The organism is Mycobacterium riyadhense, from assembly GCF_963853645.1.
Lineage (GTDB): Bacteria > Actinomycetota > Actinomycetes > Mycobacteriales > Mycobacteriaceae > Mycobacterium > Mycobacterium riyadhense.
The window spans coordinates 2,984,551-3,042,221 of sequence record NZ_OY970456.1; the positions used below are offsets into that span (position 1 = coordinate 2,984,551).

50 protein-coding genes and 3 riboswitches (2 of these 53 only partly in view) are annotated in these 57,671 nt (G+C 64.4%); of the genes, 43 read left to right on the forward strand and 7 right to left on the reverse strand.

Annotated features, from left to right (window positions below):
* Window positions 1–382, reverse strand: partial view of a DUF4407 domain-containing protein gene (locus AADZ78_RS13365; RefSeq protein ID WP_085249311.1) — the start only. The gene continues 1,478 nt to the left of window position 1, outside the view; only the first 382 of its 1,860 coding nucleotides appear in the window; it begins with the start codon at window positions 380–382; its stop codon lies beyond the left edge, outside the window.
* Window positions 383–606: 224 nt separating this feature from the next.
* Between AADZ78_RS13365 and AADZ78_RS13370 the strand changes: the two genes are divergently transcribed.
* Window positions 607–1,170, forward strand: coding sequence for a hypothetical protein (locus AADZ78_RS13370; RefSeq protein ID WP_085249312.1), 564 nt, complete (start codon window positions 607–609; stop codon window positions 1,168–1,170).
* A 71-nt stretch (window positions 1,171–1,241) separates the two neighbouring features.
* Window positions 1,242–1,670, forward strand: a complete 429-nt coding sequence (locus tag AADZ78_RS13375; RefSeq protein WP_085249313.1) for a type II toxin-antitoxin system Rv0910 family toxin — start codon at window positions 1,242–1,244, stop codon at window positions 1,668–1,670.
* A 20-nt stretch (window positions 1,671–1,690) separates the two neighbouring features.
* Here AADZ78_RS13375 and AADZ78_RS13380 read toward each other — a convergent pair whose 3' ends face one another.
* The 3 genes from AADZ78_RS13380 to malQ are packed head-to-tail and all read right to left on the reverse strand — an operon-like array spanning window position 1,691 to window position 5,227.
* Entirely contained in the window at window positions 1,691–2,167 is a 477-nt protein-coding gene (locus AADZ78_RS13380; RefSeq protein ID WP_085249314.1) for a nuclear transport factor 2 family protein, read from the reverse strand.
* Entirely contained in the window at window positions 2,164–3,048 is an 885-nt protein-coding gene (locus tag AADZ78_RS13385; protein WP_085249432.1) for an LLM class F420-dependent oxidoreductase, read from the reverse strand. Before AADZ78_RS13385 ends, AADZ78_RS13380 begins: the two co-directional genes overlap by 4 nt.
* A gap of 37 nt (window positions 3,049–3,085) precedes the next feature.
* Window positions 3,086–5,227, reverse strand: a complete 2,142-nt coding sequence (gene malQ, locus AADZ78_RS13390; protein ID WP_085249315.1) for a 4-alpha-glucanotransferase — start codon at window positions 5,225–5,227, stop codon at window positions 3,086–3,088.
* Between the two features lie 335 nt (window positions 5,228–5,562).
* On the opposite strand from malQ, the gene eccB reads away from it, so the two are divergent.
* Window positions 5,563–7,083: a type VII secretion protein EccB gene (gene eccB / locus AADZ78_RS13395; RefSeq protein ID WP_085249316.1), complete on the forward strand. Its 1,521-nt coding sequence runs from the start codon at window positions 5,563–5,565 to the stop codon at window positions 7,081–7,083.
* On the forward strand, window positions 7,080–11,246 hold the full coding sequence (gene eccCa, locus AADZ78_RS13400) for a type VII secretion protein EccCa (RefSeq protein WP_085249317.1): 4,167 nt from the start codon (window positions 7,080–7,082) through the stop codon (window positions 11,244–11,246). Before eccB ends, eccCa begins: the two co-directional genes overlap by 4 nt.
* A 30-nt stretch (window positions 11,247–11,276) precedes the next feature.
* On the opposite strand, the gene AADZ78_RS13405 is transcribed toward eccCa, so the two are convergent.
* A complete protein-coding gene (locus tag AADZ78_RS13405; RefSeq protein ID WP_085249318.1) occupies window positions 11,277–12,455 on the reverse strand; it encodes a cytochrome P450 in 1,179 nt (392 codons plus the stop codon).
* Between the two features lie 141 nt (window positions 12,456–12,596).
* Between AADZ78_RS13405 and AADZ78_RS13410 the strand changes: the two genes are divergently transcribed.
* The 22 genes from AADZ78_RS13410 (at window position 12,597) to AADZ78_RS13515 (ending at window position 38,334) form a co-directional block, all read left to right on the forward strand.
* Complete coding sequence (locus AADZ78_RS13410; protein WP_085249319.1) at window positions 12,597–12,791, forward strand: ferredoxin; 195 nt, start codon at window positions 12,597–12,599, stop codon at window positions 12,789–12,791.
* Window positions 12,792–13,347: 556 nt separating this feature from the next.
* Window positions 13,348–14,526, forward strand: coding sequence for a PPE family protein (locus AADZ78_RS13415; protein ID WP_139828544.1), 1,179 nt, complete (start codon window positions 13,348–13,350; stop codon window positions 14,524–14,526).
* Window positions 14,527–14,712: 186 nt separating this feature from the next.
* On the forward strand, window positions 14,713–15,012 hold the full coding sequence (locus tag AADZ78_RS13420) for a PE family protein (protein WP_085249321.1): 300 nt from the start codon (window positions 14,713–14,715) through the stop codon (window positions 15,010–15,012).
* 14 nt (window positions 15,013–15,026) lie between these two features.
* Window positions 15,027–16,238, forward strand: a complete 1,212-nt coding sequence (locus tag AADZ78_RS13425; protein ID WP_085249322.1) for a PPE family protein — start codon at window positions 15,027–15,029, stop codon at window positions 16,236–16,238.
* Window positions 16,239–16,788: 550 nt separating this feature from the next.
* Window positions 16,789–18,036 (forward strand): PPE family protein, encoded by a 1,248-nt coding sequence (locus AADZ78_RS13430; RefSeq protein ID WP_085249323.1) that lies wholly within the window; start codon window positions 16,789–16,791, stop codon window positions 18,034–18,036.
* 39 nt (window positions 18,037–18,075) lie between these two features.
* On the forward strand, window positions 18,076–19,296 hold the full coding sequence (locus tag AADZ78_RS13435; protein WP_085249324.1) for a PPE family protein: 1,221 nt from the start codon (window positions 18,076–18,078) through the stop codon (window positions 19,294–19,296).
* Between the two features lie 328 nt (window positions 19,297–19,624).
* Window positions 19,625–19,924, forward strand: a complete 300-nt coding sequence (locus tag AADZ78_RS13440; RefSeq protein ID WP_085249325.1) for a PE family protein — start codon at window positions 19,625–19,627, stop codon at window positions 19,922–19,924.
* 151 nt (window positions 19,925–20,075) lie between these two features.
* Window positions 20,076–20,372 carry a WXG100 family type VII secretion target gene (locus tag AADZ78_RS13445; RefSeq protein WP_085249326.1) on the forward strand — a complete coding sequence of 99 codons (297 nt, stop codon included), beginning with the start codon at window positions 20,076–20,078 and terminating at the stop codon, window positions 20,370–20,372.
* A gap of 50 nt (window positions 20,373–20,422) precedes the next feature.
* Window positions 20,423–20,707, forward strand: coding sequence for a WXG100 family type VII secretion target (locus tag AADZ78_RS13450; protein ID WP_085249327.1), 285 nt, complete (start codon window positions 20,423–20,425; stop codon window positions 20,705–20,707).
* Between the two features lie 98 nt (window positions 20,708–20,805).
* Window positions 20,806–21,708 (forward strand): ESX secretion-associated protein EspG, encoded by a 903-nt coding sequence (locus AADZ78_RS13455; RefSeq protein WP_085249328.1) that lies wholly within the window; start codon window positions 20,806–20,808, stop codon window positions 21,706–21,708.
* Between the two features lie 282 nt (window positions 21,709–21,990).
* A complete protein-coding gene (gene eccD / locus AADZ78_RS13460) occupies window positions 21,991–23,502 on the forward strand; it encodes a type VII secretion integral membrane protein EccD (RefSeq protein WP_085249329.1) in 1,512 nt (503 codons plus the stop codon).
* Window positions 23,480–25,267 (forward strand): type VII secretion-associated serine protease mycosin, encoded by a 1,788-nt coding sequence (locus AADZ78_RS13465; RefSeq protein WP_085249330.1) that lies wholly within the window; start codon window positions 23,480–23,482, stop codon window positions 25,265–25,267. The genes eccD and AADZ78_RS13465 overlap by 23 nt, the downstream gene beginning before the upstream one ends.
* Window positions 25,264–26,487 (forward strand): type VII secretion protein EccE, encoded by a 1,224-nt coding sequence (eccE, locus tag AADZ78_RS13470; protein ID WP_085249331.1) that lies wholly within the window; start codon window positions 25,264–25,266, stop codon window positions 26,485–26,487. Before AADZ78_RS13465 ends, eccE begins: the two co-directional genes overlap by 4 nt.
* Window positions 26,484–28,316 carry a type VII secretion system ESX-5 AAA family ATPase EccA5 gene (gene eccA5, locus AADZ78_RS13475; RefSeq protein WP_085249332.1) on the forward strand — a complete coding sequence of 611 codons (1,833 nt, stop codon included), beginning with the start codon at window positions 26,484–26,486 and terminating at the stop codon, window positions 28,314–28,316. The genes eccE and eccA5 overlap by 4 nt, the downstream gene beginning before the upstream one ends.
* Window positions 28,317–28,964: 648 nt before the next feature.
* Window positions 28,965–29,093 (forward strand): hypothetical protein, encoded by a 129-nt coding sequence (locus AADZ78_RS13480; RefSeq protein WP_264033395.1) that lies wholly within the window; start codon window positions 28,965–28,967, stop codon window positions 29,091–29,093.
* Between the two features lie 13 nt (window positions 29,094–29,106).
* Complete coding sequence (locus tag AADZ78_RS13485) at window positions 29,107–30,375, forward strand: PPE family protein (protein WP_085249333.1); 1,269 nt, start codon at window positions 29,107–29,109, stop codon at window positions 30,373–30,375.
* Window positions 30,376–30,484: 109 nt separating this feature from the next.
* On the forward strand, window positions 30,485–31,702 hold the full coding sequence (locus AADZ78_RS13490) for a PPE family protein (RefSeq protein WP_085249334.1): 1,218 nt from the start codon (window positions 30,485–30,487) through the stop codon (window positions 31,700–31,702).
* Window positions 31,703–31,779: 77 nt separating this feature from the next.
* Window positions 31,780–31,956, forward strand: a riboswitch (M-box (ykoK) riboswitch).
* A gap of 366 nt (window positions 31,957–32,322) precedes the next feature.
* Window positions 32,323–33,522 (forward strand): PPE family protein, encoded by a 1,200-nt coding sequence (locus tag AADZ78_RS13495; RefSeq protein WP_085249335.1) that lies wholly within the window; start codon window positions 32,323–32,325, stop codon window positions 33,520–33,522.
* A gap of 876 nt (window positions 33,523–34,398) precedes the next feature.
* Entirely contained in the window at window positions 34,399–35,673 is a 1,275-nt protein-coding gene (locus AADZ78_RS13500) for a PPE family protein (protein WP_085249336.1), read from the forward strand.
* Window positions 35,674–35,707: 34 nt separating this feature from the next.
* Window positions 35,708–37,111 carry a PPE family protein gene (locus AADZ78_RS13505; protein WP_085249337.1) on the forward strand — a complete coding sequence of 468 codons (1,404 nt, stop codon included), beginning with the start codon at window positions 35,708–35,710 and terminating at the stop codon, window positions 37,109–37,111.
* Between the two features lie 90 nt (window positions 37,112–37,201).
* The gene (locus AADZ78_RS13510) at window positions 37,202–37,525 is read left to right on the forward strand and encodes a DUF732 domain-containing protein (protein ID WP_085249338.1); all 324 of its coding nucleotides are present in this window, start codon (window positions 37,202–37,204) and stop codon (window positions 37,523–37,525) included.
* A gap of 101 nt (window positions 37,526–37,626) precedes the next feature.
* A complete protein-coding gene (locus AADZ78_RS13515; RefSeq protein ID WP_085249339.1) occupies window positions 37,627–38,334 on the forward strand; it encodes an MgtC/SapB family protein in 708 nt (235 codons plus the stop codon).
* 12 nt (window positions 38,335–38,346) lie between these two features.
* Here AADZ78_RS13515 and AADZ78_RS13520 read toward each other — a convergent pair whose 3' ends face one another.
* Window positions 38,347–39,534, reverse strand: coding sequence for an NAD(P)/FAD-dependent oxidoreductase (locus AADZ78_RS13520; protein ID WP_085249340.1), 1,188 nt, complete (start codon window positions 39,532–39,534; stop codon window positions 38,347–38,349).
* A 108-nt stretch (window positions 39,535–39,642) separates the two neighbouring features.
* Here AADZ78_RS13520 and AADZ78_RS13525 point away from each other — a divergent pair, with 108 nt between their 5' ends.
* From AADZ78_RS13525 to AADZ78_RS13545, 5 genes are all read left to right on the forward strand, one after another.
* The gene (locus AADZ78_RS13525) at window positions 39,643–40,599 is read left to right on the forward strand and encodes a sterol desaturase family protein (RefSeq protein ID WP_204903403.1); all 957 of its coding nucleotides are present in this window, start codon (window positions 39,643–39,645) and stop codon (window positions 40,597–40,599) included.
* A gap of 102 nt (window positions 40,600–40,701) precedes the next feature.
* Window positions 40,702–41,382 (forward strand): hypothetical protein, encoded by a 681-nt coding sequence (locus AADZ78_RS13530; RefSeq protein ID WP_139828545.1) that lies wholly within the window; start codon window positions 40,702–40,704, stop codon window positions 41,380–41,382.
* A gap of 93 nt (window positions 41,383–41,475) precedes the next feature.
* Complete coding sequence (locus tag AADZ78_RS13535) at window positions 41,476–42,162, forward strand: TetR/AcrR family transcriptional regulator (RefSeq protein WP_085249342.1); 687 nt, start codon at window positions 41,476–41,478, stop codon at window positions 42,160–42,162.
* Between the two features lie 104 nt (window positions 42,163–42,266).
* Window positions 42,267–42,767: a VOC family protein gene (locus AADZ78_RS13540; RefSeq protein ID WP_085249343.1), complete on the forward strand. Its 501-nt coding sequence runs from the start codon at window positions 42,267–42,269 to the stop codon at window positions 42,765–42,767.
* Between the two features lie 82 nt (window positions 42,768–42,849).
* Window positions 42,850–44,322 (forward strand): FAD-binding protein, encoded by a 1,473-nt coding sequence (locus tag AADZ78_RS13545; RefSeq protein WP_085249344.1) that lies wholly within the window; start codon window positions 42,850–42,852, stop codon window positions 44,320–44,322.
* A gap of 19 nt (window positions 44,323–44,341) precedes the next feature.
* Here the strand turns inward: AADZ78_RS13545 and AADZ78_RS13550 are convergent, their stop codons facing one another.
* Window positions 44,342–46,261 (reverse strand): ABC transporter ATP-binding protein/permease, encoded by a 1,920-nt coding sequence (locus tag AADZ78_RS13550; protein ID WP_085249345.1) that lies wholly within the window; start codon window positions 46,259–46,261, stop codon window positions 44,342–44,344.
* Between the two features lie 101 nt (window positions 46,262–46,362).
* Between AADZ78_RS13550 and AADZ78_RS13555 the strand changes: the two genes are divergently transcribed.
* From AADZ78_RS13555 to gcvP, 12 genes are all read left to right on the forward strand, one after another.
* Window positions 46,363–48,006 carry an acetolactate synthase gene (locus tag AADZ78_RS13555; protein ID WP_139828555.1) on the forward strand — a complete coding sequence of 548 codons (1,644 nt, stop codon included), beginning with the start codon at window positions 46,363–46,365 and terminating at the stop codon, window positions 48,004–48,006.
* 99 nt (window positions 48,007–48,105) lie between these two features.
* Window positions 48,106–50,442 (forward strand): accessory Sec system translocase SecA2, encoded by a 2,337-nt coding sequence (secA2, locus tag AADZ78_RS13560; RefSeq protein WP_085249347.1) that lies wholly within the window; start codon window positions 48,106–48,108, stop codon window positions 50,440–50,442.
* A gap of 258 nt (window positions 50,443–50,700) precedes the next feature.
* Window positions 50,701–51,330, forward strand: coding sequence for a CDP-alcohol phosphatidyltransferase family protein (locus AADZ78_RS13565; protein WP_085249348.1), 630 nt, complete (start codon window positions 50,701–50,703; stop codon window positions 51,328–51,330).
* On the forward strand, window positions 51,323–52,246 hold the full coding sequence (locus tag AADZ78_RS13570; protein WP_085249434.1) for a DUF881 domain-containing protein: 924 nt from the start codon (window positions 51,323–51,325) through the stop codon (window positions 52,244–52,246). Before AADZ78_RS13565 ends, AADZ78_RS13570 begins: the two co-directional genes overlap by 8 nt.
* Window positions 52,247–52,277: 31 nt before the next feature.
* Window positions 52,278–52,610, forward strand: coding sequence for a small basic family protein (locus tag AADZ78_RS13575; RefSeq protein WP_085158732.1), 333 nt, complete (start codon window positions 52,278–52,280; stop codon window positions 52,608–52,610).
* A 97-nt stretch (window positions 52,611–52,707) separates the two neighbouring features.
* A complete protein-coding gene (locus AADZ78_RS13580) occupies window positions 52,708–53,589 on the forward strand; it encodes a DUF881 domain-containing protein (RefSeq protein ID WP_085249349.1) in 882 nt (293 codons plus the stop codon).
* Window positions 53,590–53,615: 26 nt separating this feature from the next.
* Window positions 53,616–54,020, forward strand: a complete 405-nt coding sequence (gene gcvH, locus AADZ78_RS13585; RefSeq protein WP_085249435.1) for a glycine cleavage system protein GcvH — start codon at window positions 53,616–53,618, stop codon at window positions 54,018–54,020.
* A gap of 272 nt (window positions 54,021–54,292) precedes the next feature.
* Complete coding sequence (gene garA / locus AADZ78_RS13590; protein ID WP_085249350.1) at window positions 54,293–54,781, forward strand: glycogen accumulation regulator GarA; 489 nt, start codon at window positions 54,293–54,295, stop codon at window positions 54,779–54,781.
* The gene (locus AADZ78_RS13595) at window positions 54,778–55,521 is read left to right on the forward strand and encodes a MerR family transcriptional regulator (protein WP_085249351.1); all 744 of its coding nucleotides are present in this window, start codon (window positions 54,778–54,780) and stop codon (window positions 55,519–55,521) included. The genes garA and AADZ78_RS13595 overlap by 4 nt, the downstream gene beginning before the upstream one ends.
* Before the next feature lie 97 nt (window positions 55,522–55,618).
* Window positions 55,619–56,113, forward strand: a complete 495-nt coding sequence (locus AADZ78_RS13600; protein WP_085249352.1) for a bifunctional nuclease family protein — start codon at window positions 55,619–55,621, stop codon at window positions 56,111–56,113.
* Window positions 56,114–56,421: 308 nt separating this feature from the next.
* The gene (locus AADZ78_RS13605; RefSeq protein ID WP_085249353.1) at window positions 56,422–57,045 is read left to right on the forward strand and encodes a MerR family transcriptional regulator; all 624 of its coding nucleotides are present in this window, start codon (window positions 56,422–56,424) and stop codon (window positions 57,043–57,045) included.
* Window positions 57,046–57,140: 95 nt separating this feature from the next.
* A riboswitch (glycine riboswitch) is annotated at window positions 57,141–57,238 on the forward strand.
* Window positions 57,239–57,366, forward strand: a riboswitch (glycine riboswitch).
* Window positions 57,367–57,413: 47 nt separating this feature from the next.
* On the forward strand, window positions 57,414–57,671 hold the 5' portion of the coding sequence (gene gcvP / locus AADZ78_RS13610; protein WP_085249354.1) for an aminomethyl-transferring glycine dehydrogenase. The gene runs 2,604 nt beyond the window's last position; only the first 258 of its 2,862 coding nucleotides appear in the window; it begins with the start codon at window positions 57,414–57,416; its stop codon lies off the right edge, out of view.

A 57,671-nucleotide genomic window follows, 5' to 3' on the forward strand; every position in this document is an offset into this window, starting at 1 on the left:
CGCCGGAAAAGGCGACGAGCGCGGCGAGCTCGCCGACCACGACACCGACTGCCACGGCGACCGCCGCGCGGCCGGCAATGCCGGGCCAGCCCCGGACGGGACCACTGGCGGTACCGCGGATTACCGCGCCGACCAACAGGCCGAACACCAGGGCCAGCCCGATCACGGCCCACGCTGGCCAGCGTGCCGCCTCGGTGATGGCCTCGCTCGCCACCAGCCAGGCCAGCACGGCACCCAGCGCTACCACCGCGCCGGCCACGGCGTGCGTGGACCGTTCGTAACGCTCGGCGAGTTCGCGCCAGTGTCCGCCGCCGAGCCAGGTGAGCAACCCCTCGAGCCGCGATACGACCGAGCGCTGCTCCGGAAATTCATGGGCGCACATTGAGACTCCAACACCTCCAAGTAGGTCAAGCCTGGCAGGCCGCCGCCCGACACACCGAATCGAGGAGACCGCTTGTGGCGTTGTTCACAACTTGGCGGGAACGGACCCGGATCACACCTCTGCGGGGCCCAAGCGGGTTTTTGCGGCGCGTCTGGTGGCAAAATTCCTGCGACGCGAGCGGATCAGCGGCCGTGAGACCTGGTGACGTGAGACCGTATCAGTCTATGCAAAACCACGACTTCGTCACCTACGAAGAGTTCGGCCGGAAGTTCTTCGAGATCGCCGTCACCCCAGACCGTGTTGCCGCCGCATTCGCCGATATCGCGGGCAGCGAGTTCGCCATGGAGCCGATCGCACAAGGACCCGGCGGTATCGCAAAGGTCAGCGCGAAGGTTAAGATCCGTGAGCCCCGTGTGACGCGAAAACTTGGTGACCTCATCACGTTCGTCATTCACATTCCGCTGTCGATTGATCTGCTTCTGGACCTACGGCTCGACAAGCAGCGATTCTTGGTCGCCGGAGATATTGCGCTGCGTGCGACTGCGCGCGCTGCGGAGCCGCTGCTGCTGATTGTCGACGTGTCCAAGCCGCGGCCGTCAGATATCACCGTCAACGTGTCATCCAAGTCCATTCGCGGAGAGGTGTTGCGGATACTCGCAGGTGTCGACGGTGAGATCCGGCGCTTCATTGCCCAGTACGTCGCTGAAGAAATCGATTCACCACAGTCCCAATCCGCGCAAGTCATCGATGTCGCCAACCGGTTGAACGCGGCCTGGACCGGAATTTAGAGACCGTGCCGCCAACCGGGCCGGCGTCGGCCCGGGTTTATCGGGTCGCGACGGCGGGGTATGCAACTCCGATGGCCCGAGTGGACGTTTCGACTACTTCGGACCTGCAACCGAAGTCCGCTTGGAAGCTGGCTTCCGATTTGCGTCGATTCGATGAGTGGATGACGATCTTCGGCGGCTGGCGCACCGAAGTTCCCGCGACGATCCAAGAGGGCACCCGGATCTCTTCCTGTGTCCGGGTCAAGGGCTTTCGCAATGTCGTTCACTGGACGGTCACTCATTACAACGAGCCGAAATCGATTGAACTGCAGGGTCGGGGACGAGGCGGGATTCGGATCGCCGTGAGCATGAATGTGACTGGCAACGGTTCGGGATCGACCTTTCATCTCACCGCCGACCTGAAAGGTGGTGTGCTCAGTGGGCCAATCGGAAGGCTGGTCGCCAGGATTCTGCGATCCGATGTGCGCAAATCGATCGACAATCTCGCCACGTTGCGGTGACCTCGAGTTACGGACGGCGATCACTCACGTGGCAACAGCCGGCGTACCGGCCGGGTCTCAATGGCATTGATCGTCAAGGCCCGGTGGCTGATCTGCCAGAGCGCACCGGTCAACTCATACTCGTCGTCGTAGCGCAAGTGCCAGACCACGTCGACTATCTCGTCCGAGCCCTGGTTTGACCGCGCGGTCCAATGGTGTGCGATGCAGGTGATCCGGCCCCGCGCAATGCCAGGCCGCGTGCCTTCGTCATAAACCTCACCCACGATCGCGTGCTCGGTGCGCACCGCTTGGACGACGGCGGCCACGGCGCCAGTGATGGCGTCCCGGCCGCGATGCGTGTGAATCGGCACGAGGGCAGCTGGCGGGTCCGGCACAGTCAGGACCGCTGAATCAGTGAAAAGCGCCGCAACAGCGTCGAATTGGCGGTCATCGACGTACGCCGCATAGCGGTGTACCAAGTCGCTGAGAGCCGCCCGATCGGCTAGCGCGAGACTCACGAGGCCTCAGGCGTCAACGCCAGCCGTTGTGCACAGGCCGACACGATGTCCTTGGCCTCTTCGACGTCGGTGGTTAGCGGCATGGCTAACACAATCCGGTCGGCGCCCTGGTCAACCAGACTCGCCGCGCGTTCGGCATCGATCTTGTTCACCAGGTGACCCAGAGATACCTCAAGGTGCGCCGGGTCACGCCCCACCGCCGCCGCCTCCGCACGCATCAGCGCGATTAGCGACACCAGTTTCGGCCCGGTTACGCCCAGCGGCTGAAATCCGTCGCCGAAGCGTCCGGCGCGGCGCGCAGCCGCACGGGTGTGCCCCCCGATGTGAACCGGAAGACGCGCGAGCGGTTTGGGGTAACACATGGCGTTGTCGAAGCTGAAGAACTCACCGTGATAGGAGGCGCCGTGCGGTTGGTCGGCCCACAGCGAACGCAATACGGCCAACTGCTCGTCGGCGCGGCGCCCCCGGCTTTCGAAATCCGCTCCGCATGCCTCGAGCTCCTCCTTGAGCCATCCCACACCAACGCAGAGCCGGAGTCTTCCGCCGGAGAGGGCGTCAACAGTGGCGGCGCGTTTGGCGAGCACGACCGGATGATGGTTGGGCAGCACCAAGACTCCGGTAGCCAATTTCAGGCGCGTGGTGCGGCCGGCCAGAAACCCAAGCAGATCGAGCGGATCGGGGATCGGACAGTCGGGTGCCAACTCAACCCGGCCAGAACGGTCATACGGATAGACGCTCTCGTACTGGGTGACCAGGACGGTGTGCTCGACGACGATGATCGACTCGAAGCCGCATGCCTCGAGATGCTGCGCGAAGGCAGTCATCCAGTCCGGGTTCGCGGTGACACCGGCCGCCACTGGAGCAACGACACCCACCTTCAGCGGGACCTTCATGGCAACCGAAGCTAACAGGCGGGCCTCAGGTGCCAGCAGGGCTCGTCTGAGCGCGCACCGCCTCTGCCAGGTTGGCCGCCCTGCGGTCGGTGAAGATGTCCTCAAGCAGCATCTGTCGGCCGTCGGGCCCGGTCAGCGGAATCCTCCAGTTCGGGTACTCGTCGGTGGTGCCGGGCTGGTTCTGCGTCCGACGGTCACCGACCGCATCGGTCAGCGCGACCCCCAACAGCCGCGACGGGGTCCGGCCCAGGTAGCGGTACAGCGCCAGGACTGTTTGCTCTGGATCGTCTTCGCCGTCCTCGAGTAGGCCGACTCGGCGCAACTCGGCCAGCCAAGCCTCCCGTTCGGCCCGAGCAGACTCGAGTTCGGCCTCGACCGGTCGCGTGAGCAATCCCAGCGATTCGCGTAGCCGCACGTGGTCACCGGCCAGGTAGCCTGCGGTCGGCGGCAAATCGTGGGTGGTGACCGAGGACAAGCAGTAGTCCCGCCAGCGCTCCGCCGGCAGCGGGCCGCCGTTTCCCTCGCGATCCTGTTCAAACCAGAGAATCGAGGTGCCCAGCAGGCCACGCAACAACAGGTAGTCGCGCACCCACGGTTCGACGGTGCCGAGATCTTCGCCGACGATGACCGCAACGGCCCGATGCGCTTCCAGTGCGACGATGCCGATCATCGCTTCATGGTCGTAGCGCACATACGTGCCCGCGGTGGGCGGTGCGCCGTGGGGAATCCACCACAGCCGGAACAAGCCGATGATGTGGTCGATTCGCACGCCGCCGGCGTGCCTCAGCAGCGCCTGGATCAGTGCGCGAAACGGTCGATACTCCTGCTCTTCCAACCGGTCCGGCCGCCACGGTGGCTGCGACCAGTCCTGGCCGAGTTGATTGAACTCATCGGGTGGCGCGCCCGCGGCCACGCCCAGCGCCAGCACGTCCTGTAGTGCCCAGGCATCGGCTCCGTTGGGGTGCACGCCAACGGCGAGGTCATGCATGATGCCCAACGACATTCCGGCCAGTTTCGCCTGTGACTGGGCTGTCGCGAGCTGCTCGTCGAGCTGCCATTGCAGCCAGCGATGAAAATCGATCGCTTCCTTGTTCTTAAGGACGAATTTCGCTACACCCGAGGCGTCCGGATGTTGCAGCGATTTCGGCCAGCGATGCCAGTCACCGCCGTGCTTCTCGGCCAGCGCGCACCAGGTGGCGAAGTCATCCAGGGCGCGGCCCTCCCGGGCTCGAAAGGCGGCGTAGGCCAACTCACGTCCCGCCGACCGCGGCACCCGGTGGATGAGTTTGAGGACTGCACGCTTGGCCGCCCACGCGGCGTCGCGGTCAATGGCGTCGACCTGGTCGGTCAGGCGCTGCACGTCCTCTCGTAACCGCCGCAGCCGGCCACGCTTGGGCAGGTCTACGGCTTCTGGAATGGCCTCAACCCGCAGGTAGATGGGGTTGACGAAGCGCCGCGATGTCGGCAGATAGGGCGACGGCTCCATGGGCGCCAAAGGCGCAGCGGCGTGCAAGGGATTGACCAGCAGATAGTCAGCGCCGTGCCGAGCAGCCGACCACAGCGCCAGATCGGCGAGGTCGGTGAGATCGCCGATACCCCACGACTGCCGCGACCGCACGCTGTAGAGCTGGATAGCCAGGCCCCAGGCGCGGCGGGTTGCGAGCTTTTCCGGCAGCCCGAGCCAGTCCGGCGTCACGATGAGCGCCGTGCTGGTCTGGTAATCACTCGAACGCAGATGCACGCGGTGATAGCCGAGCGGCAGGTCGGCGGGCAATACGAAGCTGGCCTCGCCGACCCAGCGTCCATCAAGACCGAACGGGGGAGTGAAGTTGTCGACCTGCACCACCCCGTCCCGCATGGTGCCGTCCTCTAGGCGCAACCACACTTCGGCCGGAGCTCCATGGGTCACATGCACCCAGAACCGTGTCGGGGCGCCGGCCCGCGCAACAATGGCCGGTGGCAACGAGCGCGCCCAATAGGAACGCAGCTGTGCAGTCAGGGCGGCGTTGCGTTGCTGTTCGGTCTCTGCAGGAACGTCTAGAGCCGCTAGAACAGCCACCAGCGTGGTCTCGGGAACGACCACCTGCCGGCCCATCCAGTCCTCATATGCGGTGGCGATGCCGAAGCGCCTGGCAAGTTCGACCAGCGAGGGCGCGAGCTCAGTCATGCCGCCAATCTTGCGGCCGGCACCCGCACCTGGTGAGGGCGGGGCAATTTGCCCGTGTGGGGCCACCGCGCGACCGATTGCGTCGTATCATTACGTCGCAGGTCAGCGCGATGGACCGGGGAGTGGATGTCTCGACAGGCCGACTTGGTCATTCGCCGCTACCATGCCTTTGAAGACACGGTGAAATCTTGGGGGATTCCAGCGCGGTCGGCGCCAGCATGGCGAGGTCTGTTCGGGTGCCCTACGGTTATCGAAGTGACTAGCGCTTGCCAACCAAGCAGGCCGCACATGCAGGTCAATATCCAGGCGTTTTGACAAACCGGATGGTGAATTAGGTGGCTGAAGAAAGCCGGGGACAGCGAGGTTCGGGCTACGGCCTCGGGTTGTCCACGCGGACCCAGGTGACGGGCTATCAGTTCCTGGCGCGCCGAACCGCGATGGCGTTGACCCGCTGGCGTGTTCGGATGGAGATCGAACCGGGCCGGCGCCAGACCCTGGCGGTGGTCGCGTCGATTTCGGCGGCGTTGGTGATCTGTCTGGGCGCGTTGCTGTGGTCGTTCATCAGCCCATCCGGCCAAATAAACGACTCGCCAATCATCGCTGACCGCGACTCCGGCGCGCTGTACGTCCGGGTGGGGGACAGGTTGTACCCGGCGCTGAATCTGGCATCGGCGCGACTGATCACCGGGCGACCGAACAACCCGCACCTCGTTCGGTCCAGCCAGATCGCCAGCCTGCCGCACGGGCCGCTGGTCGGAATTCCGGGTGCGCCCTCGGAGTTCTCGCCAAAGAATCCACCCGCGTCATCGTGGCTGGTATGTGACACCGTAGCCACGTCGACCGGTGTCGGCTCCCCCGGGGGCGTGACGGTGACGGTTATCGATGGCACCCCCGACCTGACCGGCCACCGGCGGATCCTGAGCGGATCGGACGCCGTGGTGCTTAACTACGGCGGCAGCACGTGGGTCATCCGGGAGGGACGCCGGTCGAAAATCGATGCGACCGACCGGTCGGTGTTGTTGCCCTTGGGCTTGACACCGGAGCAGGTCAGCCAGGCGAAACCCATGAGCCATGCGCTATACGACGCCCTGCCAGTGGGACCTGAACTGTTGGTGCCAGAGGTACCCAACGCGGGTGCACCGGCAACCTTTCCGGGCGCGCCCGGCCCCGTTGGAACCATAATCGTTACACCGCAAATCAGTGGACCCCAACAGTATTCGCTGGTTCTGGTCGATGGAGTGCAAACGCTTCCGCCGTTGGTGGCCCAGATCCTGCAGAACGCGGGGCGCCCGGGCAACACCAAACCCGTCACCGTAGAACCTTCAGCGTTGGCGAAGATGCCGGTGGTCAACAGGCTGGATCTGTCGGCTTACCCGGACAACCCGTTGAACGTGCTCGACATCCGGGAGAATCCGTCGACCTGCTGGTGGTGGGAACGGACCGCCGGTGAAAACCGGGCCCGCGTCGAGGTGGTGTCCGGGCCGACCATTCCGGTTGAGCCGAAAGAGATGAAAAGGGTGGTGGAGCTGGTAAAGGCCGACATGTCTGGCCGGGAAGCCGACCAGGTTTATTTCGGCCCCAATTACGCGAACTTCGTAGCCGTCACCGGCAATAACCCGGCCGCCCAGACGGCGGAATCGCTGTGGTGGCTCACCAACGCCGGCGCCCGGTTCGGAGTGGAAGACACGAAGGAAGCGCGCGAGGCGTTGGGTTTGACGTTGCAGCCCAGTCTGGCGCCGTGGGTGGCGCTGCGGCTGCTACCACAGGGACCGACGCTGTCGCGAGCGGATGCGCTGGTCGAGCACGACACCCTACCGATGGACATGACCCCTGCAGAGTTGGTGGTACCGAAGTGAAACGTGGTTTTGCGCGTCCAACGCCGGAGAAGGCTCCGGTAATCAAGCCCGAAAACATCGTTCTACCAACACCGTTGAGCATCCCCCCGCCGGAGGGGAAGCCCTGGTGGATTGTCGTGGTTGGCGTCGTGGTGATCGGCCTGCTGGGCGGCATGGTGGCCATGACCTTCGCCAGCGGTTCACACGTGTTCGGGGGCGTCGGCTCGATCTTCCCGATCTTCATGATCGGCGGAATGATGATGATGATGTTCGGCGGCCGGTTCGGCGGTCAACAGCAAATGAGCCGGCCCAAATTGGACGCCATGCGCGCCCAGTTCATGCTGATGCTGGACATGCTGCGCGAGACGGCTCAGGAGTCCGCCGACAGCATGGACGCCAACTACCGGTGGTTTCACCCGGCGCCCACCACGCTGGCGGCCGCAGTGGGATCGTCGCGGATGTGGGAGCGTAAGCCCGACGGCAAGGACCTCAACTTCGGAGTAGTCCGAGTCGGTGTTGGAATGACGCGTCCCGAGGTGACCTGGGGTGAACCGCAGAACATGCCCACCGACATCGAGCTGGAGCCGGTGACGGGCAAAGCCCTGCAGGAATTTGGGCGCTATCAAAGCGTCGTCTACAACCTGCCCAAGATGGTTTCCCTGCTGGTTGAGCCCTGGTACGCGCTGGACGGGACGCGCGAGCAGGCACTGGGATTGATGCGGGCGATCATTTGCCAGCTGACGTTCTCCCACGGGCCTGACCATGTCCAGATGATCGTTGTCAGTTCCGATCTAGACGAATGGGACTGGGTGAAATGGCTTCCGCACTTCGGCGATTCCCGCCGCCACGACGCGGCGGGCAATGCGCGGATGGTCTACAGCTCGGTGCGTGAGTTCGCCGCGGAGCAAGCCGAATTGTTTGCCGGCCGTGGGTCTTTCACGCCCCGGCACGCCAGTTCGTCGGCGCAGACCCCGACACCCCACACCGTGATCATCGCCGACGTCGAGGATCCGCAATGGGAGTACGTGATCAGCGCCGAGGGCGTCGACGGGGTGACGTTCTTCGACCTGACTGGTTCTTCGATGTGGACAGATGTCCCGGAGCGGAGACTGCAGTTCGACGAGGTTGGCGTGATCGAAGCCTTGCCCCGCGACCGCGACACCTGGATGGTGATCGACGACAAGGCTTGGTTCTTCGCCCTTGCCGACCGACTCAGCATCGCCGAAGCGGAAGAGTTTGCCCAGAAGCTGGCGCAGTGGCGGCTCGCCGAGGCTTACGAAGAGATCGGCCAGCGGGTCGCTCACATTGGCGCCCGAGACATCTTGGCCTATTACGGGATTGACGATCCGTCGGACATCGACTTCGACGAGCTGTGGGGCAGGCGCACCGACACCATGGGCAGGTCGCGGCTGCGCGCACCCTTCGGTAACCGATCCGACAACGGCGAGCTGCTGTTCTTGGACATGAAGTCGCTCGACGAAGGCGGCGACGGCCCGCACGGGGTCATGTCGGGAACCACCGGTTCCGGTAAGTCGACACTGGTGCGGACCGTGATCGAATCGCTGATGCTGGGCCACCCTCCCGAGGAGCTGCAGTTCGTTCTGGCCGACCTCAAGGGTGGTTCGGCGGTCAAGCCGTTCGCCGGGGTTCCGCACGTGTCGCGGATCATCACCGACCTCGAAGAAGACCAGGCGCTGATGGAGCGCTTCCTGGACGCGCTGTGGGGCGAGATCGCGCGCCGCAAGGCGATATGCGACAGCGCGGGCGTCGACGACGCCAAGGAGTACAACTCGGTGCGGGCCAGGATGCGGGCACGCGGCCAGGACATGGCGCCGCTGCCGATGCTCGTGGTTGTCATCGATGAGTTCTACGAATGGTTCCGGATCATGCCGACGGCCGTCGATGTCCTCGACTCGATCGGCCGTCAGGGCCGTGCCTACTGGATCCACCTGATGATGGCCTCGCAGACCATTGAGAGCCGAGCCGAAAAGCTCATGGAAAACATGGGTTACCGCCTGGTGCTGAAGGCGCGTACCGCCGGCGCGGCGCAGGCGGCCGGTGTGCCAAACGCGGTGAACCTGCCGGCCCAGGCCGGTCTGGGCTACTTCCGTAAGAGCCTGGAGGACATCATCCGGTTCCAGGCCGAGTTCCTTTGGCGAGACTACTTCCGCGCCACCTCGATTGACGGCGAGGAACAGCCCGTGTTCGTGCACAGCATCGACTACGTGCGCCCGCAATTGTTCACCAACGACTTCACGCCGCTCGAAGTGAGTGTGGGCGGCCCGGAGGTCGAACCGGTGGCCACCTACACCAACGGTGAGGTGCACGAAGCGGAGGACGCTGAGCTTGACGAGGACGAGGAAGGGATCCGGACACCAAAAGTCGGAACGGTAATCATTGATCAGCTGCGCAAGATCAAGTTCGAGCCTTACCGGCTCTGGCAGCCGCCGCTCACCCGGCCCATCGCCATCGACGAGTTGGTCAACCGGTTCCTTGGCCGTCAGTGGCACAAGGATTACGGGACTGCCAGGGATCTGGTGTTCCCGATCGGGATTATTGACCGTCCGTTCAAGCATGACCAGCCGCCGTGGACGGTCGACACCTCCGGGCCTGGTGCCAACGTTCTCATTCTGGGCGCCGGCGGTTCGGGCAAGACGACTGCGCTGCAGACGCTGATCTGCTCGGCAGCATTGACCCACACGCCAGAGCAGGTCCAGTTCTACTGCCTGGCGTACAGCAGCACCGCATTGACTACGGTGGCCCAACTGCCCCACGTGGGTGAGGTGGCGGGTCCCACGGATCCGTACGGTGTCCGTCGGACGGTGGCCGAGCTGTTGGCGCTGGTGCGCGAGCGCAAACGCAGCTTCCTCGAATACGGCATCGCGTCGATGGAGATGTTCCGGCGCCGCAAGTTCGGCGGGGAGGCCGGCGCAGTGCCCAACGACGGGTTCGGCGACGTCTACCTGGTGATCGACAACTACCGGGCGCTGGCCGAGGAAAACGAGGTTTTGATCGAGCAGGTCAACCTGATCATCAACCAGGGCCCCTCGTTCGGCGTCCACGTGGTGGTCACCGCCGATCGTGAATCCGAGCTGCGGCCGCCGGTGCGTAGCGGCTTCGGTTCCCGCGTCGAGCTGCGCCTGGCCGCGGTCGAGGACGCCAAGCTGGTGCGTTCCAGGTTCGCCAAGGACGTTCCGGTCAAGCCGGGCCGCGGCATGGTCGCGGTCAACTATGTCCGGCTCGACAGCGACCCGCAGGCGGGTTTGCACACCCTGGTCGCCCGCCCGGCGCTGGCCAGCACGGCCGACAACGTCTTCGAATGCGACAGCGTGGTTGCCGCGGTCAGCCGGCTCACGAGCGCCCAGGCACCGCCGGTGCGTCGGCTGCCGGCCCGGTTCGGCGTGGAGCAAGTGCGCGAGCTGGCCGCGCGCGACACCCGTCAAAATGTTGGCGCGGGCGGAATCGCCTGGGCGATATCGGAATTGGATTTGCAGCCGGTCTACCTCAACTTCGCCGAGAACTCGCACTTGATGGTGACGGGCCGACGCGAATGTGGGCGTACCACGACGCTGGCCACCATCATGTCCGAAATCGGACGGTTGTATGCGCCGGGCGCCAGCAGTGCACCGCCGCCTCCGCCCGGGCGGCGCTCTGCTCAGGTATGGCTGGTCGATCCACGGCGTCAGCTGCTGACCACTCTGGGTTCGGACTATGTCGAGAAGTTCGCCTACAACCTCGACGGCGTCGTAGCGATGATGGGTGAGCTGTCCGCGGCCTTGGCCGGCCGTGAGCCGCCGCCCGGTTTGTCGGCCGAGGAGCTGTTGTCGCGGTCGTGGTGGAGCGGTCCGGAGATATTCTTGATCGTCGACGACATCCAGCAGCTGCCGCCCGGCTTCGATTCGCCACTGCACAAGGCGGTTCCGTTTGTGAACAGAGCCGCCGATGTGGGCTTGCATGTGATCGTCACCCGCACCTTCGGTGGCTGGTCATCAGCGGGCAGCGACCCGATGCTGCGGGCGCTGCATCAGGCGAATGCGCCGTTGCTGGTGATGGACGCCGATCCCGATGAGGGCTTCATCCGCGGCAAGATGAAGGGCGGTCCGCTGCCCCGCGGTCGTGGCCTGCTGATGGCGGAGGACACCGGTGTGTTCGTACAGGTGGCAGCCACCGAGGTGCGCCGATAATCCACCACCGGCAAGTGCGCGGCGCCGGGCTCAGCTCCACCGCAGGGGCAACGCCTTGAGCGCGAACGACTTTGACGGGAAACGGATCTCGGGGGTGTACCCCGGAGCCAGTTCGAACTCGGGGATTCGCTTCAGCCATTCGCCGACAACGAGGGTGAGCTCTAGGCGCGCCAGGTGAGAACCCAGGCATCGGTGCGGTCCGCCGCCAAACCCCCAGTGGCGGTGGACCTTGCCATCCATCACCAACTCGTCGGTGGATACCTCGTCGGTGCCGTCACGGTTAATCGCGGCCATGCATAACCGCACGGGTGACTCCGCGGGCAGGGTCATGCCTCCGACGTTGACCATCTGGGTGGTAATCCGGGGGGCCACCGGCGCCGACGGCTCGAGGCGCACGATCTCTTCGATGAAAACCCTGATCTGCTTGGGATCGTCTCGAAGCATGGCACGAAGCTGGGGTCGGCGCGCAAGTTCGAGCAGGCAGAAACCCACCGCGGCCGTCACCGTGTCCAGCCCCGCGAGGATCAAGAGGTGACTCAGGCCCAACACTTCGATCTCGCTCAGCGGATCCTCGCCAATAAGGACTTGCGACAAGACGTCCGGACCCGGGTTTTGCTTGCGTTCGGTGATCGCTTGTCCGAGGTATTCGAAGAGCTGTCGCGATGCCGCGATGTCCGCCTCGGTCGGGTAGGGCTTGTCGGACATGGCGATGACTGCGTCTTTCCAGCCAATCAGCCGGTCGCGATCCTCCAGTGGCAACCCGTAGAGAACCAGAAAGAGCTGAAACGGGAACAGATTCGCAAGATCTGCCATCGCCTCGCACTCACCTCGGACGGCGATGGCGTCGATCATGGCGGCCGTGTGTTCCAGCAGCGCCGGCCGCACTTTGGCCAACGCGGCCGGGCTGAAGTACGGCTGCAGGATCCTGCGGTAGCGAGTGTGCTCCGGCGGATCGAAGGCCAGAGGCACCACGGGCAACGGATTTCCCGGCGGCTGGAGCGCTTTCCTCGATGAGAAAGCCTTCGTATTGCGCAGCGCCGCAAGCACATCCTCGCGGCGCGTCAGGTAATACCAGCCGTTCATGAATACCACCGGCCCGGCATCGCGGAGGATCTTCCACCCGAGACCTCTGTCGGCAGTCATCGGCAAGGTCGAATACTCAAGGCGCGGTAGGTAAAACGAGCCTTGGCCGGCGTCTGGGGTGCTCATGGTCTTTCGCTTGTCCGTCCTGTTGTTTCGCGGTAGCCGACGCAGCCAAGGCTGACGGCACAGCCAATATCGCACGTGCCTGACCGGCTAATCTACGTCTGACCGATCCGGCGCGGGCTCGGAGCGGTCAGGAGGAAACCCGTGAAGGTTCGTCTGGAACAGTCGAGATGCGTAGGACACGCCCAGTGCTACGCGGTGGATCCCGACCTGTTCCCGATCGACGATTCCGGCTACTCGATCCTTACGGAGCGCGAAGTCCGGCCCGAGGACGAGCAGTTGACTAAAGACGGCGTGGCGGCCTGTCCGGAAATGGCGCTCATTCTCGAAGCCGAGTGACACAACGGCGGTCTGGCCGCGCGCACAGCGGGACTCATAGGAAGCACATATTCTATTTGCAGCCGACCGAACCCGCGTTTTCCGCCCTGTGCTCAGTGACCTGCGTCATATTTCCGCAGGTGGAGGTCGGCGCAGTCTGAATTATTAACGAATGTGCAGTTAACATCAGCTGAACACTCGTTAGTGGGGAATGAATAGTTGGCGTCCGCGGCGCGGGATGCCGGTTTCGCAATCTAATGTGTTTGATATGCAACGGTTCTGCAATGAAGCAACTGTTGATTGTCGGTGTTATCATGCGCGATTTCGTGCTGAGGGCGCGCGTCGGTGGTAATCGGACATCGCGGGGTGGTCACAGATGACCCCCGATGTCGGATCGACGATGGATGCCTGAACCCATCGGCGGGTCCGCCGAGAGCGGACCACCGTAGCAGACACTGCTGACTTACAAGACATCGCAGCGATCGACGAGTTCGTGCCCACGGCGCGGACCGCAGACGATACCAACGCCGTGCCCGCGGTCGCCAAGGCGATCCCGGTCGGCTGAGGAGGGATGGTTTTGGACTTCGGGGCAGTACCGCCGGAGATCAACTCGGGCCGCATGTACTCCGGCCCGGGATCGGGACCTATGCTCGCCGCCGCTACGGCCTGGGATGAGCTGGCCGCCGAATTGGCTTGGGCAGCCACTGGATACGGCTCAGTGATTTCCGAGCTCACCAGCTCGCCGTGGGTCGGTCCGGCATCAATGGCGATGGTGGGAGCGGCCGCACCGTACATTGCTTGGCTTAGCGGTGTCGCGACGCAGGCCGAAGAAGCGGCCTTACAGGCCAGGGCTGCCGCAGCGGCCTTTGAGGCGGCGTTTGTGATGACGGTGCCCCCACCGGTCATCACTGCCAACCGGGTGCTGTTGATGACGCTGATCGCGACCAATTTCTTCGGCCAGAACACGCCGGCGATCGCGGCCACCGAGGCGCAGTACGCCGAGATGTGGGCACAGGATGCGGCCGCCATGTACGCGTATGCGGCCTCCTCGGCAACCGCGTCACAGTTGACTCCGTTCACCGAACCCGCGAACACCACCGATCCTGCCGGGGTTGCCGCACAGGCGGCGGCGGTCGCCAAAGCCGCCGCCACTCCCGCAGCGACTTCCGCGCCGGCGTTATCGTCGGCGGATTCGTTGATCACCACTGCCGCGATACCTAATCTGCTGCAGCAGCTTTCGTCGTCGGCGTTGGCAAGTTGGCCCAATCCCAATGATTGGTGGATTGTGCAGTTCCTGGGTTCGCTTACCACCGCTAACCGGACCACGATCGTTCGTTTACTGGGCCAGTCGTATTTCATCACCGGAATCGCACAGTTCCTGGCGTCCATCGGGCAGCAGTTGACGTTCGGACCCGGGGGCACGACGGCCGGTTCGGGCGGCGCCTGGTACCCGACGCCCCAGTTTGCCGGCGTCGGACTAGAGGGTGGGCATGCATCGGCGAGCCTGGCTTCGGCCAACAAGCTCGGAGCTTTGTCGGTGCCACCGAGCTGGGTTAATTCGACCGCCGCGGCGGAACGCGCCGCCACTGCGACGATGAGCACCACCATCGTCAGTCATTCATCGCCAACCGGAACGGGGGGTCTGCTCAGGGGAATGCCGCTGGGCTCAGGCATTGGACGCCGTGGTGCCGCCGGCTTCAGTAACCGGTACGGGTTCCGCTACAGCGTTCTGACCCGGCCGCCTTCAGCCGGATAGCGGCGTGAACGTAGTGACAAGCCCAACGAGAGGCAGAAGCGAAAGTGTCTGGCAGATGAAGAATAGTTGTCCGGGAATGAATAGTTGGCAGCGATGGAGCGCTGCTGAATCCGTTCCAATTAGCGTCATTAGCAATCAAGTGCCCGACGGTCTTTTCGGCCCGAAGGTTGTTGAGGAGGAGATCACATGTCGTTTGTGACCACACAGCCAGAAGCGCTGGCCGCGGCGGCTGGCACGTTGCAGGGGATCGGCTCGGCGCTGAGTTCCCAGAATGCGGCTGCGGCGGCCCCTACGACGGGCGTGGTTCCGGCGGCGGCCGATGAGGTGTCCGCGCTGACCGCGGCCCAGTTCGCCGCCCATGCGCAGATGTATCAGGCCGTCAGCGCTCAGGCTCACGCAATTCACGAGATGTTTGTCAACACCTTGGGCATCAGCTCCGGCTCGTATGCGGCTACCGAGGCGGCCAATGCCGCCGCGGCCGGCTAAAAGGGGTTATTGCCATGGATTTTGGGGCGTTACCGCCAGAGATTAATTCCGGGCGAATGTATTCGGGCCCGGGGTCGTCGCCGATGGTTGCTGCCGCGGCGGCCTGGAATGGGGTGGCTACGGAGCTGGGTTCGGCGGCCCTCGGTTATGACAAAGTGATCACTCAGCTCAGCAGCGAAGAGTGGATGGGTCCAGCCTCGGCGGCGATGGCCGAGGCGGTCATGCCCTATGTGGCGTGGATGACCGCCGCGGCGGCACTGGCCGAACAGGCGGCCACGCAGGCCAGGGCGGCTGCAGCGGCCTATGAGGCGGCGTTTGCCGCGACGGTGCCTCCGCCGCTCATCGCGGCCAACCGCGCCCAATTGGCACAGGCGATCGCCACCAACGTGTTTGGGCAAAACACCTCGGCAATTGCGGCTCTCGAGGCGCAGTACGGGGAGATGTGGGCCCAAGACGCCTCGGCGATGTACAGCTATGCCGGTACCTCCGCCTCCGCCGCATCGGTCACGCCGTTTGCCGCGCCACCACAGATTGCCAACCCGGCCGCTCAGGCCACCCAGGGTGCTGCGGTCGCCGCGGCCACTGGCACTTCGGCCGGTTCGGCACAAGAGTCGCTGAAGCAAATACTTTCCGCGCTACCGTCGGCGCTGTCGGGCCTGGCCTCGCCTCTCGCTAATGCGGCCCCAGCCGCAGCGGCGGATCCGTTGTCGTGGCTGTGGCAAATCTTGTTTGGGACGACCACCTTCCCAACCTCAATTGCGGGGTTTCTGAATGCAATTCAGCCTTACGCGAGCTTCCTATACAACACCGAGGGTCTGCCTTACTTCAGCATCGGTATGGGCAACAACTTTGTTCAGTCGGCGAAGACGCTGGGGTTGATCGGCTCGGCGCCGGCTGCTGCGGCAGGGGCGGCCGGCAACGCCGCGAAGGGCCTACCCGGCCTCGGCGGGCTACTCGGCGGGGGTCCGGTGTCCGCCGGCCTGGGCAACGCCGCTTCGCTCGGCAAGCTGTCGGTGCCGCCGGTCTGGAGCGGACCGCTGCCCGGGGCATTGCACCCTGGTGCCGCTCCATTGCCGGTCAGCACCATCACCGCGGCCCCCGAAGCCGGGGCCGGAAACCTGTTGGGCGGCATGCCGCTGGCGGGTGCGGGTGCCGGCTCAGCCGGCGCGGGCCCGCGGTACGGATTCCGCCCCACGGTTATGGCCCGACCGCCGTTCGCCGGGTAACGCACGATCACACCGACCCCAACGACGAAACCGGGCCGCCAAGCTTGGACGGGCGCCCGGTTTTATCGTCCTGCGCGCCGCGTAACAAACGCCGAACGCCGTGAATTCGATCGCCACATGATTTTATTCATTGGACATAGTTTCTATTAGCAAGGCATAACTCCGGTGTGGTTCGGTCACGTGCTCGCGCTGAATCTCCTCGTGGGCCACCTCCGTGGCGCATTTGTGCAAGTCAGAGACGGACATTGGGCGTCGGCCGCTCGGTCATGCTTCGCAGCTGGGCCGTGTGCAGCACGCCGATGAGTCGGTAATTCGGCACCGGCCAATGTCGATGCACCGGAAGGCAGCACGCGACGGCTCGATCTAGCCTCCCAGAAAGCGACCTTCGTGAGGCCGCTGAACCTGAAACCGGGAGTGCGAAATGCCGTTCGTGACGACGTCGCTGGCGACGCCTGTGGGCAACTTGGCGAACCCGAAGGGACTGGTTCGCTGCGCGGGCGCAGTCGCCGACCCGGTTACCGCCGGCTGAACATCCGGCGGTCTACCGATAATGCTGACGGATTACGGGGCGCTGCCCCCAGAGGTGAACTCTGGTCGCTTGTATACAGGGCCGGGAGCCGCCTCGATGCTGGCCGCGGCGACGGCCTGGGACGAGCTGGCTTCGGATTTGGCCGTTGCAGCCACCGGCTACGGGTTAGTGCTGGCGGAGCTGACAAGTTCGGGCTGGATCGGTCCGGCGGCTGCGGCGATGACAACCGCGATCACACCATTTGTGACCTGGCTCGGCCGTACGGCTGCCCAAGCGGAGCACGCAGCTCGTCAGGCTTGGGCAGCGGCGGCGGCCTACGAAACCGCGTTTACGCTGACTGTCCCGCCGCCGGTGATCGCAGCCAACCGGGTGTTGTTGACGTCGTTGATCGCTACCAACTTCTTCGGTCAAAACACCCCGGCGATCGCGGTCGCCGAGGCCGCGTACGCCGAGATGTGGGCCCAAGACGCAGCTGCCATGTACGGCTATGCGACCTCGTCGGCAATTGCGTCGGAGTTGGCTCCATTCAGTGCGCCGGCGACGAGCACCAACCCGGCCGGATTGGCCGGGCAGGCCACGGCGGTCGCCGACGCCGCTGCCACGTCGGCCGGCAGCAACGGGGTGACCGACTCTGGGCTCTTGTCCGCTTCCGCAGTGCCGCAAGCACTGCTACAAGGCTGGTGGTCGTTGGCTTCGTTGTCCTCCATCTGGTCTTGGCTGCTGGCGCAGCTCAGCAACATCTCACCCGCTGAACGAACCGCGTTGGTCCGCCTGCTCGGCGGTCTGCCGTACCTCACGCTGGGGATGGGCCAAGCGATTGTGGCGATGACACAGACGCTGATCCCGGGCAGCCCTGCCGCTGGTGGGGGTGATGCCGGGTCGTCGGTTGCTGACTCGTGGGGACCAGCCTTTGGAGCGAGCCTGGCCCAACTAGCGGGCGCCGGGACCGGCAGGGCAGTCGCACCTGGCGTCGCGCGTCCCCTGGCGCACCCGCTGGATCCCAATCCGGTATCGGCAACTTTGGGCAACGCAAACTCGGTCGGGGCTTTGTCGACGCCGCCGCGGTGGACCAGCAGCATGACGGCAACGCACCCGACGGACACCGAGGCGGCGCTGACCAGCATCGCCACGCCCGGCAACGGCGGCGCAGTCAACGGCTTGCTGCGCGGCATGCGGCTGACCGGGGCCGGCCGGCATGCCGGTGATTCCTATGTGCACCGCTACGGGTTCCGCTACAGCGTTATGGCGCATCCGCCGTCGGCTGGGTGACGACGATGCACAGCAAATTCAGTGAAGAGGTCTAGCGCGATGGACTTTGGGGCATTACCGCCAGAGGTCAATTCGGGACGTATGTATGCGGGTCCGGGATCGACCCCCTTGGTGGCGGCGGCGTCGGCGTGGAATGGGCTGGCGGTCGAGTTGGACGCGGCGGCCACCGGCTACGACACGGTAATCACTGCACTCCGCGCCGACGAGTGGCTGGGCCCGGCATCGGCGCTGATGGCTGAAGCGGTTGTCCCATTTGTTGGGTGGCTCAACGCGGCGGCGGTCAAAGCCGAGGAGGTGGCTACGCAAGCGCGGGCGGCTGCGGCGGCTTTTGAGGTGGCATTTGCCACGGTGGTGCCGCCGCCGCTGATCGCGGCCAACCGCGCACAGCTGACACAGCTGATCGCGACGAACCTCTTTGGCCAAAACACCTCGGCTATTGCGGCTACCGAAGCCGAGTACGGCGAGATGTGGGCCCAAGACGCCGCCGCGATGTACCGATACGCCGGCTCCGCGGCTTCCGCGACGGCGGTCGCCCCCTTCACCGCGCCGCCGCAGACCACGAGCCCGGCCGCCTCCGCCCTGCAGGCCGGGGCCGTCAGCGAGGTTGCGGCGACCTCGACAGGCGCGGCGCAGTCAACCCTGTCCCAGCTGATCTCGGGAGTGCCCACGGTCCTCCAAGGCCTTACCTCGCCGCTCTCGTCGGCGCTGGCCTATGTCGCTTCGTCGGATTCACCCTGGTCGTGGCTGTGGCAGCTGCTGTTCGGCACGAGCACATTCCCGACGTCGATTTCAGCCCTGTTGACGGACTTGCAGCCCTACGCGAGTTTCCTCTACAACACCGAGGGTCTTCCTTACTTCAGCATCGGTATGGCCAACAACTTCGTGCAGTCGGCCAAGACGTTGGGGTTGCTTCCCACGGTAGCGACCGCTGCGGCAGCGGCCGCTGGCAATTCGGCCAAAGGCCTCCCCGGCTTGGGAGGGCTGCTGGGCGGCGGACAGGTCACGTCGGGTTTGGGTGATGCCGCCTCGCTTGGCCGGTTGTCGGTTCCGCCGTCGTGGGCGGCGGCCACCGGTCCGGGGCTAAGCCCCGGAGCTGCGCCGGTGCCGATCAGCACGGTCAACGCCGTCCCAGAGGCCGGGGGAGCCGGAAACCTGCTGGGCGGCATGCCCCTGGCCGGTGTTGGATCCGGGACGGGCGGTTCTGGTCCCCGATACGGATTCCGCCCAACGGTCATGGCCCGACCACCGTTTGCCGGATAGCCGCTCGGCGCACCTCAGGTAGCTGCGGACGGGGCTTTATGGCCGCGAGATTTTATCGACCGGACACCTCGCCAGCCCACAAAGTGTGTTGCTGAGCCTGCTGTCGTGGGCCGAAATCGGCGATCTGTGCACTCGCCCGGCGTGAACTGCTCCGAGAGAGCCACCAACCAGGTCAGACGCTGTTACTGTGTCGTTACAGCAGGTGAATTCGTCGTGCCGCTGGGTGAACAAATGCAAACAGGGGACATCGAAGGCGACCTGGTATGGCCTAGTCATCTACTCTCTTGCAGAGAGCGGTGCTGGGGATGATTCAAGAGAGGAAAACAGCATGTCGTTCGTGACCACACAGCCCGAAGCATTGGCGGCGGCAGCCGGAAACCTGCAGGGTATCGGCTCGGCGATGAATGCCCAAAACGCAGCCGCGGCAGCTCCGACCACCGGGGTAGTGCCAGCGGCGGCCGATGAGGTGTCGGCGCTAACCGCGGCTCAGTTCGCCGCGCACGCGCAGATGTATCAGGCAGTCAGTGCTCAGGCTGCGGCGATTCACGAGATGTTCGTTAACACCCTGGCAACCAGTTCCGGCTCGTACGCGGCCACCGAAGCCGCCAATGCAGCTGCTGCCGGCTGACCGGGCTGACCGTTCGGCGGCCGCTGAGAGACGGAAGGGGGTCATCCGTAGTTCGGGTCGGCGGTTGCGCGTGGCGTAGCCGAAGCCGGCCAGGTCCACAACAACAGATGATCTAAGCAGCAAATAAGCAAGTACTAAAGGAGACAATCAAGTGACCACGCGCTTTATGACTGACCCGCACGCAATGCGGGACATGGCGGGCCGTTTTGAGATGCACGCCCAGACCGTGGAAGACGAGGCCCGCCGGATGTGGGCGTCCTCGCAGAACATCTCTGGCGCTGGCTGGAGCGGTCTTGCCGAGGCGACCTCGTTGGACACCATGGGTCAGATGAACACGGCGTTCCGCAACATCGTCAACATGCTGCACGGGGTGCGCGACGGACTCGTTCGCGACGCGAACAACTACGAGCAGCAAGAGCAGGCCTCCCAGCAGATCCTCAGCAGCTAGCGACCAGAGCAACAGCTGCGTACGCTTCTTCACATTAGGAGAACACCAATATGACCATTAACTACCAGTTCGGGGATGTTGACGCCCACGGCGCCCTCATCCGCGCACAGGCCGCAAACCTGGAAGCCGAGCATCAGGCCATCGTTCGCGATGTGCTGGCTGCCGGCGACTTCTGGGGCGGCGCCGGTTCGGTGGCGTGCCAGGAGTTCATCACCCAATTGGGCCGCAACTTCCAGGTGATCTACGAGCAGGCCAACGCCCACGGCCAGAAGGTTCAGACAGCCGGCAGCAACATGGCGCAAACAGACAGCGCCGTCGGCTCCAGCTGGGCCTAATACCGAACTTCAGGCGCGGCAGCACACCACGAACCGGTGTGCTGCCGTGTCCTGCAGTCAACTGGCACGAGAATGACTGAGGACCACTGAGGCTAGGGATGGATCAACAAAGTACCCGCACCGATATCACCGTCAACGTCGACGGCTTCTGGATGCTTCAGGCGCTGCTGGACATCCGGCACGTCGCGCCCGAGTTGCGGTGCCGGCCGTACGTATCCACCGACAACAACGACTGGTTGAACGAGCACCCCGGGATGGCGGTCATGCGCGAGCAGGGCATCGTCGTCAACGACACCGTCAACGAGCAGGTGGCCGCTCGGATGAAGGTGCTCGCCGCACCTGACCTCGAGGTCGTCGCACTGCTGTCGCGGGGCAAGTTGCTCTACGGAGTCGTCGACGACGAGAACCAGCCGCCCGGTTCGCGCGACATTCCCGACAACGAGTTCCGGGTGGTGTTGGCGCGCCGTGGCCAGCACTGGGTGTCCGCGGTCCGGGTTGGCAACGACATCACCGTCGACGACGTCTCGGTTTCCGATAGCGCCTCGATCGCAGCGCTGGTGATTGACGGCTTGGAGTCGATCCACCATGCGGATCCGGCGGCGATCAATGCGGTCAACGTCCCGTTGGAGGAGATGCTGGAGGCAACGAAGTCGTGGCAGGAATCCGGCTTTAACGTCTTCTCCGGCGGAGACCTACGGCGAATGGGCATCAGCGCCTCCACGGTGGCCGCTCTGGGTCAGGCCTTGTCGGATCCCGCGGCCGAGGTCGCGGTGTACGCGCGGCAGTACCGCGACGACGCAAAGGGGCCCAGCGCCTCGGTGTTGTCCCTGAAGGACGGATCGGGTGGGCGCATCGCGCTGTATCAGCAGGCGCGGACCGCGGGGTCCGGCGAGGCGTGGCTCGCGATCTGCCCGGCTACCCCGCAGCTAGTGCAAGTGGGGGTAAAAACGGTTTTGGACACATTGCCATATGGCGAGTGGAAAACGCACAGCAGAGTTTAACAACGCCGTTACGAAACACGCAGTGCAACAACAGTTTTGAACATAGAGTGCGAGTTAGATGCGAACACGGGCATACTGCTCTAGAACCGGCTGCAATAACTGAAAAGCAAGGTCAACCGTAATTAATAGTCGCGAGGCGAGGCAAATGAAATCGGAGTCAGTCGAGCCGCAGCTCCCAGAGGGCTTTGACATCTTGGGCGCGTCGGTGCGTACACCGAAAGAGCCACACGTGCGGCCGAGAATGCGGCGAAATGCATTCGCCATAGCAGGGGGAGCAGGACGATGACTGCAGTAGCTGATGCGCCACAGGCCGATGTCGAGGGCATCTCGTCGCCACGAGCCGTTGTAGTCGGCATCATGGCCGGCGAGGGTGTCCAGGTCGGTGTGCTGCTGGACGCCAACGCTCCGGTTTCAGTGATGACCGAGCCACTGTTGAAGGTTGTCAACAGCCGACTCCGGGAACTCGGTGAGAACCCGCTGGAAGCCACTGGGCGCGGCCGATGGGCACTGTGTCTCGTCGACGGCACGCCGCTGCGCGCCACCCAGTCGCTGACTGAACAAGACGTCTACGACGGCGACCGACTGTGGATTCGGTTTATTGCCGACACCGAACACCGCTCGCAGGTCATCGAGCACATCTCCACCGCGGTGTCGTCCAACCTCAGCAAGCGATTCGCCGCGATCGACCCCGTCGTCGCTGTCCAGGTCGGTGCGGCGATGGTGGCGACCGGGGTGGTGCTGGCATCCGGCGTACTGGCCTGGTGGCGCTGGCACCACAACACATGGTTGACAACCATCTTCACCGCAGTGATCGGCGCGCTGGTGTTGGCAGTGGCCATGATGCTACTGATGCGCGCCAAGACAGACGCGGATCGGCGCGTCGCCGACATCATGCTGATGAGCGGGATCGTTCCGGTGACGGTAGCCGCCGCGGCCGCACCGCCCGGTCCCGTCGGGTCCCCGCAAGCTGTGCTCGGATTTGGGGTGCTTACCGTCGCCGCGGCGTTGGGGCTGCGGTTTACCGGTCGCCGACTGGGGATCTACACCGCAGTCATCACCATCAGCGCGCTGACAACGCTTGCGAGCCTGTCACGGATGGTCGCAGCGACCAGCGCGGTGACCCTGCTGTCCTGCGTGCTGCTGACCTGCGTGTTTTTCTACCATGCCGCGCCGGCGCTGTCCCGGCGCCTGGCCGGCATCCGGCTGCCGGTTTTCCCGTCCGCGACCAGCCGGTGGGTTTTCGAGGCCCGCCCCGATCTGCCGACCACTGTGGTGGTGTCGGACGGCGGTCCGCCGACTCTGGAAGGACCGGCGTCGGTGCGTGACGTGCTGCTGCAAGCGGAGCGCGCCCGCTCGTTCTTGAGCGGCTTGTTGGTGGGACTGGGCGTCCTGGTGATTGTGTGTACGACCGCGTTGTGCAATCCACACACCCACGAACGCTGGCTGCCGCTGATCCTGACTGGGTTCACCGCAGGTTTCCTGCTGCTGCGTGGCCGCTCCTATGTCGACCGTTGGCAGGCGATCACCCTGGCCTCGACCGCCGTGATCATCGTCGCCACGGTGTGCGTGCGGTACGCGGCCGGGCTGCACTCGCCGCTGTCCGTGTCGATCGCGGCAGCGATCCTGGTGCTGCTGCCGGCGGCGGGGATGACAGCCGCGGCGGTGGTGCCCAACACCATCTATAGCCCGCTGTTCCGCAAGTTCGTGGAATGGATTGAATATCTCTGCCTGATGCCGATCTTCCCGCTGGCATTGTGGTTGATGAATGTCTATGCGGCGATTAGGTACCGATAGCAGCAAGTCGTGGCGTGGTCGCGCGTTCACCGCGACCATCGCCGCGATTCTGCTTGCCTCGGGTGCGTTAGCCGGCCTTCCACCGGCGTATGCAATCTCGCCGCCGACGATCGATCCGGGCGCGCTGCCGCCTGACGGTCCACCCGGACCAGTGGCGCCGATGAAGCAAAACTCCTACTGCACCGAGGTTGGGGTGATACCGGGCACGGACTTCCGGTTGCAGCCGAAATACATGGACATGCTGAACCTGCCTGAGGCATGGCAATTCGGACGTGGTGAAGGGGTGAAGGTCGCCGTTATCGATACCGGTGTGACGCCGCATCCCCGGCTGCCGCGCCTGATCCCAGGTGGCGACTACGTAATGGCTGGCGGTGACGGGTTGTCTGACTGCGACGCCCACGGAACCATCGTGGCGTCGATGATCGCTGCGGCTCCGGCGAACGGGGCCGTGCCGCTCCCGGCGGTGCCGCGTCGGCCGGTAACAGTTCCCACCACGGAGAAGCCGCCACCACCACAGACGGTGACGCTGTCGCCGGTCCCCGGCCCGACGGTGACCGTGATTCCGGCTCCGCCGCCGTCGCCGGAGGAAGGGGCCCCACCGGGGCCACCGCCAGGACCTGGTCAGGCGCCGGCTGCGAACCACAGCGGCGGCACCGTGACCGTTCCCGGCTATTCGGGTGGCGGGCACGTGATTTCCGTCGACAATCCGCACCCGCTGGCACCGCACCCGCTCGCTCCGTCGACCACCTCGGCACCCGCACCGCCACCGCCACCGCCGCCCGGCGCGTCCGCGGCACCGGCCCCGGACGCCTTCAGTGGGATCGCGCCGGACGTTGAGGTGATCTCAATTCGCCAGTCAAGCCAGGCCTTTGGCCTCAAGGACGCGTACACCGGGGACGAAGATCCGCAGACGGCGGCAAAGATCGACGGCGTCCAGACGATGGCGCGAGCGATCGTGCACGCGGCCAACATGGGAGCTTCGGTGATCAACATCTCCGACGTGACATGCATGAGCGCGCGCAACATCATCGACCAGCGTGTCCTGGGCGCCGCCGTTCATTACGCGGCGGTCGACAAGAACGCCCTCATCGTGGCCGCGGCCGGCGACAGCAGCAAGAAGGACTGCAAGCAGAACCCGATCTTTGACCCGTTGCAGCCCGACGATCCTCGCAATTGGAACGCTGTCACCACGGTGGTGACACCCTCCTGGTTCAGCGACTATGTGCTGACCGTCGGCGCAGTCGACTCCACTGGGCAGCCGATGAGTCAAATGAGCATCGCCGGACCATGGGTATCGATCTCCGCACCCGGAACCGACATCGTCGGACTCTCACCCCGCGACGACGGTCTGATCAATGCGGTTGACGGTCCGGACAACACGTTGTTGGTTCCGGCGGGCACCAGCTTCTCGGCTGCGATCGTGTCCGGTGTGGCCGCGCTCGTGCGCGCCAAGTTCCCCGAGTTATCCGCGTACCAGGTGATGAATCGGTTGCTGCACACGGCCAGGGCGCCCGCTCGCGGCGTCGACAACCAGGTCGGCTACGGTTTGGTTGACCCGGTGCCGGCACTGACCTGGGATGTGCCCGAAGGCCCCGCCAGGCCGCCGAAGCAGCTATCAGCACCACTGGTACTGCCAAAGCCGCCCGCTGATCGCAACATGGTGCCAGTGTGGGTGGCAGCCGGGGGATTGACCGGTGCACTACTGATAGGCGGCGCGGTGTTTGGTACGGCGACATTAATGCGGCGATCAAGGAAGCAGCGATGAAGGCTCAGCGCAGGTTTGGGTTGTCGTTGTCGTGGCCGCGGGTGACGGCGGTTTTTTTGGTCGACGTCCTGATCTTGGTGGCCGCCAGCCATTGCCCGCAATCATGGCAGGGCGACGAGCATGTGGCGTGGTGGGTCGGCGTGGCCATCGCGGCATTGGTGACGCTGCTGTCGGTGGTCACCTATCGCGGGATCACGGTGACGTCGGGTGTCGCGGCGTGGCTGTGGGATTGGTCGGCTGACCAGGGTACGGCGCTGGGGGCCGGCTGCACGCCGGCGATGGACCATCAGCGTCGCTTCGGGCGTGACACCGTGGGTGTGCGTGAGTATCGGGGCCAGTTGGTCACCGTGATCGCTGTCGACGACGGTGAGGGTGATCCGTCGGGTCGCCACCGTCACCGGACTGGTTTTGCGACGGGGGGGGCAGCCGTTTTGCCGGTGGCCGCAGTCGCTGAGACGTTGCGCCAGTTCGACATTCAGCTTGATGGCATCGACATTGTGTCGGTGCAGGCCCGCGGCGCAGCGGCGGCGGCCAAGGCCTCGGCTTCGCTGGAAGAGTGGGGGCCTGAGGAGTGGGATGTGGTGGGTGACCAGCCCGCCGCCGATCGGCGCAGCACCTGGTTGGTGTTGCGGATGAATCCGCAACGCAATGTGGCTGCGGTGGTGTGCCGTGATTCGTTGGCGTCGACGTTGGTCGCGGCCACCGAGCGGTTGGCCCAGGATCTGGATGGGCAAAGTTGTGCAGCCCGGCCGTTGACTGCGGATGAGCTGGCCGAGATGGATAACGCGGTGCTAGCCGATTTGGAGCCGACATGGAGCCGCCCGGGTTGGCGGCATCTTAAGCATTTCAATGGATACGTGACGAGTTTTTGGGTGACGCCAGCCGATATCAGCTCGGAGACGTTAGAGCAGTTGCGCTTGCGCGACACCCCGGAAGTGGGAGCGACCGTGCTTACGGTGCGGTTGACCACGCGGGTGGAGGGGCCTGCGGTGTCGGCGTGGGTGCGCTATCACAGTGAGGCCCGTTTGCCGAGGGAACTCTCAGTAGGGCTCAACCGGCTCATTGGCCGACAGTTGGCAGCGGTGCGCGCCAGCCTGCCTGCTCCTACGCCCCGGCCCCAATTGGTCGTACCTAGCCGCAGGCTTGGAGAGCATGACGAACTCGAGCTCCCAGTCGGCCACGAGCCAGAGCACGCAACAAGCTTGTCCACAGGGCAATGACCCGCGCGCAGTCAGCCGCCGAAGACGCCCGTAACGCACTGGTCGCCGGTCTGCTGGCATCGGGAATCTCTGTCAACGGCCTGCAGCCTAGCCACAATCCGCAGGTGGCCTCGCAGATGTTCACCACCGCTACCACCCTGGATCCAGCGATGTGCGATGCCTGGCTGGCGCGGGTGCTGGCCGGCGACCAGAGCATCGAGGTGCTAGCTGGTGCATGGGCGGCGGTCCGGACCTTCGGTTGGGAGACGCGCCGCCTTGGCGTCACGGATCTGCAGTTTCGCCCGGAGGTCTCCGACGGATTGTTTCTGCGGCTGGCTGTGACCAGCGTGGACTCGCTTGCCTGCGCGTACGCCGCGGTCCTCGCCGAGGCTAAGCGTTACCAGCAGGCGGCGGAACTGCTGGATTCCACCGATCCCAAGCATCCGTTCGATGTTGAGCTGGTGAGCTATGTGCGGGGTGTGTTGTACTTCCGCACCAAACGCTGGCCGGATGTGCTCGCGCAATTCCCCGAGGCAACGCCGTGGCGGCACCCCGAGCTGAAAGCCGCGGGCGCGGCAATGGCCACGACGGCACTGGCGTCACTCGGGGTCTTCGAGGAGGCATACCGTCGTGCTCAGGAAGCCATCGAAGGGGACCGGGTACCCGGCGCGGCGAACATCGCTTTGTACACCCAGGGCATGTGCCTGCGGCACGTCGGCCGTGAGGAGGAAGGGGTAGAACTGCTGCGCCGCGTGTATTCGCGCGATGCGAAGTTCACCCCCGCCCGTGAGGCGCTGGACAATCCCAACTATCGGCTGGTTCTGACCGACCCGGAAACGATCGAGGCGCGGACAGATCCCTGGGATCCGGACAGTGCGCCAACCCGCGCACAGACGGAGGCTGCTCGCCATGCCGAGATGGCCGCGAAGTACTTGGCCGAAGGCGACGCCGAGCTGAACGCGATGCTCGGTATGGAACGAGCCAAGCGGGAAATCAAGCTCATCAAGTCCACAACCAAGGTGAACTTGGCGCGAGCCAAGATGGGCCTTCCGGTCCCGGTGACTTCGCGCCACACGTTGTTGTTGGGGCCCCCGGGAACCGGCAAGACGTCGGTAGCACGGGCCTTCACAAAGCAGCTGTGCGGGTTGACCGTACTACGCAAACCGCTGGTGGTGGAGACCAGCCGCACCAAGCTGTTGGGCCGGTATATGGCCGATGCGGAGAAGAACACCGAGGAGATGCTCGAGGGCGCGCTGGGCGGAGCGGTCTTCTTCGACGAGATGCACACGCTGCACGAGAAGGGCTACTCGCAGGGGGACCCCTACGGCAACGCGATTATCAATACGCTCCTGTTGTACATGGAGAACCATCGCGACGAGCTGGTGGTGTTCGGAGCGGGATACGCCAAGGCCATGGAAAAAATGCTCGAGGTGAATCAGGGTCTGCGGCGCCGCTTTTCGACGGTCATCGAGTTCTTCAGCTACACCCCGGACGAGTTGATCGCGCTGACGCGTCTGATGGGTCAGGAGAACCAGGACGTTATCACCGAGGAAGTGGCCCAGGTGTTGTTGCCGTCCTACACGAAGTTCTACCTCGACGAGACCTACTCCGAAGACGGGGATCTGATTCGCGGTATCGATGTGCTTGGGAATGCCGGTTTCGTGCGCAATGTGGTGGAGAAGGCACGCGACCACCGCAGTTTCCGGCTCGATGACGAAATTCTCGACGAAGTGCTGGCTAGCGATCTCACCGAGTTCAGCGACGTCCAATTGCGCCGATTCAAAGAGTTGACTGCCGAGGACCTCGCCGAGGGGCTCCGCGCTGCAGTGGCGGAGAAAAAGACAACCTAAACAGTTCTCATCTAGCCTCGGCCAGCTAACCCCGGCCGCCCGCAGTCCCGATCCATTCCGTTGAATGTGCCGGATATTTACGACCGTCGCGTTTTTTGCTCATCGCACCTGCGGGAGTCGCGTTTGCGTGCATCGGGCGCGATAGCACCAGGGCAGCGGATGCTGGCCCGGCAGTGAAGTTTCTGCACGGAAATCGGCTCTGAAATATGCATTGACGGCCACCGCCGAAAGCGCCCAGCGGGCCGGCGCGACACGCCAAGTGTATGGGTTGTGTCTAACTCGCTTCGGGCCGCGCCACAGCCGGATACGCTGTTTGATGCCGAAGCTCAGACGAGCGGGATGCCGTGTCTGGCAAATATTGCCGGTCGACGCTATCCCAATTTGCGCAACACGGCGGCACTCCCGGGTGACCGAATCGTGACGGGAGGTGGGGCGGAACCGATCCAATTGACAGTGGTTCGACGAAGTTGATGATCGTTTCATTCCGATCCGGTCACGGCGATTTTGCGCCGTCTGAATCAATTGGCGCCGAGTACCCGAAACACGCTGCGCAGTAATTGCGTAGAGGTGCTATCGGCAACACCCCGACACCACCACAGCGGCCGAGGCTAGAAGTCCGGATCGGATTATCCCGACGAGGAGACGTCCATGCTATCTGGGCCCGCCGCAACACAATTCGCGCTGCACGCCCCAATCTATCAAGGTCCGGGCCGCAAAGCGGCGATCCTTCATGAACTGTTCATGGCCAACCTGGCCAATGCAGTCATTGCCGATTAAAGGAGGTGTGGCAATGGATTTCGGAGCGTTACCACCGGAAGTCAACTCTTTGCGCATGTATTCGGGGCCAGGAACGGCCCCGATGCTGGCTGCTGTGACGGCCTGGGACAGCCTCGCCGCAGAGCTGCGTTCGACGGCGGACGCGTACGAGACGGTGATCTCGACGCTGACCGGCGACGAATGGCTGGGGCCGGCGTCGGCATCGATGGTGGCTGCAGTCACCCCATATCTGGCGTGGATGACCATCACCGGGATGCAGGCCGAGCAGACTGCCCGTCAGGCCGCTGCGGCGGCGGGCGCATTCGAGTCCGCGTTCGCGATGACGGTTCCGCCGCCTGTGGTGGCGGCTAACCGAGCTCAATTGGCGGCGCTGGTCGCGACCAACTTGCTTGGTCAGAACACGCCCGCGATCGCCGCGACCGAGGCTGCCTACGGCGAGATGTGGGCCCAGGACGCGGCCGCGATGTATGGCTATGCGACGGGCTCTGCCGCGGCCGCGACGCTGACACCGTTCACCGAGCCGACGCAGACAACCAACCCGAGCGGACAGGCCGACCAGGCCGAAGCGGTCACCCAAGCCGCCGCCAGTGCCGGGGCCAGCCTCACGCAATCGGAGTTGCCGCAACTGATGTCCGCGGTGCCAGAAAGTCTGCAAGGACTCGCATCACCAGCGGCGGCGTCGCCACTCGATGCCATTCCCGGGTCGGGATTGCTCGCCGAAATCCTGAATTTCCTGGATGGAGCCGATGGGAATCCTTATGGGACCTTCTTGAACTCCAACCTGGCCAACGGATTCGTCTCGGCCGGGTACGTCAGCCCCGCACTCGTCGGCCCGGCCGTCTGGGCTGCTATGGCAGACATCAACGCTGTAGCACTCGGCGCACAAGAAGGGGTCGCGGTACCACCTATGGGCTCCGGCGAAGGAAATCCGGGGTGGATACCCGCAGACTCGCCGGCCAGCCCGATGGGCGTGCCACCGTTGGGCGAGGTGACCCCGGCCTCGTGGCATACGGGAGGGGTGTCGGTCGGCACCAACAAGGCTGCGTTGATCGGGCGATTGTCTGTCCCACAAAGCTGGACGGCGGCGACCGCGGTGGCGAACCACGCCGGAGCTGCGGCAGCAGGTGGCGGCTGGACCAGCACCGCCGTCCCGGAAGCGGCGGCCGGCATGCCCGGTGTGCCCGGCATGCCCGCCGCAGGGATTTACGGGCACGGCTTCGGTAGTGCCCCGCGGTACGGATTCCGGCCCACCGTCATGGGACGCCCACCAGCCGCTGGATAGCGCAAGGGCCTTCGTGACTTTGGCGGTCGGTGCTGGCACGTATGCGGTCACCGAAGCCAACAACGCGCCGAGCGATCGGTTAAAGGTCGGCTAAAAGGAGGTGCAGGCAATGGATTTCGGGGCGCTCCCGCCTGAAGTCAACTCCCTGCGCATGTATTCCGGGCCAGGATCGGCGCCAATGTTGGCTGCCGTGACGGCCTGGGATGGCCTTGCCGCCGAAATGCATTTGACCGCAACGGCATACGAGTCGGTGATCTCGGCGTTGGTCAGTGAAGGTTGGCTGGGGCCGGCGTCGGCAGCAATGGCCGCCGCGGTCGCCCCATATGTCACATGGATGAGCGCCACGGGCCTGCGGGCCGCGCAGACAGCAAGTCAGGCCGCGGCGGCCGCGGTGGCCTTTGAGACCGCGTACGCCATGACTGTGCCCCCGGCTGTGGTTGCGGCGAACCGTGCGCGATTGCTGGCGCTGGTGGCGACCAATTTTCTGGGTATAAACACGCCCGCGATCGCGGCTACCGAGGCCGAATACGCCGAAATGTGGGCCCAGGATGCGTCGGCGATGTACGCATATGCCGCTAGTTCCGCCGAGGCCGCAGCGCTGACACCATTTTCCGAACCGGCGCAGACCACCAATCCGTCCGGGCCGGCCGGCCAGGCCGCGGCGGTCTCCCAAGCGGCCGGTTCAGTGGTTGGCAGCCTTACCCAAACGGAGTTGCCCCAACTCATGTCCGCGGTGCCGGCGAGCTTACAAGAATTCGCATCACCTGCGGCAGCGTCCCCATTCGATGCCATAACCCAGTCGGGACTGCTTGCCGACATCCTGAATTTCCTGGATGGCGCCGATGGGAACCCTTACGGGATCTTCCTGAACTCCGCGCTGTCCAACGGGTGGCTGTCAGCTGGATATACGGCTCCCGCAACGGTCATGCCCGCAATCACGAGTGCGCTGGCCGATGTCAATGCGGTGGCTCTCGGCGATACGGAGCAGGTCTCCTTACCGCCCATGGGCTCCGGTTCCGGCAACCCCACGTGGACCGGGGCGACGGGCACTCAGCCGGGATTGGGGGGAGTTGCGGCCGGCACGAACCAGGCGGCCCTGGTGGGGCGACTGTCTGTTCCACCGAGCTGGACCGCGGCCGCCGAGGTGGCAAATCCCGCCGGTGCCGCAGTCTCGGCAACCGGTTCGACCAGCACCGCTGCTGTGCCTGAGACTGCGGGCGTGCCCGGTGTGCCCGGCATGCCGGCTGGTTACGCGCGTAGTTTTGGCAATGGTCCCCGATACGGATTCCGGCTGACGATCATGCCGCGTCCGCCCGCCGGCGGCTGATCGGGACTGCCGGCCGCCCGACGGCTCCGAGCGCGTCGAGTTGACTCCCATCGCTCCGAGTGCCACGATAGGCCCGGTATGCACCTCGCTAGGTGAGGCGTCTGCACGGATATAGGCCACTGACCTCGAACGTCGAAAGACGCCCAGGGTCAGGACAGCTCTTCCCGGCTTAAGGGTTGAGCCCAAGTGGCTTCTGGCTTTTGACCAGCCAGATACGCCGTGTGGTGCCAAAGCTCTGACGAGAGGGGTGCCCGCCCGATCGCTTTGCGATGGGCCCTCATCCCTGTGTGCGCGGTGCCCGGCATCCCCGTGTGCCCCGGCCCTGAGGAGGTGAGAGCGGAATGAGTCCCGGCGATAGTCCGTATCCGAGATCGACGACCATTTCGTTCCGATCCGACCCCGGTGCCGTTTTCGCGATCTGAACCGCGTTACAGCACTTCACTTTCCTGATCTCGCGTTTCGCCATGCGAAACGTGAGCGGGCTGCGCGGAAATGGCGCCGGTCCGGGTTGGGTCATTCCCGTGAGGATCATGGCCGATGTCATTTGTCACCGCCAATCCGGAGGTTAGCGCAAGTGCCACGGCAGTCCATTTCAGCCAGCTAGGAAGAAGGGGGCAACAATGACCGCCGCCCTGGACTTTGCGGCATTGCCGCCCGAAATCAACTCCACCCGCATGTACTTGGGAGCGGGCTCGGGGCCCATGCTGGCCGCCGCCTCAGCCTGGAGCGGGTTGGCCGCAGAATTGCGCGCCACCGCGTTGTCTTACGGCTCGGTGCTCGCCGCACTAACCAGCGAGGAATGGTACGGCCCAGCGTCAGCAGCCATGGCGGCCGCCGCGGCCCCCTACGTAGAGTGGATGACCAGCGTCGCCGTCCAGGCCGAGCAGACCGCCGCACAAGCCGAGGCCGCCGCGGCTGCTTACGAAGCCGCGTTCGCCGCAACCGTGCCACCAACGATGGTCGCGGCCAACCGGGCTCAACTGATGACGCTGATCGCCACCAATATCCTCGGTCAAAACACGCCGGCGATCGCGGCCACCGAGGCGCAGTATGCCGAAATGTGGGCCCAAGACGCGATGGCAATGTACGGCTACGCCGGTTCCTCGGCGGCGGCGACGGAGTTGAGCCCGTTCGTCGAGCCTCACCAGACAACCAACCCCAGCGGGCTGGCCGCCCAGGCCGCTGCCGTTACCCAAACCGCCGGCAACTCGGCCGCCAGCCAGCAGAGCGCGCTGTCACAGCTGATCTCCGCGATGCCCAGCGCATTACAAACGCTTACCGGCTCCAACAACACATCCTGGTGGAGAGAAATCCTGAACCTGCTGACTGGGAACGGGCCGCCCTGGTGGAACAACTTCTGGAACACGTGGGGACCCAACGCCAACCTTTGGAACACCATCACTTCGACGGGGTTCTTCACCCCGGGTGCCACCGTCGGAACCCTTTCGAGCTTGCTAGGCGCGGGCGCTATGGGAGATGTGGCGGGGGACATGGCCGCGGCGGCAGCACCTGCGGCGTCCAACGCGGTAGCAGGTGCTGTCGGATCCCCCGGCGGGCTTGGTGGCATGATTTCCGCCGGTGCGGGCAACGCAGGGATCATCGGCAAGCTATCGGTGCCGCCAAGCTGGACCGGCGCCGCGCCGGTCGGCCCCCTTGGCTCAGCGTTGGGGGGCACTCCAATGGTCGCGCCGCCGCCGGCGATGGCAGCCGGCATGCCCGGAATGCCTTTGGGCAGTATGACCGGTCAACCGTTTGGCCGCGCTGTGCCCCAGTACGGTTTCCGGCCCACCTTCGTGGCACGCCCACCGGCCGCCGGATAACGGGCGGGGCCGCAAGGACTGCGTCCATCCAGGCACTGTCCAGCAACTAGACAGTTAGATGGCAGCTGTACTGGCATACGTTTCCCGACGTGTTGCGTACGCTTTCGCATAATCGGGAGAACACGTTACGACGTTCAGCAATCGATTCGGTGCTTCGACCATCAGGTCGCCGCTCGCGAGTGCTGACGCAGCCATCTGTGGGGTCGGTTGTAGATGATTTACGGGCATGCCAGGGCACACGTGGCTGACCATAAGCCGATTGCAATGACAATACCGCTGGATATCCTTGGCCAATATCGTCCGCCCGCTCCGAAGCCCTACCGCGGCGACGCAGCAGTGGCACATATTATTAAGCCTCCGAGCATTTTTAAATGGCGAAAAAAGGGGGTCGCAATAATACGCGATTGACGGAGTGAAATGCCTTTCTTTCGCACATCTCAAAATGCGAGTGGAGGCAATGAGCTGTAGACACTTGAATCGACCTTTGCCCGATTGCGGGAGGGCCACTGATCATCGTTGTGACCACGGTGTATAGCGTGCCAAGGCGATAGCTGCACGCCCGTCTCACAAGTGGTCAACGAACGGTGACACCGACTGTTTACATTTCGCTTACGTGAGCGGAACGCTATGCAAATAATTTCTCCGCAACATGTTTGTAGCGTAGGTCAGAAGCCTAAAAAGGGGGAGGAAATGCTTACCGCAACAGATCTTTCGAACCCGGAGCGTGCGGTTTGTCGTCACTAAAACATTGTGAAATCACTCACAGCACATTATTTGTGTATCTGTTGAGTTTCATAAGAGCCACATCGATTTGTATGCAGAACCAGGGGGCCGTGATTACCATGGCGGCCGTATAGGGGACCGGAGGTAACACATATGGACTTCGGGGCGCTCCCGCCGGAAATCAACTCCGGGCGGATGTATGTAGGGGCGGGGTCCGGACCGATGTTGGCTGCAGCTGCGGCGTGGGATGAGTTGGCCATGCACTTACAGGCCACGGCCGCCTCATATGGTTCCACGATTGAGGGCCTGACCATCGGCCCGTGGACGGGTCCCTCCTCGATCACGATGGCGGCTGCGGCCGCTCCGTATGTGGCGTGGATAACCGCCACGGGGGCTCAGGCTGAACAGGCGGCCACGCAGGCCAAGATCGCCGCCGCGGCGTATGAGACGGCGTTTGCCGCGACGGTGCCCCCACCGCTGATTGCCGCAAACCGGGCGTTGTTGATGACGCTGATCGCCACCAACATATTTGGACAGAACACCCCGGCAATCGCGGCTACCGAAGCCGAGTACGCCGAAATGTGGGCGCAGGACGCCGCCGCGATGTACGCCTACGCCGCTTCGTCTGCGACCGCGTCGGAGTTGACGCCGTTCACCGAGCCACCGCAAACCACCAATCCGTCGGCGGCGGCCACGCAAGGGGCCGCGGTGGCCCAATCCGCCGGGACCGCTACCGGCTCAGAGCTGACGACGCAGCTATCCCAGTTGATCTCTGCGGTGCCGAACACGCTGCAAAGCCTGGCGACAACCACGGCGTCACCGGCCGCGGCCACCGGATTGCCAGGGATAACCCTGCCACCGTGGCTCGCGACCGACATCGCGAACTGGAACACAATCATGTCGGCCCTCACCGGGCCGTACTCGCTGCAGGGGCTGACCTCCATACCCGGCGGCCCGTTCCTGTCGTTCGGTCAGATATACGCCTACGCCCAAAACGCGCAAGGGCTGCAGGCCTTCTACGCCCCTGCGAAACCCATCACCGGGACATTGGCACCTATCGCTGGCCAAGGGTTCAACTTGATGTCCGCTGCGGAAGGTGGGGCGCCGCCAGTATCGGGGGCTATGGGCCGCGCGGCCCTGGTGGGAAGTATGTCGGTGCCCGAGGGCTGGACCACAGCCGCACCGGCGATGAGAACGCTCGCCTCGGTGCTACCCGCCAACTTGGCAGCCGCTCCGGCTGCTTCCCTGGCCGGCGGCGAGGCCGGCGTGTTTGGCCAGATGGCCCTGTCGAGCCTGGCGGGACGTGCCATGGGCGCCACCGCGTTCGGCTCCGGAGGTGGTGGTGCGGCTGGTTCACTCGGCGGCGTCGTCGCCGAGGCGGACCCAGCCGCCGCCACCATCATCGTGATCCCGGCGGTCGAGGACTGACCCGGACGGGTACGACCAGGTAAGGGGCAAAGACATGTTTTACGCAGCACTACCGCCGGAGATCAACTCGGGCAGGATGTACACCGGGCCGGGCTCGGGGCCGTTGCTGGCCGCTGCGGCCGCCTGGGACACGCTTGCCGCAGAACTACAGTCCACCGTGGCCCTCTACTCGTCGGCGATCTCGAGTCTGACTAGCGGGCCGTGGGTAGGTCCATCATCGGCAGCCATGGCGGCCGCAGTCGCGCCATATGTGACGTGGCTCAACGCAACCGCGGCGCAGGCAAAGGAAGCAGCGACCCAGGCGACCGCGGCGGCAAGCGCCTACGAGACAGCGTTCGCCGCGCACGTGCCGCCGCCAGTGATCGCGGCGAATCGCAGCCAACTCGCAACACTGATCGCTACCAACCTTTTTGGGCAGAACACGTCGGCAATCGCGGCCACCGAGGCCCAATACGCGGAATTTTGGGCCCAAGACGCCACCGCGATGAACAGCTATGCCGCCTCGTCGGCGACCGCCACCCAAGTGACGGCGTTCACGGAGCCACCCCAGATCACCAATGCGAGCGGTCCGACCAGCCAGGCGGCCGCGGTAGCGCAAGCCGCGGGCGGTGCAGCCGCCATCGATACGCTCCTGGCATCAGGCCCGATATCGGAACTCCTGCAATTGGGCGCGGACCTCGCGACGGCTTACAACACCGCGGTTCCCCAGCTCATCGACGCCCTGCTTGGGCCGGGCACGGCAGCGACATATAGCAGCCTTTACACGGCCATCAAAGTTCCTCTCGGCTTTACCACGCAGTTCAATGACATCGGGCTAATCATCAACTTCCCCGCTTCGCAGTTTCTCAAGTTCGCGACCAAGCCGGCTGCGCTTGGCGAACTGCCGAAAGATGCGTTGGGAGGCGGTCTTGGACTTGGGGCGCCGCACTTTGGCCGGGGCACGCTGTTCGGCGCGATAACGCCAGATGTAGGCGCGGATTTCGGACGTGGCACCTTGGTTGGAAAGTTGACGGTTCCGCCGAGCTGGGCTACGGCGACCCCGGATATCAGGATGGTCGCTGCCGCGCTTTCGGCCGCCGGACCGGAGGCCGTGCCCGCGGCCGCGCTCAGCGAGGGCAGCGTGCTCAGTTCGATGGCCGCGGCCGGAATGCTCGGCAGCGCCTTAGGCGCAGGGGCTCCCAGCGCTTTCGCCGGCACTGGCATCCGAGGTCGTCTCACACCCATCAAAGACCTCAAAGACAAACAGTCGCCCGAGAAGCTCAAACGTCTGGTCGCACAAATCTCGGAAAAGCCCGAGAGCGTGCAGCACCACAATGTCGATCAAGAAGGTCTTGACAGCCTGCTCGAGCAACTGTCGAAGAAACCGGGCATCCACGCGGTCCACCTAAAGAAAGGCGACAAGTCTAAAGTCCTTCCTTCGGATGCGCACTTGGGCTAGCTGTTTGCCGTATTGCCTTGGGACCAAAGAACTTTGGCGCACTATACGAATTCTGCAAGAATTGCCACCACATGGGAGAATGGTGAGATTATGAGACGGCTGCTAGCGCTTCTCGGCGTCCTTGCCATGATCGGCCTGGCCGCGCCCGCGTACGGCGACCCCGATGACAGCGGTGGCGGTGACGACGCGGGCTTCCTCGCTGCCCTGCGACAAGCCGGAATCACCTACGGCAACCCCGCTCAGGCCATTGGGTCCGCCAAGGCGGTGTGCGGATGCTTGGATAACGGCGAATCGGGTTTGGAGCTAGTCAACGACGTGAAGACCCGTAATCCCGGCCTGGATATGGACGCGGCGGCACAGTTCGCCTTGATTTCATCGAAATACTACTGCCCGCATCACCTCAGCCACGCCTGATACCTGAAGGCCATGCGCCGTTCACCTAGGCGTGGTTAGCTGCCGCGCCGAGGACTGGGGGGCGTTCCGCAGCCTTTGCGGTCGGAGAGGAGTGCGCCGTCATGCAGATGCTGAGCACCGCCGATTTTGCGCTCCGGGTGGGCGTTGGAGTCGGTTGTGGCGCCCTCATCGGCCTTGAGCGGCAATGGCGGGCGCGCATGGCTGGCCTGCGAACCAACGCACTGGTGGCGGCCGGCGCTACGTTGTTCGTGCTTTACGCGGTCGCCACCGAGGACAGCAGCCCCACCAGGGTCGCGTCTTACGTGGTGTCCGGGATAGGTTTTCTTGGCGGTGGGGTAATCCTGCGCGAGGGGTTCAACGTCCGGGGCCTCAACACCGCTGCCACCCTATGGTGCTCGGCGGCCGTCGGTGTGCTGGCCGCCTCGGGGCACCTGTTGTTCACTGTGATCGCCACCGGCACCGTGATCACCATCCATCTGTTGGGGCGCCCACTGGGCCGGCTGATTGACCACGACAACAGCGTTGAGGAAGACGAAGGATTACAGCCTTACCAGGTGCAAGTGATATGTCGCCCCAAGTCGGCGAAATACGCGCGTGCTCAGATCGTGCAACACACCGCCAATAACGACATCACATTGCGGGGCGTCCATACCAGCCCGGTCGACGACGACAAAGTCACTTTGACTGCGCACCTACTAATGGACGGCCATACGCCGGCCAAGCTTGAGCGGATGGTTGCCGAATTGTCCTTGCAGCCAGGCATTTACGCGGTGCAATGGTATGCCGGTGAACAAGCGCAAGCGGACTGACCAGCGTTCCGCTCAGGGACGAGCCTGCAGATCCGGCGTGGCCGCGGCTAGCAAGTCCGAGCGGTTTCGCGTCAGCGGGGGATAGATTCGCCGGGTATTGATGGTGCGCTTGGTGGCCTTGGCCTTCGCGCCCCGCGATACGACCATCCGATCCCACCCTTCGGTGTACACCGCGCCGGCCGGCCCAAGATCGAGAACCGTTACATACCAAGGGATCCGAAGCGATAGCAGGGGCTGACCGAATAGGTCGCTGATCACGTTGTAGCCGGCATACCGGCCCATCGGGCGGCCGTGCTGGCACGACATCACCGACACGTGTTCGTCGTCCATGCGGGCGGCGGCGACATCGCCGGCGGCAAACATCGCGGGCACCCCGATCACGCGCAGATAGTCGTCGACCGCAACCCGCCCCAGACGATCACGTGCCACCGGCAGCTGCTCGGTCAGCGAGCTGGCCCGCATGCCGGCACACCACACCACCGTGGCCGCTGCCAGCTGCTCACCCGACGACAGCGACAGCCCACCCTGACCGACCGCGGCAATGCTCACTCCCACCCTGGTCTCAACACCGTTGTCCGACAAGGCTTGTTCGATCACGGGCCGCGCTGACGCCCCCATGTCGGAGCCGACAAAAGGGTGGTGGTCGACCAGCACCACCCGGGGTGTGACGCCCAGTCGTCGTAGCCTGCTTGGCAGCTCGCAGGCCGTCTCGATACCAGTCAGGCCGGCACCGACGACCACGACGGTGGCCGCGGCGGGTGTTGCCGGGCCGTCGGCGAGCTGTTGAAGGTGGTGTTGCAGCCTCATCGCGCCGTCGTAGGTGTCGACGTCGAAACCGAACTCCCGCAGACCCGGTATGTCGGGTTTGATCACGCGGCTACCCGCAGCGAGCACCAGTCGGTCGTAACCGTATGTCTGGCCGGTTGCCGTGGCGACGCAGCGAGCGTCGACATCAATCCCGGTGACCTCGGTGGTGATGTGCGTGACGCCGGCAGGGTCGAGCACGTCGGCGAGCGGGATGCGGCATGCACTCAAGTCAGCCTCATAGTTGCGAACGCGGATGTCATGAAACGGTTTGGCGCTCAACACCGTGACGCCAACCGCTCTTTCCGGCACGCCGAGCTCGTCGAGTCGCCGGGCAGCACCGAGCGCGGCCCACAGACCCGCGAAACCCGAGCCGATCACCACGACTTGGATCAACGCAGCTCCTCGTTTCTAGGCCGGGGCTCGGCCATAGCTGCCATCAGTGTGTACTTCTGGGCGACCGATGGTCACCTTCCGGGCACCGGGAGTCGTAATCTGTTTGATGTGGATTTCTTAGCAGGGTTCTGGTCCGCGCTGCCCCCGCTAATGCGGGACCCGGTGTTGTTCGCCATCCCGTTTTTCCTGCTGCTGCTGACTCTCGAGTGGATGGCGGCGCGTAAGCTGGAACGCTTCGAGACCCTGGAAACCGATGCCAACACCGGCCAACCGCGGCCGGCGTCGGGGGCATACTTGACCCGCGACTCCATGGCGAGCATCTCGATGGGCCTGGTGTCGATCGCCAGCACCGCCGGCTGGAAGACGCTGGCCCTGCTCGGTTATGCCGCACTCTATGCCTATGTAGCGCCCTGGCACCTGCCGGCGAGCCAGTGGTACACGTGGGTCATCGCCATCCTGGGCGTCGACTTGCTCTATTACACCTATCACCGCATCGCCCACCGGGTTCGGCTCATCTGGGCGACTCACCAGGCCCATCACTCCAGTGAGTACTTCAACTTCGCCACCGCCTTGCGTCAGAAGTGGAACAACAGCGGGGAGGTCCTGCTGTGGGTTCCGTTGCCGCTGCTAGGGCTTCCGCCCTGGATGGTGTTCTTCAGCTGGTCGTTGAATCTGATCTATCAGTTCTGGGTGCACACCGAACGGATCGACAAGCTACCGCGGCCGTTCGAATTCGTCTTCAACACGCCCTCACATCACCGGGTTCACCACGGGATGGACAAGGTGTACCTCGACAAGAACTACGGCGGCATCTTCATCATCTGGGACCGGCTTTTCGGCAGCTTCCAGGCGGAGTCGTTCCGACCGCACTACGGCCTGACCAAGCGGGTCGACACTTTCAACATCTGGAAACTGCAAACCCGCGAATACGCGGCGATTGCCCGCGATTGGCGGTCGGCAACACGGCTGCGGGATCGGTTGGGCTTCGTCTTCGGACCGCCGGGCTGGGAGCCGCGTGCCGTCGCTAGAACCCGTGATGCGGTCCCGGCGGCAACGTCGCGGTAACGCTGGGCGAGCCCCGGGCGAAAAGCTCAGCGTCGGCAAAGTTACGCCGTCACCTCAACCTGTGGACGGCGCCATGCCGGCCTTGACGGATCGGAGTTCATAGTGCGCCGCCTGGCACTGCGCGCATTGACCGCATCGGTTGCAGTCGCGGCTCTGGCCTCGGGGTATTCATCCCCAACCGCCGGCGCCGACCCGATATTGGTGTTTCCCGGCATGGAGATCCACCAGGACAGCCACGTCTGCACTTTGGCCTATGTCGACCCGGGTCTGCGAATGGCGTATACCGCCGGGCATTGTCGGGGAGCAGGAACCGTCACCGACAGGGACAACAATGTCATTGGCCATCTCGCGGCCTTCCGGGACAGCACACCCAGCGGCTCGACCGTGGCCACCGACGAGCCGATCGACGACTACGAGGCCATTGCGTTGGCCGACAACGTCGCGATGAACAACATCCTGCCGGGCGGACGTGCCTTGATATCGAGTCCTGGTGCGGTCCTGGCGCCCGGCCAACCGGTCTGCCATTTCGGCATCAGCACCGGTGAAACCTGCGGGACCGTCGATGCGGTCAACAACGGGTGGTTCACCATGACGGGTGGCGTTGCCAGCCAGAAGGGTGATTCGGGCGGCCCGGTATATCTGGCTCCGAACGGGGGCCCGGGGCAGATCGTCGGGATCTTCAACAGCGTCTGGGGGGACTTTCCCGCGGCGGTGTCATGGCAGTCCGCCACTGAGCAGGCTCGTCAGGATCTCGGCGCGGCTGGCGCGGCGGCCAGACACTAGGGCGCTGCGTTCCCCAGCCTGAACACGGGGATTCGTGCTTCTCCTTGTCCTAAATGCAAGAGCGGTGTTCTCGTACATGTAAGACTTGGCGGCGTGGGCAAACGCCAGGAATCGCGGGAACACATCGAGGCGAAGATCATCGAACTCGGTCGCCGCCACCTGGAGGATCACGGCGCAGCAGGCCTATCGCTGCGTGCGATTGCCCGCGATTTGGGCATGGTGTCGTCGGCCGTGTATCGGTACGTATCTAGCCGTGACGAGCTGCTGACCTTGCTGCTGGTCGACGGTTACGCGGACCTGGGCGACGCCGTGGATCAGGCGCGCGAGGACACCGTTACCGAGTTGTGGAGCGATGACGTCACGGCCATCGCGCGTTCGGTACGGCGATGGGCGGTCGCACACCCGGCGCGTTGGGCGCTGCTCTACGGCAGTCCCGTGCCCGGATATCGCGCACCGCCCGAGCGCACCCTCGGCGTTGGCACCCGCGTGGTCGGAGCGCTCTTCGACGCGATCGCCGCTGGCATTGCAACCGGCGACATCATGTTGACCGATTACCAAGCGCGGCAACCGATGTCATCGGACTTCGAACGCATACGGCACGACTTCGGGTTTCCCGGTGATGATCGCGTCGTCGCCAAGTGTCTGCTGCTCTGGGCCGGTGTCGTCGGCGCGATCAGTCTCGAGGTATTTGGGCAGTACGGCGCCGAGACGTCGACCGACCCTGAGGCGGTTTTCGACGCTCAGGTGCGGCTGCTGGTGGGCGTGCTCAGTCAGCATTGAAACGCCCCCAACATGGCCGTGCCAACCAGAATTAGAACGTGTTCATCATGCGTCCGGAGATCGGACATCGCCGATTATGGCAAAGTGCGTTATTCTGCGACACGATGAACTTTTCCGTTCAGTCTCCGACACAGATCGCATGGGTAACTACGGACCTGGACGCCACCGAAACGACCCTCACCGGCCTGTTAGGTGCCAAAAAGTGGGTGCGGATACCTGATGTGCACTTTGCTCCAGACGCCTGCAGCTATCAGGGCAAGCCCGCCGATTTCGTCGCCAGCGTCTCGTTGAGCTATCTCGGGGACATGCAGTTGGAGCTGATCTGTCCGGTTAGCGGGCAGAATATCTATAGTGACTTTCTGCGGGAGCGTGGTCCCGGTTTGCATCACATCTGCGTGGAGGCTTCAAGCCTGGAGAGCTTCGACGCCGCGGTGGCCCGAGCCGCCGACCAGGGCGCGGTGACCGTGCAGCAGGGCGTGATGCCCGGTGGCATGCATTTCGCCTATGTGGCGGCGCCGCAGGCGGGCGTGCCCTATATCGAGATTGCGTATCTCTCACCGGAGATCAGATCGTTCTACGAGTACATAAAACGGGAGCAGCGGTGAGCCGCGCCGACGACGATGCGGTGGGGGCACCCCCAGCCGCGCAGCGGCGAAGGGGACGTAGCGACGAGGGGGAGTGGCGCCAATGAGTACCGAGATACCAGCGACGGTCAATGCGGACGCGGTGACCTCCTGGTCGGACGAGGTCGACGTCGTCGTGATCGGTTTCGGCATCGGTGGCGGCTGCGCGGCCGTCAGCGCTGCCGCCGCCGGGGCACGGGTCTTGGTCCTGGAACGTGCCGCAGCGGCGGGCGGCACCACGTCGCTCGCCGGCGGGCACTTCTATCTGGGCGGCGGGACCGCGGTCCAGCAGGCGACCTGCAACCCCGACTCGCCCGAGGAGATGTACAAGTACCTGGTCGCGGTGTCACGACAACCCGATCACGCCAAGATTCGTGCCTATTGCGATGGCAGTGTCGAGCATTTCAATTGGCTGGAGGACCTTGGCTTCCAGTTCGAGCGCAGCTTCTTCCCGGGCAAGGCGGTGATCCAACCCAACACCGAAGGGCTGATGTACACCGGAAACGAGAAGGTGTGGCCATTCCTCGAAATGGCGGTTCCGGCGCCCCGCGGTCACAAGGTGCCCGTCCCCGGCGACACCGGCGGGGCCAGCATGGTGATCGACCTGCTCCTCAAGCGAGCCGCAAGCCTGGGCGTACAGGTCCGTTACGAAACCGGCGCCACCGAACTCATCGTGGACGGCTCGGGCCCGGGGTCCCGTGTGACCGGTGTGATGTGGAAGCGGTTCTCCGAAACCGGTGCGGTCAAAGCAAAGTCGGTCATCATCGCCGCCGGGGGCTTCGTCATGAACCCCGACATGGTCGCCAAGTACACCCCGAAGCTGGCCGAGAAGCCGTTCGTGCTCGGCAACACCTACGACGACGGGCTTGGCATTCGAATGGGCGTCTCGGCGGGCGGGGCCACCCAGCATCTGGATCAGATCTTCATTACGGCCCCGCCGTATCCGCCGTCGATTCTGCTTACCGGGATTATCGTCAACAAGCTTGGGCAACGGTTTGTCGCCGAGGACTCCTACCATTCCAGGACCGCGGGATTCATCATGGACCAGCCAGACAGCGCGGCCTTTCTCATCGTTGACGAGGCACACCTGGAACACCCCAAGATGCCGCTGGTCCCGCTGATCGACGGGTGGGAAACCGTCGATGAGATGGAAGCTGCGCTTGGCATCCCGCGGGGAAACCTGGTCGCGACGCTGGAGCGTTACAACAGCTACGCCGCGCGTGGCGAGGATCCAGACTTCCACAAGCAGCCGGAATTCCTTGCGCCGCAAGACAACGGGCCATGGGGAGCCTTCGATATGTCGCTGGGCAAGGCGATGTATGCCGGGTTCACCGTCGGCGGGTTGGCCACGTCAGTGGAAGGTGAGGTCCTGCGTGACGACGGCTCGGTGGTGTCCGGTTTGTACGCGGTCGGCGCGTGTGCCTCCAACATCGCTCAGGACGGCAAGGGCTACGCCAGCGGCACGCAGCTGGGTGAAGGGTCGTTCTTCGGGCGCCGGGCCGGAGCGCACGCGGCAGCCGCGGCGCACGCGCGGTAAAGCCCGAGTGCAGGGGCCGCTACACCGGCGCGGGCTCGTTCTCCACCCGGCCCAGCTCCCACGCACCGCCACCAAGCAGCTTGAGTTCCTGTTCATGGAGCAGCTCAACCGCACGCCGATGGCTGACACTGACCACGATGCAGTCCGGGAGTTCGCTGCGCAGCATCTGGTAGAGCGCGAATTCCAGCCCTTCGTCGAGCGCCGACGTGCTTTCGTCGAGAAAGACCGCCTGCGGTTTGGTGAGCAAGATACGGGCAAAGGCAACACGCTGTTGTTCGCCGGGCGAGAGCACCTTGGCCCAGTCCTGTTCTTCGTCCAGCCGCTCAGCTAGGGGCGCCAGCGCGACCTTTGTCAGCGTGTCCCTGATGACCTCTTCGGAGATGTCGTCCGGCGAATTCGGATAGCACACCACCGCGCGCAAATTGCCCAGCGGCACATACGGCAACTGTGACAAGAACATCGTTGCGTTCTCGCCGTCGGGGCAGCGCAATATCCCGGAGGCAAACGGCCATAATTCGGCAAGGCTGCGCAACAGCGTGGTCTTGCCGACCCCCGAACGTCCGGTAACGACGAGCGAATCGCCACGTTCCAGGCGCAAGTCCAGCGGGTCGATCAGTGCGTCACCGCTCGGCGTGCGTACTTCGACGTGGTTGAGTTCGACGGCCCCGTCCTCACTCGGCCGCGCCAGCACCGCCGGCAGTGCGCGGCCCTGTTCATTGGCGTCGACCAACCCGTGCAACCGGATGATGGCCGCGCGGAAACCCGCGAACGCGTCGTAGTTGTTGCGGAAGAACGACAGCGAATCGTGAATATTTCCGAATGAAGTCGCCGTCTGGCCAACGTCACCGAAGTCGATCTGGCCCGCGAACAACCGAGGTGCCTGGATCACCCATGGCAACGGCACGATCGTCTGGCTCACCACCAGGTTCCAGCCATTGAAGCCGATGCTTCGATTAACAAACCGAAGGTAGTTGTCAATGATAGGAGTGAACCGGCGCTGCAATTGGGTGCGTTCGACGCGCTCACCACGGTAGAAGCCAACGGCTTCGGCGGCATCGCGCAAGCGAACCAGTGCGTAACGGAAAGCGGCGTTGAGCTTTTCGTTGCGAAAGCTCAGCCAGATCAACGGACGACCGATGATAAACGAGATGATCGTGGCCGCGAGCACATAAACGATGACGGTCCAGAACATGGCACGCGGGAAAGACACCCCGAAAACATTCAGGGTGCCGGAGAGCTTCCATAAGATCGCCGTAAAGGAAATTACCGAAATAATCGATTGCACAGCACCGAATAACAGCGTGCTAGCCGTCCCGTTCGCGGGCTGGTTCGGCGTGCCCCCGCTCCCGGCGGTGAAGATGTCGACGTCTTGCTGGATGCGCTGATCGGGGTTGTCGATCGTTTCGTCGATGAACAGGTCCCGGTAATAGGCCCTGCCGTCGAGCCAGTCCTGGGTCAAGTGGCCGGTCAGCCACACCCGCCAGGCGACGATGAAGCGCTGCGTCAAGTAGATGTCGGCCATCACCCGCGCCACGTGCAGCACGGCCATGATGCTGAACACTCCGATGGACATCCAAAAACCGCGTACGCCTGAGCGTTTGACAGCTTCATCGCCGGAGGCGATGCCTTCGAAGGCTTTCTGCAAAGCCGTGTACATGTCATTGCCCTGATAGCTGAACAGCACGTTCAGGCGCACCGCCAGCACCACCGAAAGCAACAGCACGCCGAGCATCAGCCACACCCGAATGCTCGTTGTCCCGACGAAATACCCACGGGTGATCCGCCAGTATTGCTGGCCCCAGGGTGTCAAGTAACGCAGCAGAACCAGCACGACGAGTACACAGACGGCACTGATCGCCCAGGCTTTGCCGGTCCAATACAAAGAATCCAGGAGTGCCCTAGACCAGTCGATGGATGGCTTGAACGGTTTCGGGCCCAAGGTCGGTGTCTCCTCACAGGCGAGGTGTTCCGGTGCTGGAACAGAAATCCTTCGGCGAAGGTACCCGACTGCGGTGGATAGGCTCTCCAAATATGAGGGATATCCGCACCGAAGCCGCCCCCGCGCAGACGATTCATGCCGGCCAGCTCGTCGCGCGCCGACTCAAAGCCAGTGGTATCGACACGATCTTCACGCTGTCCGGGGGCCATCTGTTTTCCATCTACGACGGCTGCCGCCAAGAAGGCATCCGGCTGATCGACACCCGACACGAGCAGACGGCGGCCTTCGCCGCCGAGGGCTGGTCGAAGGTGACCAGGGTGCCGGGCGTCGCCGCACTCACCGCAGGTCCTGGGGTTACCAACGGGATGAGCGCCATGGCCGCCGCACAGCAGAACCAGTCGCCGCTTGTCGTGCTTGGCGGACGGGCGCCGGCGCTGCGCTGGGGCATGGGCTCCCTGCAGGAAATCGACCACGTGCCGTTCGTGGCGCCGCTGACGCGGTTCGCCGCCACGGCACAATCAGCCGACGACGCGGGCCGGCTTGTCGACGAAGCACTGCGGTCGGCGATGGGTGCTCCGTCGGGCGTGGCGTTTGTCGACTTCCCGATGGACCACGTGTTTTCGATGTCGGACGACGACGGGCGCCCAGGAGCTCTGGCCGAATTGCCCGCAGCGACGAGCCCGGACAACGCCGATCTCGACCGGGCCGCCGCCCTGCTTTCGACGGCTCAGCGGCCGGTGATCATGGCGGGAACCAATGTCTGGTGGGGACACGCCGAAGCGGCGCTGCTGCGTCTTGCCGATGCGCTGCAAATCCCGGTGCTGATGAATGGAATGGCCCGTGGCGCAGTACCCGCCGACCATCCGTTGGCCTTCTCGCGGGCGCGATCAAAAGCATTGGGAGAGGCGGACGTTGCGCTGATTGTCGGCGTGCCCATGGATTTCCGCTTGGGCTTTGGTGGGGTATTCGGGTCGGATACCCAGCTCATCGTCGCAGACCGCGCCGAACCAGACCGCGAGCATCCGCGCCCCGTTGCGGCTCGGCTCTATGGGACCCTCACCGCGATCCTGTCGGCGCTGGCCCTACCCGGCGGAAGCGACCGTCGGGACTGGATTGACGAGCTTCGTACCGCAGAGACCGCCGCGCGCGATCTCGAGAAGGCCGAACTCGCCGATGACCGGGTTCCGCTTCATCCGATGCGGGTATATGCCGAGCTGGCCTCGCTGCTGGACCGCGACGCCGTCGTCGTCATCGACGCGGGCGATTTCGGGTCTTATGCCGGCCGCATGATCGACAGCTACCTGCCGGGCTGCTGGTTGGACAGCGGTCCCTTCGGCTGCCTTGGTTCGGGTCCCGGCTACGCCCTGGCCGCGAAACTGGCCCACCCCGAACGCCAAGTCGTGCTGCTGCAAGGCGACGGTGCATTCGGGTTCAGCGGCATGGAATGGGACACGCTGGTTCGCCACAACATTCAGGTCGTGTCGGTGGTCGGCAACAACGGCATTTGGGGTTTGGAAAAACATCCCATGGAGGCGTTGTACGGCTACTCGGTCGTGGCGGAGCTGCGGCCGGGAACGCGCTACGACGACGTGGTACGCGCCCTCGGCGGTCACGGCGAGCTGGTGTCGGCGCCCGCCGAGCTGCGCCCGGCACTGGACCGTGCCTTCGCCAGTGGTCTTCCGGCCGTCGTCAACGTCCTTACCGACCCAACGATTGCCTACCCGCGTCGATCCAACCTGGCTTGAAAGCCCAGCGGCGAAGGTGCGCAGTCGTACGTCAGTGCTCGGCGTGTCGAGGGCAAACATGCACGCTCGCGCCGGTTGGGGGTCGCGTACGGTGGGGCTGTGCCTAAGACGATACGCGCTCAACCAGGCCGTCTGAGCAGCCGATTCTGGCGGCTGCTCGGCGCCAGTACGGAAAAGGACCGCAACCGTTCCCTGGCCGAGGTCGCCGCTTCGGAGGAGTTCGACGAAAAGGCCGCCGAACTCGACGACGAGAAGCTGCGCAAGGCGGCCGGCCTGCTCAACCTCGACGACCTCGCGGACTCCGACGACATCCCGCAATTCCTGGCGATCGCTCGGGAGGCCGCGGAACGAACGACCGGGCTGCGACCATTCGACGTGCAATTGCTGGGCGCGCTGCGAATGCTTGCCGGTGACGTGATCGAGATGGCCACCGGTGAGGGCAAAACCCTTGCCGGCGCGATCGCGGCCGCCGGCTACGCATTGGGCGGACGGCACGTGCACGTGGTGACCATCAACGACTACCTGGCCCGCCGTGACGCGGAGTGGATGGGCCCGCTGCTCGAGGCGATGGGCCTCAGCGTCGGCTGGATCACCGCCGAGTCGACAAGAGCGGAGCGCAAAGCCGCATACGACTGCGACGTCACCTATGCCTCGGTCAATGAGATCGGGTTCGATGTGCTGCGCGATCAGCTGGTGACCGACGTCGACGACCTGGTATCGCCCAACCCGGACGTGGCCCTCATCGACGAGGCCGACTCCGTGCTGGTCGACGAAGCCCTGGTACCCCTGGTACTCGCGGGCACCACGCACCGGGAAACGCCCCGGCTAGAGATCATCGAGCTGGTCGGTGAGCTTGTTGCCGACAACGACGCCGACGAGTACTTTGCCACCGACTCGGACAACCGCAACGTCCACCTCACCGAGGTGGGTGCCCGCAAGGTCGAAAAGGCGCTGGGCGGCATCGACCTGTATTCCGAAGAGCACGTCGGCACCACGCTGACCGAGGTCAACGTCGCCCTGCACGCGCATGTGCTGCTGCAGCGCGACGTGCACTACATCGTCCGCGACGACGCGGTGCATCTGATCAACGCCTCGCGCGGCCGCATCGCGCAACTGCAGCGCTGGCCGGACGGCCTGCAGGCCGCCGTTGAGGCGAAAGAAGGCATCGAGACCACCGAAACCGGTGAGGTGCTCGACACCATCACGGTGCAGGCACTGATCAACCGCTACACAACCGTGTGTGGCATGACGGGCACCGCGCTGGCCGCCGGAGAGCAGTTGCGCCAGTTTTACAAACTGGGGGTCTCACCAATACCGCCGAACACCCCCAACATCCGCGAGGACGAGTCCGATCGGGTCTACATCACCGCCGCCGCCAAGAACGACGCGATCGTCGCGCACATCGCCGAGGTGCACGAGACCGGGCAGCCGGTGCTGGTCGGCACCCGCGACGTCGCCGAATCCGAGGAACTGCACGAGCGGCTGCTGCGGCGTGGCGTTCCCGCGGTGGTGCTCAACGCCAAGAACGACGCCGAGGAAGCCCGGGTAATCGCCGAGGCCGGCAAGTACGACGCGGTCACGGTGTCCACCCAGATGGCCGGGCGTGGCACCGACATTCGTCTCGGCGGATCCGACGAGGCCGATCACGACCGGGTCGCCGAACTGGGCGGTCTGCACGTGGTGGGCACCGGCCGGCATCACACCGAGCGACTGGACAATCAGTTGCGCGGCCGGGCCGGACGCCAGGGCGATCCGGGGTCGTCGGTGTTCTTCTCCAGTTGGGAAGATGACGTCGTTGCCGCCAACCTGGACAGTAACAAGCTGCCAGCGCATACCGATGAGGACGGCCGGATCGTGAGCCCCAAGGCCGCCGGGCTGCTCGACCATGCCCAGCGTGTCGCTGAGGGCCGGATGCTGGATGTGCACGCGAACACCTGGCGCTACAACCAATTGATTGCCCAGCAGCGCGCCATCATCGTTGACCGGCGAAACACATTGCTGCGCACCGCAACCGCTCGCGAGGAACTCGCCGACCTGGCGCCGAAGCGGTATGAAGAGCTATCGGAAGATCTGTCCGAAGAGCGGCTGGGCAAGATCTGCCGTCTGATCATGCTGTACCACCTCGACCGCGGCTGGGCCGATCACCTGGCGTATCTGGCCGACATTCGCGAAAGCATCCATTTGCGCGCGCTGGGCCGGCAGAACCCCCTCGACGAGTTCCACCGGCTGGCCGTCGACGCGTTCGCGTCGCTCGCCGCCGATGCGATCGAGGCTGCTCAGCAGACGTTCGAAACCGCGAATGTTCTCGAAGAGGAGCAGGGGCTGGACCTGTCCAAGCTGGCGCGCCCGACGTCGACGTGGACCTACATGGTCAACGACAATCCGCTGTCCGATGACACGCTGTCCACGCTGAGCCTGCCTGGCGTGTTCCGTTAAGGCTGGCCGCCGCCCACCAGTCGCCGAGCGTAACGCCACGGCGAAAAATCTAGCCGGAAAGCGCCGTGGCGTTACGCTCGCCTCTAACGCGTCCTCGGTCCGCCGTGCGGACCGCATCGTCGCCGGGCTCGGCCCGATTGCCCGCCTCCTCCTCGGTCCGCCGTGCGGACCGCATCGTCGCCGGGCTCGGCCCGATTGCCCGCCTCCTCCTCGGTCCGCCGTGCGGACCGCATCGTCGCCGGGCTAAGGTCACGGCTCATGGAGCCGGTGCTCAGACAGACCCGGGTGCTGACGGTGCCCAACGCGCTGAGCCTCATCCGCTTGGCGCTCATCCCGGTATTCGTCTACGTAATGCTGGTCGCAAATGTGCATGGCTGGGCGGTGGCGATCCTGGTGTTCAGCGGCTTCTCGGATTGGGCGGACGGCAAGATCGCTCGGCTGCTCAACCAGTCGTCACGGTTGGGCGTGCTGCTGGATCCGGCCGTCGACCGTCTCTACATGGTTACCGTCCCACTCGTGCTGGGACTGAGCGGGATCGTGCCGTGGTGGTTTGTAGTCACGTTGCTGGCGCGCGACGCGTTGCTGGCTGCGACGCTGCCGGTGCTGTGGAGTCGCGGATTGTCGGCGCTTCCGGTGACTTATATCGGCAAGGCCGCGACATTCGCCCTGATGGCCGGCTTTCCGATCCTGTTGTTAGGGCAATGGGATGCGTTGTGGAGCCGAGTGTTCCGAGCCTGCGGTTGGGCGTTTCTACTCTGGGGCATCTATGCCTACCTGTGGGCGTTTGTGCTGTACATAGTGCAGATGACGATGGTGGTGCGTCGGATGCCCAAGATCAAACATCTGGCCCACCAGCCGGTGGTTCAAAAAGCAGATGACCATGGCTGAATCCGACCGGCTGCTCGGCGGCTATGACCCCAACGCCGGCTACGGCGCCCACGCGGCGGCCCGCCCCAAGCACATTCCGGTGCCATCACTACTGCGCGCGCTGCTCTCGGAGCACCTGGATCAAGGTTATGCTGCCGCGGCCGCGAAACGTGGCCGCCCTGCCGCAGCGCAGTCGGTGAGAGCCCGCACGGTCGGCTGGATGTGGCAAGCGTTGGCGGCGACACTGGTCGCGGCGGTGTTTGCCGCCGCGGTCGCACAGGCACGTTCGGTTGCGCCCGGCATGCGGGCCGCCCAGCAGCTTTTGGCGACGAGCGTGCGTTCGACACAGGCCGCTGCAGCCAAGTTGGCCCAAAGCCGTGGCGCGCTTTCAACAAAAGTCGACGAGGTGCAGCGGGCCGCGCTCGCCGACGATGCCGAGGGGCAGCGGCTGCTGACCCGTATCGACGCGCTCACCCTGGCAGCTGCTACCACACCTGTTGTTGGCCCCGGCTTGACGGTGACCGTGACCGACCCCGGTGTCGGCCCGAATCTTTCCGACGCGTCCAAACAGCGTGTGAGTGGCAGCCGGCAAATCATTTTGGACCGTGACCTACAACTGGTCGTCAACTCGTTGTGGGCCAGTGGGGCGGAGGCCATCTCGGTCGACGGCGCCCGGATCGGTCCGAATGTGACCATCCGGCAGGCCGGCGGGGCCATCCTGGTCGACAACAATCCCATCAGTAGCCCCTACACAATCCTCGCTGTCGGGCCGCCGAACGCGATGAAAGATGTGTTCGACAGCAGTCCCGGTCTGCACCGCCTTAGGCTGCTGGAGATCTCGTACGGCGTGGGCGTCACCGTGAACGCGGGCGACGGTCTAGCGCTACCTGCCGGAGCAGTCCGGGATTTCAAGTTCGCCAAACAGATTGGGCCGTAGTGAGACAACTGTGGACGGGAATCCGACAAGCATGATCGGCATCGCGGCGCTCGCCGTTGGCATCGTGCTGGGCTTGGTTTTCCACCCCAGCGTGCCCGAGGTAATCCAGCCCTATTTGCCGATTGCGGTAGTTGCCGCGCTAGACGCGGTATTCGGCGGGTTGCGCGCCTACCTCGAGCGAATCTTTGACCCTAAGGTCTTTGTGGTTTCGTTCGTGTTCAACGTCTTGGTGGCTGCTCTGATCGTCTACGTCGGCGACCAACTCGGCGTCGGCACTCAGCTGTCCACCGCGATCATCGTCGTGCTGGGCATCCGCATCTTCGGTAACACCGCCGCGTTGCGACGCCGGCTATTCGGAGCATGACCGCACCGGCGACGATGCAGAGCAAGGAAGCGATGTGGGGGCACCGCCCGCTTGCGAGGGAGAGGAGCGGCGCCATGACCGAGCCGGTGAGGACAGCATGACCCACGACGCACCAGAACCCGCCCCCGACCCAGCCTCAGCCCAAACTCGTGGTACGCCAACCTCTAAGGCGGGCGCCGCAACAGACGGAACCGTACGGCATGGTCGTCATGAACTACCCGCTAACCATCCGCGTCCGGAGATCGGAGCCCTGCGTCGGATGGGGCCGGCCGCGATGCTGCGCGGCGGTCGCTCGCGTCTGGTGTTTGGCATGCTCGCGATCTTGCTGTGCCTGGTGTTGGGGGTCGCAATCGTCACCCAGGTCCGCCAGACGGAGTCCGGAGATTCTCTGGAAACTGCCCGGCCCGCAGACCTGTTGGTGCTGTTGGATTCCTTGCGGCAACGCGAGGCCACGCTCAACACCGAGGTGACCGAGCTGCAGAACACCCTCAACGCGTTGCAGGCCTCCGGCAACACCGATCAGGCCGCCATCGAAAGCGCCCAGGCCAGGTTGGCGGCGCTGTCCATCCTCGTCGGCACGGTGGGTGCCACCGGACCAGGTGTCACGGTGAAAATCGAGGATCCCGGGCCAGGCGTGGCACCGGAAGCGATGCTCGATGTGATCAACGAGTTGCGCGCCGCCGGTGCCGAGGCGATCGAAATCAACGATGGGCGGCAGTCCGTGCGAGTCGGTGTCGATACCTGGGTGGTTGGCAATCCCGGCTCGCTGACCATCGACACCAAGACCCTTTCGCCGCCGTATTCGATTCTGGCGATTGGCGATCCACCGACGCTTGCTGCGGCGATGAACATTCCCGGTGGTGCGGAAGATAGCGTCAAACGCGTTGGCGGGCGGATGTTTGTGCAGCAGGCAGACCGAGTAGACGTGACCACCTTGCGACAACCAAAACCACACCAATACGCTCAGCCCGTCAAGTGAACAACAGCAACCAGAACAGGAGCACCGTGAGCGATATCCCGCCCGACCTGCACTACACCGCCGAACACGAATGGGTTCGCCGCAGCGGCGCGGATTCCGTGCGGATCGGGATCACCGACTACGCGCAGTCTGCACTTGGTGACGTCGTTTTTGTTCAGTTGCCCGGGTTGGGCACATCGGTAAGCGCCGGCGAAGCGTTTGGCGAAGTGGAATCGACGAAATCTGTCTCAGATCTGTATGCGCCGGTCTCGGGCAAAGTGTCTGCGGTCAACAGCGAACTGGAAGGCAATCCGCAACTGGTGAATTCCGACCCGTACGGCGCTGGTTGGTTGCTGGAGCTCCAGGTCGATAGCTCGGAAGTCACAGCACTGGAGTCTGCGATGGCAACACTGCTTGACGCGGAGGCCTACCGCGGCACATTGACCGAATGACGATTGCTAAGGTCCCGAAGGCGTCGGGGGCGACAAAGGGGGCGCGTGTCAAAGCCCCCCGACAAGGCGGGAGAAGCTTAGGAGAAGCCGGGCTATCGGGCTTACGATCCAGCAGTGGAGGGCACGCGGCCAACCCGTGCGCGGTACGGTCGAGTCATCAGGGTTTGGAAGTACTACTAGGCAGTAAAGAGCAGTACAAGCGGTAAATCCTAGGGGAAGCGGGCCGCAGGGCCCGGTCAGACAACGCCACAGCGGCCAGTGAGGAGCAGCGGGTGACGGACAAGGACGCAGACCGAGAGCAGGACCAGACTTCTGACGAAGTCACCGTGGAGACGACGTCCGTCTTCCGCGCCGACTTCCTCAACGAGCTGGACGCTCCCGCACAGGCCGGTGCCGAGAGCGCGGTATCCGGGGTGGAGGGACTCCCCGCGGGCTCAGCGTTGTTAGTCGTCAAACGGGGTCCCAACGCGGGGTCCCGCTTCCTGCTCGACCAACCCATCACTTCCGCGGGCCGGCATCCCGACAGCGACATCTTCCTCGACGACGTCACAGTAAGCCGTCGTCACGCCGAATTCCGGTTGGAAGGCAACGAGTTCAGCGTCGTTGACGTCGGGAGCCTCAACGGCACCTACGTCAACCGCGAGCCCGTGGATTCCGCGGTGCTCGCAAACGGTGATGAAGTCCAGATCGGCAAGTTCCGCTTGGTGTTCTTGACCGGACCCAAGCAAAGTGACGACGAGGGGGGCACCGGAGGCCAGTGAGCGCACCCGATAGCCCCGGGCTGGCCGGGATGTCGATCGGGGCGGTTTTGGACCTGCTACGACCGGACTTCCCGGATGTCACAATCTCCAAGATTCGATTTCTGGAGGCCGAGGGGTTGGTGACGCCGCAGCGGGCTGCATCGGGGTACCGGAGATTCACCGCGTATGACTGCGCTCGGCTGCGCTTCATCCTCACCGCGCAGCGGGATCATTACCTGCCGCTGAAGGTGATCAGGGCGCAGCTGGAGGCTCAGCCCGACGGGGAGTTGCCGCCATTCGGATCCCCTTACGGTGTACCGCGATTGGTGTCGGTAGCCGACAACGGTACTGATCGCGCAGAATCTGACACCGCAGCCGTGTCGCCCACCCGCGTCCGACTCAGTCGCGAAGACCTGGTGGAGCGTGCAGGAGTTGACGACAACCTCCTCGCGGCCCTGCTCAAAGCCGGCGTCGTTACCCCTGGACCCGGTGGCTTCTTCGACGAACACGCCGTAGTGATCGTCCAGTGCGCGCGGGCGTTGTCCGAATACGGTGTTGAGCCGCGGCATTTGCGCGCCTTTCGGTCTGCGGCCGACCGGCAGTCGGATTTGATCGCCCAGATCGCGGGCCCATTGGTCAAGGCCGATAAGGCAGGCGCCCGTGACCGCGCCGACGACTTGGCCCGTGAGGTCGCCGCGCTTGCCATTACTTTGCATACTTCGTTGATCAAGTCGGCCGTTCGCGACCTTCTTCACCGCTGAGGACTAGACTTCGTTCGACAGCTTGGTGTTCGACGGCACCGCGTCGTCGTGCTGAGTGCGGACAGTCGGCGGCGGCATGTGCGGAGGGCAAACACAGATGGGTGAAGTTCGTGTTGTCGGCATTCGCGTCGAGCAACCGCAGAACCAACCGGTGCTGTTGCTGCGCGAAGCCAACGGTGATCGGTATCTGCCGATTTGGATCGGCCAGTCGGAGGCGGCGGCCATTGCGCTGGAACAGCAAGGCGTCGAGCCACCTCGTCCGCTGACGCACGATCTGATCAGGGATGTCATTGCAGCGCTTGGGCATTCGCTCAAGGAGGTGCGGATCGTCGATCTTCAGGAGGGTACTTTTTACGCCGATTTAATCTTCGACCGCGATATCAAGGTATCGGCACGCCCCTCCGACTCGGTTGCGATAGCACTACGGGTCGGTGTTCCGATCTACGTTGAGGAGGCCGTCCTCGCCCAGGCCGGTTTGCTGATACCCGACGAGAGCGACGAAGAGAGCGACAGCGCTGTTCGCGAAGACGAAGTGGAGAAGTTCAAGGAGTTTCTCGACAGCGTGTCACCCGACGATTTCAAAGCCACCTAACGGGCCGCAGCGGCGAGCGGAGCTGCCGAGCAAACCGCCACCTAGCGCGCCTGCAATGCGCCGCGAACTAGGGGCCAAACGTCACGGATGAGTTTCATCTCACACACTGCAAGGTCGACACGCCTGGCGGATATCGTCCACAAACCCCGGCGGCGGCCATACTTTGAGGACGATCGATGATCAACCGGGGCCACAGCAGCAAGCGAAAAGCGTATGCTCTCTAGCACTCGGGCCTGAGAAAACGTGGCTGTCCGAGGCAGCCAGTGACGCAGCTATTGACAAGAGCGCGATCGGCGAGAGGAAGCACCGTGAGCGAGCAGCCACGTCAAGGACAGCTGGATCTTGCTGACCACGCCACCAATGGTGCCGGCGACGGCGCCGTTGCGGGCCAACCCGTGCAGCCCGGATTGTTCCCCGACGATTCCGTGCCCGATGAGCTGGTCGGCTACCGGGGTCCGAGTGCCTGCCAGATCGCGGGCATCACCTACCGGCAGCTGGACTACTGGGCCCGTACATCGCTGGTTGTCCCGTCGATCCGCAGCGCCGCAGGATCCGGCAGCCAGCGGCTCTACTCGTTCAAGGACATCCTCGTCCTCAAGATCGTCAAACGCCTGCTCGATACCGGTATCTCGCTGCACAACATCCGGGTCGCGGTCGACCACTTGCGCCAGCGCGGTGTCCAGGATCTGGCCAACATCACGTTGTTTTCCGACGGCACCACGGTGTACGAGTGCACCTCGGCCGAGGAGGTCGTTGACCTGTTGCAGGGTGGCCAGGGCGTGTTCGGCATAGCCGTCTCGGGCGCGATGCGTGAGCTGACCGGCGTCATCGCCGATTTCCACGGCGAGCGTGCCGATGGTGGCGAGTCGATCGCCGCCCCGGAGGACGAGCTGGCGTCCCGGCGCAAGCATCGCGACCGCAAGATCGGCTAGCTGCGAGTTCTCACGGCGAGCAGACGCAAAGTCGCCCTGGAACGCACGTTCCCGGGCGACTTTGCGTCTGCTCGGCAGTAGACTGGGCAATGCATCGCTCTAGCGCGGGAGAGTTCTGTAGCTGCCAGCTGCGGACGCCGAAGGAGCAATACCTCTCCGTCAACCTCTCAGGCACCAGGACCGCGCCAGATCACGATGCCTCTGGAAAGCGGTGACGATCCGTAGCGGTTGCCACCCGCCGATGGGGAAAGGCGCCACGACGCATGCGCGGCGCCGAATCTCTCAGGCGCCCGGCGAACGGGTGAAGACAGAGGGAGAGGGCCCCGAGTCCATTCCCTTTGTGGTGCCTAGTCGTCAGGAGTTCCGCCTTGACCGAACATTCGAAGCTTTTCGGGTCCGACCATGCAACGTTCGCCGACCGCCACATCGCGCTGGACAGTCAGGCCATCGCCAGCATGCTTACCGTCATCGGTGTCGACTCGCTCGACGAACTGGCAGCAAAGGCGCTCCCAACGGGCATCCTCGATCCGTTGACCGATGGCAGCTCCGCACCGGGTCTGGACCGGCTCCCGCCGGCGGCCACCGAGGCTGAGGCACTTTCGGAGCTGCGGGCCCTGGCCGATGCC

What these genes read in the sequence shown, in the direction of transcription:
- AADZ78_RS13370 (WP_085249312.1), top strand. Translation starts at nt 607, where the DNA reads ATGCAAAACCACGACTTCGTCACCTACGAAGAGTTCGGCCGGAAGTTC.
- AADZ78_RS13375 (WP_085249313.1), top strand. Translation starts at nt 1,242, where the DNA reads ATGGCCCGAGTGGACGTTTCGACTACTTCGGACCTGCAACCGAAGTCC.
- malQ (WP_085249315.1), bottom strand. Translation starts at nt 5,227, where the DNA reads ATGACTGAGCTCGCGCCCTCGCTGGTCGAACTTGCCAGGCGCTTCGGC.
- AADZ78_RS13405 (WP_085249318.1), bottom strand. Translation starts at nt 12,455, where the DNA reads ATGAGCACCCCAGACGCCGGCCAAGGCTCGTTTTACCTACCGCGCCTT.
- AADZ78_RS13420 (WP_085249321.1), top strand. Translation starts at nt 14,713, where the DNA reads ATGTCGTTTGTGACCACACAGCCAGAAGCGCTGGCCGCGGCGGCTGGC.
- AADZ78_RS13425 (WP_085249322.1), top strand. Translation starts at nt 15,027, where the DNA reads ATGGATTTTGGGGCGTTACCGCCAGAGATTAATTCCGGGCGAATGTAT.
- AADZ78_RS13430 (WP_085249323.1), top strand. Translation starts at nt 16,789, where the DNA reads ATGCTGACGGATTACGGGGCGCTGCCCCCAGAGGTGAACTCTGGTCGC.
- AADZ78_RS13435 (WP_085249324.1), top strand. Translation starts at nt 18,076, where the DNA reads ATGGACTTTGGGGCATTACCGCCAGAGGTCAATTCGGGACGTATGTAT.
- AADZ78_RS13440 (WP_085249325.1), top strand. Translation starts at nt 19,625, where the DNA reads ATGTCGTTCGTGACCACACAGCCCGAAGCATTGGCGGCGGCAGCCGGA.
- AADZ78_RS13450 (WP_085249327.1), top strand. Translation starts at nt 20,423, where the DNA reads ATGACCATTAACTACCAGTTCGGGGATGTTGACGCCCACGGCGCCCTC.
- AADZ78_RS13455 (WP_085249328.1), top strand. Translation starts at nt 20,806, where the DNA reads ATGGATCAACAAAGTACCCGCACCGATATCACCGTCAACGTCGACGGC.
- eccD (WP_085249329.1), top strand. Translation starts at nt 21,991, where the DNA reads ATGACTGCAGTAGCTGATGCGCCACAGGCCGATGTCGAGGGCATCTCG.
- AADZ78_RS13465 (WP_085249330.1), top strand. Translation starts at nt 23,480, where the DNA reads ATGCGGCGATTAGGTACCGATAGCAGCAAGTCGTGGCGTGGTCGCGCG.
- eccE (WP_085249331.1), top strand. Translation starts at nt 25,264, where the DNA reads ATGAAGGCTCAGCGCAGGTTTGGGTTGTCGTTGTCGTGGCCGCGGGTG.
- eccA5 (WP_085249332.1), top strand. Translation starts at nt 26,484, where the DNA reads ATGACCCGCGCGCAGTCAGCCGCCGAAGACGCCCGTAACGCACTGGTC.
- AADZ78_RS13480 (WP_264033395.1), top strand. Translation starts at nt 28,965, where the DNA reads ATGCTATCTGGGCCCGCCGCAACACAATTCGCGCTGCACGCCCCAATC.
- AADZ78_RS13485 (WP_085249333.1), top strand. Translation starts at nt 29,107, where the DNA reads ATGGATTTCGGAGCGTTACCACCGGAAGTCAACTCTTTGCGCATGTAT.
- AADZ78_RS13490 (WP_085249334.1), top strand. Translation starts at nt 30,485, where the DNA reads ATGGATTTCGGGGCGCTCCCGCCTGAAGTCAACTCCCTGCGCATGTAT.
- AADZ78_RS13495 (WP_085249335.1), top strand. Translation starts at nt 32,323, where the DNA reads ATGACCGCCGCCCTGGACTTTGCGGCATTGCCGCCCGAAATCAACTCC.
- AADZ78_RS13500 (WP_085249336.1), top strand. Translation starts at nt 34,399, where the DNA reads ATGGACTTCGGGGCGCTCCCGCCGGAAATCAACTCCGGGCGGATGTAT.
- AADZ78_RS13505 (WP_085249337.1), top strand. Translation starts at nt 35,708, where the DNA reads ATGTTTTACGCAGCACTACCGCCGGAGATCAACTCGGGCAGGATGTAC.
- AADZ78_RS13510 (WP_085249338.1), top strand. Translation starts at nt 37,202, where the DNA reads ATGAGACGGCTGCTAGCGCTTCTCGGCGTCCTTGCCATGATCGGCCTG.
- AADZ78_RS13515 (WP_085249339.1), top strand. Translation starts at nt 37,627, where the DNA reads ATGCAGATGCTGAGCACCGCCGATTTTGCGCTCCGGGTGGGCGTTGGA.
- AADZ78_RS13540 (WP_085249343.1), top strand. Translation starts at nt 42,267, where the DNA reads ATGAACTTTTCCGTTCAGTCTCCGACACAGATCGCATGGGTAACTACG.
- AADZ78_RS13545 (WP_085249344.1), top strand. Translation starts at nt 42,850, where the DNA reads ATGAGTACCGAGATACCAGCGACGGTCAATGCGGACGCGGTGACCTCC.
- AADZ78_RS13565 (WP_085249348.1), top strand. Translation starts at nt 50,701, where the DNA reads ATGGAGCCGGTGCTCAGACAGACCCGGGTGCTGACGGTGCCCAACGCG.
- AADZ78_RS13570 (WP_085249434.1), top strand. Translation starts at nt 51,323, where the DNA reads ATGGCTGAATCCGACCGGCTGCTCGGCGGCTATGACCCCAACGCCGGC.
- AADZ78_RS13575 (WP_085158732.1), top strand. Translation starts at nt 52,278, where the DNA reads ATGATCGGCATCGCGGCGCTCGCCGTTGGCATCGTGCTGGGCTTGGTT.
- AADZ78_RS13580 (WP_085249349.1), top strand. Translation starts at nt 52,708, where the DNA reads ATGACCCACGACGCACCAGAACCCGCCCCCGACCCAGCCTCAGCCCAA.
- AADZ78_RS13600 (WP_085249352.1), top strand. Translation starts at nt 55,619, where the DNA reads ATGGGTGAAGTTCGTGTTGTCGGCATTCGCGTCGAGCAACCGCAGAAC.